Source organism: Thalassovita mediterranea (genome assembly GCA_019448215.1).
Classification (GTDB): domain Bacteria; phylum Pseudomonadota; class Alphaproteobacteria; order Caulobacterales; family Hyphomonadaceae; genus Henriciella.
In genome coordinates this window covers 568,017-624,063 of record CP080408.1, presented here as the reverse complement: position 1 = coordinate 624,063, position 56,047 = coordinate 568,017, and the positions used below count along the sequence as shown (strand labels likewise).

The window sequence follows — 56,047 nt, the reverse complement described above, 5'->3', positions numbered from 1 at the left end:
CTACCGCCCGGACCAAATGTCCGGGCGGCTTTTTTTGGGGGGGAGTACGTCTTGGGGGTGCGCGCGCCGCCGGCCAGGCTGGCACTTCCTATTTCATGGCCTGAATGTCGCGCACGAAGGTCCGGCCGGAGATGAGGAAGAAAAGACCCGCGAACAGGAACAGGCCGGTCGCAGTGACACAGGCCCATTTGACCCCGTAGGCCCGGGCGTCCCGGCAGGCGGCAATCAGTTCCTGCGACAGGCTGCTATCGGTCAGGCTGCAGGATGCCGTGATCTGCCCGGCAAGACCGTTCGCATCGATCCAGCCAGACGAAGAGAGGTCTGCAACAATGCCAAGGGCAGGCGGCCCGACGCCATATCCAATCAGGTTCACGATGAACAGGAGAATGGCGACGGAGGTGGCTCTGACCCGCACGCTGACGACGGCCTGAGCAATATTGTACTGCGCGCCGAGGTAAAAATACTGAAGGACGCTGGCAACCATCAGCAAGATAAGCATCAGCGTGCTGCCGGGTACGAGAAATGCCGAAGCATAGAGCGGTGCGCAGATCAAAAAGGCGATGCCAGGAACCCAGGTTGCCGCAGTGGCGGAGCGCCTTGAGGCCTTCTCCGTCAGGAAGCCGCCCAGGAATGCTCCCAACGTACCTGCCAGTCCGACAGGGGCCATGAACATCAGCGCTGTCTGCGCGGGGGTGTAGCCATGTGTGAAGACCACATGCTGCGGTTGAAGACCCGTCAGCGCATAGCCCGAAAATGCCGCAATCGTCGCGCCCGCCGACATGATCCAGAAGGTCCGTTTGGAGACAATCTCTTTCAGCGCGTCGCGGAAGCTTGCGCGCTCAACCTTCACCGTCCCTTCCGGATCGGAATAGCCACGCGGTGGCTCCTTTACGGCGAGAAGGAAGATGATGCCGATCAGGATGCCTGGCGCACCGACAAAGATGAAGGCCTCACGCCAGGTGAAATAATCGAGGATGACGCCGCCGAAGACCTGGGCCAGTACGCCGCCCGCCGTCACACCCATCGCATAGATGCCGAGCGCCGTCGGCCGCGCCCGAGGGGCGTAGTAGTCGCTGATCATGGAGTTTGCCGGGGGCGTACACCCGGCCTCGCCAACGCCAACGAGCATGCGGGCCAACAACAGCGTTACGAAACCCGTGGTGAAGCCGCAAAGCACCGTCGCCAGCGACCAGAGAATGACGCAGATGCCGATGATCAGCTTCCGGCTAACCCGTTCAGAGAGGTTCGCGATCGGAATGCCAAGCAATGTATAGAAGAGAGCAAAGCCGATACCGGACAGGAGCCCGAACTGGAATTGGGAAAGCTCGAACTCATTGATGATGGGGACGCTGACAACGCTGATCAGGATCCGGTCGATGAAGTTGAAAGTGTAGACCACCGTCAGCGACATCAGGACGAATGATCTGTAACCAAAGGAGCCGAAGCTTCTTCCCATGGCGTCAGAGGCTGCGGACTGGAAGCTTTGCGGGCTTTGGGTTGTTTCGCTCATTCTCTTGGCGTTCCAAAAAAGAGGCTGACGTTGGCGGTTCAGGCAGCAGTTTCGAGCGCGCGACGATCAGGAGGATGAGAGCTGACGGCAAAAAGGACCGGCGCAGCCTCATCATCCACGGGTCGCGTGACCGGTTACGGTTACGGCTGCATGACTTTCCGGAACAATATGATTTTCCAACGCAATCCATAGCCCCAACCTATGAAAGCCATTGCTCGATCCCACGAAATTCAGCCGGAGTGATGTCAGTCGGGTCGGTGCTGTCCCAGAACTGGGAGCTTCTGCCGCCAACGCTTCCGAGTCGGCGGCTTAAAATAGCGGCTTCGCGGCGCTAGTTTGCCGTCGTCTCGGACAGAGTACTTTCAACGCCCTTTGTGACGAGCTTTTTCCAGAGCCATTCCTTGGGGGTCTTCGGGTGCACAAGGTCGAGGCGTTCAAACACATCTTTGTAGAGACGCTCATGATTGCGCGGAGTCCCGGACATGATCGCGGAAATTGAAAAGAACAGGGCCGGTAGCCTGTTTGCGGTTTTTGTGCTCAACAGTTCCAGAGCCGGCGCAAGTGTCTGCTCCGTCTCGCTAAGTTCTGTTCCGAACGGGAAGGCGGGCAGCTTGCCTCTGAAAGGCGATAGCGCTTCTTCGATGGCTTCAGGCGTATTGCTGCGCCACGCTTCCGGCACCTTGAAATCAGGCTTCAGCTTCTTTGCCGCGATTGCCTCTCTTACAAGGTCATCGATAAAGCGGGCGTCGGTGATAGCCAGCATACGCTTGACGCACTCCTCATCGGGCTGGCCGCGAAGATCCGCAACGCCGTATTCGGTAATGAGGATATCGCGCAGGTGCCGGGGCACGGTCACATGGCCAAAATTCCAGACAATGTTGGATTCAGCCTTACCCTTGCTCTCGCGCACCGCCTTCAGGAGGATGATGGAGCGCGCGCCTTCGAGCTCATGGGCCTGCGCGACGAAATTGTACTGGCCCCCGACGCCAGAGACGACGCGCCCATCTTCGAGGGCATCGGAGGTCACAGCGCCAAGGCAGGTCGCCTTCATGGCGATGTTGATGAAGCGGGCATCGACCCGCTCGCGCCGACGCACGGCCTCATTGCCATACAGCGCGTTCACGTCATCGACTGAGGTCATGTTGATGAGGTTCAGGATGTCGTCAGGTGCCTCACGCAGGCCGCGATAAAAGGTCTGCGGGCCGAGATAGAAGCCGCCATCAATGGTGATGTCGCGGCCTTCATGAGCCCTACGCCTGAATATCCCTGCACGCAGGATTTCGAACATGCCCTGGGTGAACATCTCCGTGCAGCCATAGAGACCTGTCTCAAACGCATCTGTGCCGCCTTCCTCCGTCGGCCCATGCGGGCCGGGCAGGGCGGCGACAGCCTGACGGAATGCGCCCGTGTTCTTATGACGTAGGCGGACAGACTGGGCCGCCCCATCTCCCAGCGAGCCAATTCCGATCTGAAGCGTGCCGCCATCCTTGACGAGGCGCGCGGCACGAAGGCCGATGGCGTGGCTGGTAAGGTCGACGCGCGGGGCAGGCGGGCCGGCAAGGTCGTAGGGGCCTGCGTCGAGCAGCATGTCGAACTCGTCGGCAGGAACTTCGGCGTCGTTCGGCATGAAAGGCAGCCGCTCATTAAGCTCTCCCACGACGATGAAGTTCTCACGCCCGACAGTGCGACGCATTAGTGGGATGAGGTCGAGGCTGAGGTCCGAATTACAGGCAAGGCTGTAGCGGCCATCGCGCCGGGAGATCATCTGGCCAAGAACGTTGACGCGCTGGGACACGATCCGGCGCATGGCATGGGTATAATTGACTGAATTGTAGTGACGCTGGGCATAGGAATTGCCGAGCAGTGTGCCGGTGGCGAGGAAAAACTCTTCCACCTCGACATTGTCCGGCAGCGCGCCGCGGAGCCGATCACGCGCATAGGTGAGGTCGGGATAGTCGCCAAACAACTTGTCGAGGACTGGCTTGCCGAAACGTGTGGCCAGGCCGGGCGGTGTCGTCGGACGGATGATGGACAGGGCCGTGTAGATTTTCAGGGATATCGACCGGTCAGCCTTCGCAATCTCATAAAGGGCGTTTGTCAGCAGGTTCGCCTTGCCGAGCCCGAGCGGCAGCGCGAGACGGATATCCTTGCCAATTGTATCGATGACCGCTTCAGCAGCCGCTTCCGGGGTCGTGTGGACGGGCAGCGGTCTCACCGTTCCCACCTCGTGATCGCCTTGCATCTATGCCTCGTTCGGCTCAGCCGGCTTTTGGGCAACCGGCGTCTTGGCTTCTGAGACTACATCTTTCTTCTGGCGAAGGGCAGTGCACGGACCGCCGCGGAAGGGCGCAAAGCCGGACCCGAAGACGGCGCCGAGATCGAGATGGTCTTCAGATGCGACGATGCCTTCGTCGAGCACCCGGCGAACCTCCTCATAGAGCGGGGCAAGCAGGCGCTCCTGCAGGTCTTCAAGGTCCGAAGCCGAAGCCTCGATCTCTTCCTTCTGGGGCTTGCCATCCTCCCAGGTGTAGAAGCCCTTGCCAGTCTTCCTGCCGAGATCGCCCGCGTCGACTTTCTTCATCAGGCGTTCTGGCGGCTCGGCAATGTGATCAAGGTCGCGTGCGAGTACGCGGCCCACTTCAAGGCAGATATCGAGACCGACCGTGTCGGCGACCTCAACCGGGCCCTGCTGCATGCCGAAGCGCTCTGCGGCCGCATCGACCTCTTCGGCCTTGTGGCCCTCATCGATGAGTTTCACCGCCTCGAGAAGGTAAGGCGTCAGGATCCGGTTCACGAGAAAGCCCGGCGCGCTTTTCACCGGCAGTGGCAGCTTGTCGATGGCCTCGACGAAAGCGAGCGCGCGGTCCCGGGTTTCATTGCTCGTCTGCTCGTCGGAGACAATCTCGACCAGAGGCATCTTCGTGACCGGGTTGAAATAGTGCAGGCCGATAAAGCGGCCGGGGTCATCAAGGCCGCCCATCAGCGTTTCCAGCCGGATGCTGGACGTGTTGGTCGCAATGATCGCGTTCGGTTTCAGTTTGCCCTTCAGACCGTCATAGATCTTCTGCTTGATTTCAGCCTTTTCCGGGCCCGCCTCGATAATGAGGTCGGCGGAGCGCACGCCGTCTCCCTTCGGATCGCCGACGAGACGGTCTTCCGGATCGCGGATGTCATCGGAATGGTCGGGCTTGCCCTCCATCCAGTCATGCGCGCGGCCAATCGCTTTCGCGATAACCTTGTTGTCAATGTCCTGAAGGGTGACGGTGAACCCGTTCATGGCCGTCCACATCGCAATGTCGGCGCCCATCGTGCCTGCGCCGATGACGTGCACGTGAGAGATGCCGTGGCCGTCCGGCCGGCGAGCTTCGCGTTTCAGGGCCTCACGGCGCAGGAACAGGCCGATAAGGTTCTGCGCGGTCTGGGTCTGGCTGAGCTCGACAAAGGATTTCGCTTCGGCCTCGAAGGCATCCTCGGTGTCGATCTCCTCCTCGAAGAGGTCGATCAGCGCGAAGGGCGCGGGGTAATGCTCCTTGCGGAAGCGCTTCTCGGTTTCCTTGCGCGCGCGGCTCGCGATGAAGCGCTTGCCGGGCCCGGAGATTTCCAGCGTGTGCTTGAGGCCATCGAGAAGGCCGCGCTTCGATTTTGTCTTGCCGGCTTTCGCGGCGGCCTCGGCGGCCGCATCGAGGTGGCGGTCCGGCACGGCGTCGCGCACCAGGCCGATGGATTTTGCCTTGCGCGCATCGATGGTCTTGCCGGTCAGCATCAGCTGGAGGGCGGTGGCGGGTTCAACGATGCGCGGGAAGCGCTCGGTTCCGCCAAGGCCGGGATGGAGGCCAAGCTGAACTTCCGGGAAGCCAAAGCGGGCGGATTGGTCAGCGATACGGTGGTCGCAGGCGAGAGCGACTTCGAGCCCGCCGCCAAGGCAGACGCCCTGGATGACGGCGACGGTCGGACAGGGCAAGGCCTCAAGGCGGGCGAGGGCCTTATGTCCCTTGTCGACCAGATCCCGCAGCGCGTCGGGACTGGCGCCTGACAGCTCCTCGATGTCGGCGCCCGCCATGAAGCCGGAGGGCTTGCCGGACCGGATGAAGAGCGCCTCGGGCGGGGATTTCTCAAGCTCGGTAAGATAGGCCTCGAAGCCGTCGAGCACTGACCGGCCAAGCGTATTCTGGGCCTGGCCGGGCACATCGAGCGTGAGCGTGGCCTTGCCGTCTGCGTGCTGGCGAAGGTGCCATGTCTTGTCAGGCTGGGTCATCAGGCGGCCTCCCCTTGCTGAGTTTCTGTGCCGGGGGCTGGCGGGGGTGTCGGTCTAGGCTGAGCCGGCGCGATGGCAGACCGCAGCAGCATGCCGCCGCCCTGGCCGCCGCCGATACATTCAGTGGCGATGCCGGTCTGTCCGCCGCGCCGCTTCATGGCGTTGAGGGCATGCAGGACGATGCGCGCGCCGCTGGTGCCCACGGGGTGGCCCATGCTGATCGCGCCGCCATCGACATTGAGCTTGTCGCGGTCGATGGTGCCGAGCGCGCCATCGAGGCCGAGTTCCTCGCGGCAGAACTCGTCGCTCTCCCAGGCCTTGAGGCAAGCGAGGACCTGATGGGCGAAGGCTTCGTTCAGCTCCCAGAGGTCGATATCGGAGAGGCCAAGCTGGTTGCGCTTCAGGATTGGCGTGACGGAATGAACGGGCCCAAGACCCATGCGGGCAGGTGAGAGGGCAGCCCAGTCGCTGTCGCAGATCTCGCCGAGCGGTTCGAGGCCGTGTTTATCGACGAAGCGCTCTGAGGCGACGATCATCCAGCAGGCGCCATCTGTCACCTGGGAGGAGTTGCCGGCGGTGACGTGACCATAGGGTTTCTCGAAGACGGGTTTGAGCGTGGAGAGCTTTTCGGTGCTGGAATCGGGGCGCACGCCGTCATCCTGTTCGTAGAGGGTGCCGTCGGGGGCGAAGACGGGGTCAATCTCATCCTTGAGCCAACCTTCGCTCTGGGCACGAGCGAGGCGCTTGTGGCTCTCGACAGCGTAGGCGTCAGCCTCGCTGCGCTTGATGTCCCATTCATGGCGCAGGATCTCCGCAGTCTGGCCCATGCCGAGGTCCACGACCGTATCCGTCAGGCCTTTCTCGACGCCGATGACCGGCTCCAGCATGGAAAAGCGGAACTTGCTGACTGCTTCGAGGCGGCCGAGCATGGATTTGGACGTGTTCATGTCGGCGAACCAGTCAACGGCGTCCTCATTGAGGAGGAGGGGGGCGTGGCTGAGGCTTTCGGTGCCGCCGACGAGGAGGCAGTCATAGTCGCCTGCCCGGATATAACGGAAGGCGGTGTCGACTGATTGCATGCCGGAGCCGCAATTGCGCTGGACGGTCCAGCCCGGCATGCCCTCGCCAAGCCCCATGCGCAGCGCCGCAACCCGCGCCGGATTGGTCGCTTCTGCGCCGGGTGAACCACAGCCAAGGATAACTTCCTGGATCTCACCGGCGATTTCAGGGTGGCGGTACATCAAGACGCGGCCCGCCTGTACGGCAAGATCGACCGCGGTGAATGGGCCGGGCTTGCCGCGGGCCTTCAGGAAGGGGGTCCGGTTTCCGTCGACGACATAGACCTTCATGCTGATTTCGCCCTTACAGGTTCTGGCTTCACTGGGATGACGCTTTCGGTGTCGAAGCGGGAGGGGTCGAAGCTGTCGACCTCTATGACTTCGCGCACGGCGCGGTGAAGATCGCCAAGCCTCGCAGCTTCCTCGGCCGTGATTACCCCGGCGTCGCGGGCCTCGTCCGGCGACGTCATGTCCTTATCCTTCATCTTCTTGCGAAGCGGCGCGCATTCAACGGTAAGCGCAAAAGCGCGTTCCAGCGCGGCGAGAGGGTCAGCGCCGGTTCCGGAATAAACACCTTCGCTCAGCCGTTTGCGGGTCGCGCTCGGTGTCTGAAGGATTTCGGACACGGCCTTGTTCATGCGGTCCGTCGGCCCGCGGCGGCGCTTGCCGCCGGTCTGGGTCAACATCTTGATCGTCCAGCCCCAGAAGCCGCTCGGGAAATTGTCGCCAACCTCTGCAAGCTTGGCATGCATCCGGGCGACACCATCAGCGAAGATCCAGTCGAGGATCGGCTTGTCGGCTTCGGGCTGGCCGTCGGCTTCGAAACGTTTGAGCGCGCCCGACAGAAGGAAAAGTTCCGCCAACACATCGCCGAGGCGGGCGGAGATGCTTTCCTTAAATTTCAGCTTGCCGCCAAGAATGCCGAGCGAGACTTCAGAAGCGACGGCGAGGTTCGCGCTGTAACGGGCAAGTTCGCGGTAATAGGGTTTGAGGGTCGTGTCCTTCGGCGTGCTGGCAAACTTGCCGCCGGTGAGGCCGTGGAACCAGCTGCGCCAGATATTCGCAACGTCATGGCCGACATGGCGCCAGAGGAGATCATCAAACTTGCGCAGCGCTTCCTTGCGGTCATCAAGGGCAACGGCCTGCATTTCTTCGAGGATGTAGGGGTGACAGCGGATCGAGCCCTGGCCGAAAATGATCAGGCTGCGCGTCAGGATGTTTGCGCCTTCTACTGTGATGCCGATGGGGATCGCGCGGTAGGGCGTCTCCAGATAGTTCTTCGGGCCGACGCAGATCGACTTGCCGCCATGCACGTCCATGGCGTGGTTGATGCTTTCGCGCATCCGCTCGGTCGCGTGATATTTCATGATACCGGAGGCGACGCCCGGATGGTGGCCATTGTCGAGGCCGATGGTAATGAACCGGCGGGCCGCTTCGAGCTGGTAGGCGGCTGCGCCAATCGGAGCGAGCTTTTCATGCACGCCTTCGAACTGGCCGATATTGATACCGAACTGTTCGCGCACTCGGGCATAGGCACCGGTCGACTGGGCCGAGACCTGGGCGGCTGCGGTGGCAAGGGAAGGAAGCGAGATGCCGCGTCCGGCGGCAAGCGCGCCCATCAGCATCTTCCAGCCCTGGCCGGTCTGCTCCTGCCCGCCGAGGATCTGTTTCAGGGGCACGAAAACATCGCGGCCCCAGCTTGGACCATTCTGGAAGGCAAGACCGGACGGAATGTGGCGGTCGCCAGTATCGACGCCGGGAAGGTCGGTGTGAACGAGGGCAACCGTGATGCCGAGGTCTTTCTTACCGCCGAGAAGGCCATCCGGATCCTGCAGCTTGAAGGCAAGGCCAATGACGGTCGCGACAGGCCCAAGCGTGGTGTAGCGCTTTTCCCAGTTGAGGCGGATGCCGAGCGTTTTCTCGCCCTCCCATTCGCCCTCGCAGATGACGCCAGTCGCGGTCATGGCGGAGGCGTCGGAGCCTGCCTCGACCCCTGTCAGGGCAAAGCACGGGATTTCCTCACCGCGGGCAAGCCGAGGCAGGTAATAGTCTTTCTGCTCATCTGTACCGTAGAGCATCAGAAGTTCACCCGGGCCGAGCGAGTTAGGCACCATGACAGTGACCGCCGCCGAGACGTTGCGGGTTGCAATGCGCTTGACGACTTCCGAATGAGCCGAGGCCGAAAAGCCGAGGCCTTCATACTCTTTCGGAATGATCATCCCGAAAAACTTGTTCTGTTTGAGATAGTCCCAAGCCTTCTCGGGCAGGTCCATACGCTCATGCTCTATCTCGAAGTCGTCGAGCATGGCGCAGAATTCGTTGACCGGGCCGTCGAGAAAGGCCTGCTCGTCCTCGGTAAACCCTTTCGACGTGAAGCTCGCAAACCGGTCCCAGTCGGGCTTGCCGGAGAAGAGGTCGGCTTCCCACCAGGTGTCACCGGCTTCCAGCGCCTGGGCCTCTGTATCTGACAGGCCCGGCAATACTGACTTGTACCAACCCATCAAAGGTTTGCTGAGAAGGGTGCGCCTTAAACTCTTCAGAGGGTTGGACATGGTCCGGCTCGCTTCCTGTCTGGCTTCGTTGCAGGAAAAGCGCATTGGCTGGCGGTGAGGTTCCTTCGCACTGCATCGTGCGGGAACACGCCAGACGAGTGTTCGTTACGCGCTGACACATCTCAGAAAGAGAAGGCGCCCTTCCATGTACCGTTCCGCACTCGCAGTTTCCCTCCTCGCCGCCACAGCCCTTGTTCCAGCTAACGCCGACAGTTTTGCGGTGAACGAGTATTCGGCTTCTGACCTTGGGCGCGCCAATACAGGCCGAGTGACGCAGACTGAGGATCCAGCGGCCGCGTTCGGCAACCCCGCGCTGATGACGCGGTTCGACCGGGCGACGGCGTCGATTGTGGCAAGCGGGATCCTCGGCAATGCGGAATATGACGACAAGGGTTCGACCGACGCGCTGGGCAATCCGCTCGGCGGGAATGCGGATGGGTTCCTAAGCAGCGAAGCCCTGCCAGCTGGACATCTGGTCTATCCGCTGAATGACCGGGTGGCGCTCGGCTTGTCCGTGACCGTGCCGTTCGGACTCTCAACCGATTATGACCCCGACTGGCCCGGACGCTATCAGGCACTGACCTCCGAGCTCCAGACCATCAATATCAACCCGAGCATCGCCTATGATGTCACCGATACATTATCGGCAGGTCTCGGCGTGAACGCGCAATATATCGACGCGCGGCTGACGAGCGCGATCGACTTTGGCGCGGTCTGCTTCAATCAGGCCGGTCCGGCCACCTGCGCGCCAGCGGGCGTCGTGCCGCAGATGGCAGATGGCAATATCGCCATTGAGGGCGATGACTGGAGCTATGGCTGGAATGCAGGGCTGGCCTGGGAGCCGCATCCGGACTGGCTTATTGGCCTGCATTACCGGTCCGGCATCGATCATGATATCGAGGGCGACGCCGACTTCACGGTTCCTGCCAATGCCGGCTTCCTCACAGCGACGGGCGCGTTTTCCGATACCGGGGGTGCAGCCGCCCTCGATCTTCCGGCGTCCACGGAACTGGGTGTGCGCTGGCAGGCCACGGCGCGCGCGACGCTTTATGCCAATGCGCAATGGACCGAATGGTCGAGCATCGAGGAATTACGGGTACAGTTCGACAATCCGGTTCAGCCGGACTCGGTCGAGGAACTCAATTACGAAGATGCCGGCCGCTACGGCTTCGGCGGCGATTACCAGCTGTCCGACGCCTGGACCCTGCGTGCGGGGTACGCCTTCGATGAGAGCCCGGCACCTGTGCAGTTCCGCACAGCTCGCATCCCGGACAATGACCGCCACATCTTCGCACTCGGCACAAGCTGGGAGCCGACCGCCGACTGGACGTTCGACGCTGCTTATAACCGCGTGAAGATCGAGGATGCTGATTTTGACCGAACAGGCGACTTCGGTGACCGGGTCGTCGGCACATTCAGCGGCCATGCCGACGTCATCTCAGTAAGCGCAACCAGGCGCTTCTAGCGCACAGGGCGAATAGGGCCGCAACTCGCGAGCTCTAGCCCGCTATGGGCCCGGGCTTCACACTGGGGGAAGTGGCGGAGAGAGAGGGATTCGAACCCTCGGAGCCCTTGCGAGCTCACTAGTTTTCGAGACTAGCCTATTCAACCACTCTAGCACCTCTCCGTAGGGGCGGGGAGATAGCGTCACATGAGAGTGCATGCAAGCCCCCGGATTCATGCAGGACGGGGTTTGACATCACCGGGCTGATAGTGTTTATCCGCGCCTTCATGTCCGGCGCCATGCGCGTGCGGACACTCAACTAATTCACCTTCCGGAAGGATGAGGCCATGTTCGCGGTCATCAAGACTGGTGGCAAACAATACAAGGTTGCCGAAGGCGACCAGATTGTTGTCGAGAAACTCGCAGCCGATGCAGGCGCTGACGTTACATTCGATGTCCTGATGCTGGGCGACGGCAACTCCGTCACGCTTGGCGCGCCTGTCGTTGATGGCGCAAGCGTCGTCGGTGAAATTGCCGCCCAGCGTAAGGGCGACAAGAAGCTGATCATGAAGAAGCGTCAGCGTAACACCTACCGCCGCAAGAAAGGCCATCGCCAGCTTGAGAGCGTTGTCACGATCACCTCGATCCTGACCGACGGCAAGAAAGCTCCGGCGAAGAAGGCTGCTGCGCCTAAGAAGGAAGAGGCTCCAAAGGCCGAAGCCAAGACCGAGGCACCTGCTGCCAAGAAGGAAGCGGCTCCCAAGAAGGAAGCTGCACCAAAGGCAGAGGCCAAGGCTGACAAGCCGCAGACGGACGAGCGCGGCCGCCTCGCAAAGGCAGAAGGCAAAGCCGACGATCTGAAAAAGATCTCTGGCGTTGGCCCGGCCATGGAGAAGAAGCTGAACGCAGCTGGCATTTTCCACTTCTGGCAGGTCGCTGACCTCAACAAGACGCAAGCCCAGGAGCTTGACGATGAAGCCGGTCTCGGCGGTCGCATCGAGCGCGACGAGTGGGTCAAGCAAGCCAAACAACTGGCAAAAGACGCCTGAAGCCTGATATAGGCTTCACTTAAGGATCAAGGAGCGCCCTCATGGCACATAAGAAATCAGGCGGCTCGTCACGTAACGGTCGCGATTCGAACCCGAAATACCTTGGCGTGAAGAAGTTTGGCGGCCAGCACGTGGTCCCAGGCAACATCATCATCCGCCAGCGCGGCACCAAGACCTATGCAGGCAAGGGCGTCGGCATGGGCAAGGATCACACGCTCTTCGCGCTCGAAGAAGGCCGCGTTGAGTTCAAGCGCACCCGTGGTGACCGTCAGTATGTGTCGGTCGTCCCGATGGCTGACGCTGCAGAATAAGCGATCGGCTGCAGGCGGCCGGGGTGCTGCCTGACAATCGAACCGCACAAGATGTGAAGGGGAGACAGGTGGCTGTCTCCCCTTTTTCTTATGCCGCTGGCCGTGAAGGGCCTGGAGAGAGACGGATGGTTCAGGAGTTGAAGACGCCAAGGCTGCGCCTTCGCCGCCCCATGGTGAGCGATGCGCCGCTTATCACCGCCTGCGTCAACGATCCGCGAATCTATGAGAAGGTCGCCAGGATTGCGCCGGGCCAGACGGTAAAAGTCACGACTGGCTGGCTGGAATCGGTCGCGCGCGGAGAGGCGAGTGACCTCGACCATGTCTTTGCGATTGAGGTGGATGGGGCTTTTGCCGGCGTTGTTGGCGCGCATCGCACGCGCAATGGCGACCCGTTCGAGATCGGCTACTGGCTCAGCCCCGGCTTCTGGGGGCAGGGCATCGTGACCGAAGCCGCTGAGGCCCTGATAGACTGGCTGGAAGAAACCGGCCGGGGCGAGCGCTTCACGTCAGGCTATTTCGCCGACAACCCGGCTTCGGGCCGGGTGCTGGAGAAGCTCGGCTTCCGTAAAACCCACAACTCCCCTGTCTTCTGCCTTGGGCGCGGGCAGGATGTTGATCATGTCTTCATGGTGCGCGAGCCAAAGACGCGCTAAGGACCACACAATGAAATTTCTCGACCAGACCAAGATCTATGTGAAAGCCGGCGATGGCGGACGGGGCAGCTCCTCGTTCCGGCGCGAAGCCTATGTCGAGTTCGGCGGCCCCGATGGCGGCGATGGCGGACGCGGCGGGCATGTCTATGCCGAAGCCGTCGAAGGGCTGAACACGCTGATCGACTTTCGCTACCAGCAGCACCACAAGGCTGAACGCGGCGGCCACGGCATGGGTAAACAGCGCCATGGACGCAGCGGCGAGGACAAGACGGTCAAGCTGCCAGTCGGCACGCAGATCTTCGAGGAAGACCAGGAAACGCTGATCGCGGATCTTACCGAAGTCGGCCAGCGCGTGCTTCTGGCGCGCGGCGGCAATGGCGGCTGGGGCAACCTCCACTTCAAGACGTCGACGAACCGCGCCCCGCGCCGCGCCAATCCCGGCGAAGAGGGCGAAGAGCGCACAGTCTGGCTGCGCCTGAAGCTGATCGCGGATGCGGGTCTTCTTGGTCTGCCGAATGCGGGCAAGTCCACCTTCATGCGCGCGGCAACAGCGGCAAAGCCGAAAGTCGCCGACTATCCCTTCACCACGCTCCACCCCGGACTTGGTGTGGTCGATCTCGGGCCCGGCACGCGTTTCGTGCTGGCGGATATTCCCGGGCTTATCGAAGGTGCGGCAGAAGGCGCTGGCCTTGGCCACCGTTTCCTCGGTCATGTGGAACGCTGCAAGGTTCTACTTCACCTGATCGACTGTACGCAGGACGATCCGGGCGGCGCGTGGCGCACCATCCGCAAGGAACTTGAGGACTATCAGCCAGAGATGGCGAACAAGCCTGAAATCGTCGCGCTGACCAAGATCGACGCCCTCACCGAAGAGCTGGTCGATGCGCAGGCTGCAGAACTGGAAGCCGCCTGTGGGCACAAGCCGATGCGCCTCTCCTCGGTTGCCCGGACGAATGTGCGTGAGGCGCTGATGGCGCTCGCCCGTCATCTTGGCGATCTTCACATTGCAGAGATCGAGGCCTCCGGTGAGGAAGAAGAGGAATGGCGCCCCTGATGGGGTCTCCGCTCGATAGGGCTCGCCGGATTGTCATCAAGACCGGCTCTGCGCTGATCGCCGCAAAGGGCGCGCCGCGCCGCGACTGGATTGGCGGGCTTGCCGCTGACATCGCCGCCCTGCGCGCGGCTGGCAAGGAAGTTGTCTGGGTCTCGTCCGGCGCTGTTGCGCTTGGTCGCCCGCATCTCGGCAAGGGCAGCCAGAAGAAACTCGAAGAGAAACAGGCTGCCGCCGCACTCGGCCAGCCGCTGCTCATGTCGGCCATTGCCGACGCGCTCGCCCCGCATGGCATCAAGGCGGCGCAAGCGCTGCTGACACTCGAAGATACTGAGCGCCGCCGCCGTTGGCTGAATGCGCGCGCAACGCTGGATACGCTTCTGGCCGCTGGCGCGGTGCCGATCATCAATGAGAATGACACCGTCGCGACCGAGGAAATCCGGTATGGCGACAATGACAGGCTCGCCGCCCGCGTCGCCCAGATGCTGAGCGCGGACGTGCTGGTGCTCCTCTCTGACATTGACGGGCTCTACACCGCTGACCCGCGCAAGGACCCGGAAGCCACCCACATTGCCGAAGTGCTGGAGCTGACAGAGGCGCATGACGCCATGGCTGGAAGTGCGAACGCCGATTCAGGCGTCGGCTCGGGCGGCATGGCGACCAAGATCGCTGCGGCGAAAATCGCCTTTGGTGCTGGCTGCGCAACCGCCATCACGCTCGGCGACCGGCCACACCCGATTGAAGCCCTCGGGTCAGGTGAGCGCGCGACATGGATCACGCCTTCGGTCTCGCCAGATACCGCCCGCAAGGCCTGGCTCAAGGGGCACCTGACGCCGGAAGGCGCGGTTCTGGTTGATACGGGTGCGATGGGCGCGCTTCTGAAGGGCTCCAGCCTTCTTGCTGTCGGGGTCACCGGTGTCGAAGGCCGGTTTGAGAAGGGGGCTGCCGTCGCCATCAAGGGGCCAGACGGGGACATTATTGCGAAGGGTGTCACGGCCTATGACGCCGCCGATGTGCAGCGTCTCGCCGGGGCCCATAGCGACGACATCGAAGCGCGGCTCGGCTATCGCGGCCGGCCAGCCATCATCCACCGCGATGATCTTGTCCTGGGCAGCTGACCACCGCAAAGCTTGACGAAGCGGGCGCTCCCTGACCAGTGTCGACGCGAAACGTCTTTGAGGGAGGACGCCCATTTCACCGAAGATCATCGGATTCTGGCTAGGCCCGCTCCTGGCTGTCGGTATGGCACTGGCCGGACCGCCCGAAGGGCTCGACTGGGCTGCGTGGGGCACGGGCTGCCTGCTGGCCTGGATGGCTGTCTGGTGGATGACAGAGCCGATCCCGATTCCGGCGACATCGCTCCTGCCGCTTGTGGTGCTCCCGCTGGTGGGGGCGGGCAATCCGACCGTCGTTGGCGGAGACTACTTCAATCATATCGTTGTGCTCCTGCTTGGCGGTTTCATCGTCGCCATGGGCATCGAGCGCTGGGACCTTCACAAGCGGATCGCGCTTAATGTCGTAGTCCGTGTCGGCACTGAACCGCGCGCGCTGATCTTCGGCTTCATGGCCGCCACGGCGCTCCTGTCCATGTGGATCTCGAATACGGCGACGACGATCATGATGGTGCCGATTGCGCTTTCTGCCGCAGCGGCCCTGCCTGGCGACACGAAGATGTTCAAGACGGCCCTGCTACTCGGGGTCTGCTATGCAGCCTCGATTGGCGGTGTCGGCACACCTATTGGTACGCCGACAAACCTCATCGCGATGGACTGGCTTCAGAACAATGCGGATGCGCAAATCGGCTTTCCACAATGGATGGCTTTTGGTGTTCCTGCGGCCTGTTTGCTGGTCCCGGCTGCCTGGTGGTCAGTGACGCGTGGCCTCGCCGCCCGTCGCAGCACTGAAGACGTGGCTGATGAGATCAAAGGCCAGCTGAGCGCGCTCGGGGCCATCACCAAGCCCGAGGCCCGGGCCGCAACGGTGTTCGCGATCGTCGCAACCCTCTGGGTTCTCCAGCTGCCGCTGCTGGCCTTGGCCGAACGTGCCGGTCTTGATCTCCTCGTGTCCTACAAGGGCGCCCGTATGGACATGATCACCGCCATCTTCGGCGCCGTGCTGATGTTCATCGTGCCGGCAGGCAGCGGGCAGAAACGCGCGCTTCTCAACTGGGAAGAGGCCGAGAAACTGCCTTGGGGCGTGCTGATCCTGTTTGGCGGCGGTATCGCGCTTGGTAAGGCGATTTCGCGCACGGGCCTGTCTGAGTGGATCGGCAATCAGCTGACCGTCCTGTCTGTGCTGCCATCGTTCGTCTTCATCATCGCGGTCGTGGCGCTGGTCATCTTCCTGACGGAGCTCACTTCCAACGTCGCGACCATGACAACGCTCGCGCCCATCTTGGGCTCGCTCGCGCTTGCCATCGGCGCTGCGCCTGAAAGCCTGCTTGCACCAGCAGCTGTGGCGGCGTCCTGCGCCTTCATGCTGCCCGTGGCGACCGCGCCTAACGCGATCATTTATGCGACGGGTGAGGTGTCGGTGGCGCAGATGATGAAACGCGGCCTGCGGGTCAACCTGATCGGCGTGGTGGTGATCAGCGCGATTGGCTATTGGCTCGCGCCGATCTTCCTCTAGGCGCTACGCCTAGTCGTCATCGTCATTCTCGCCGAAGCCATCTTCGATCATCGCGCAGACAGCATCGACAGATGGGCCCGCATCCGGCCCGCTCGCGCGGACCTCAACTTCGCTGCCCTGATGGGCGGCGAGCATCAACAAGTCCATGATGGAGTGGGCGTTCGCGGTCTCTCCGTTGCGCACAACGAAGACCTGCGCAGGCAGGGTCATGGCAAGCCGCGCCAGCTTGGCCGACGCGCGCGCATGCAGTCCCTTGCGGTTCACGATCTGAACGCGGCGCTCGACCAGGCTTTCCCCGTCAGCGCTCATGCGGTCTTGTCCATGACTTCAGAGGCGATGCGGATATAGGACTGCCCCGCATCGCGGGCGGCCTTGACCGCATCGGCCAGCTTGGCCTCGCCGCGCACTTCGACCAGCTTGATCAGCATGGGCAGGTTCACGCCTGCGATCACGTCGATCCTGGCATCTGGCATGACGGAAATGGCGAGGTTGGAGGGCGTGCCGCCAAACATGTCGGTGACGATAATGACGCCCTTGCCAGTGTTGCAGGCGGCGACCGTCTCGCGGATCTGCTCACGGCGGGCGTCGATATCGTCTTCGGCCTCAATGGAGATCGAGCGGAAATACTCCTGCTCCCCCACGACATGCTCAGTCGCCCTGACAAGCTCCCTTGCCAGCTTCCCATGGCTGACGACAACAATTCCGATCATCAGATAGTCTAGTCCGTATTCCCTCTCATTAAGGATGCTGACAGGGTTTGGGAGAAGGTCAAGCTTTAGCTATGTCGAGCGGCTTCAGCTTGCTGGCAATTCGACCACAAAACGCGCGCCGCCGGTCTCCCGGTTCTCGGCCCACACCTTGCCAAGGTGTGTCGCCGCGATCTGCTGCACGATGGAGAGGCCGAGGCCAGAGTTCCGCCCGAAGGCAGAGCCTGCGGGCCGGTCGGTATAGAAGCGGTCGAAAATCTTCTCCAGCTTGTCGTCCGGAATGCCGGGGCCGGTATCTTCCACGACGATCCGCGCGGTCGTCTGAGGGCCGATCCGGTCCTGTTCAACGCGTACAGTGACAGTGCCATCGACCGGGGAGAAAGAGAGCGCATTGTCGATCAGGTTGCGGATCACCTGTCCAAGCGGCCCTTCACGCCCACGCACGCGCAGTCCCGCGCCCATTGTGGCGTCATCAAAGCTCACCGTCGGGCCAGCCTCATCGAGTTTGAGGTGCTCATAAGTCGAGACAATGTCCTGCACGAAGCGGGCGATATTCATCGTCTCTGTCGGCACGCGGGTGATCTCTGCCTCAAGGCGAGAAGCGTTGGAGATATCGGTGATCAGCCGGTCGAGACGGCCGACATCATGCGCGATCACCTTGTGAAGCTTGGCCATCGCTTCGGGATTGTCCTTCACCCGCTCAGCGGTTTCGACGGCAGAGCGGATGGAGGTCAGCGGGTTCTTGATCTCATGGGCGACATCAGCGGCGAATTGCTCGTTCGCGCTGATCCGCTCGAACAGCGCATCGGTCATCGACTCCATCGAATTGGCGAGCGCACCGATCTCATCGCGGCGCTTCGTAATGCGCGGCAGGTCCAGCCTCTGCGTGGAGCCAGAGCGCACATCATCGGCAGCGGCCGAGAGCCTCCGCAGTGGCCGCGCGATACCGATGGTGAGAAGGGTAGACGTGATCAGCGCGACAAGTACCGCCACGCCAATAAAAGGGATAAGCGCGGCGCGCTCTGCCCGGATGATCTCATCAATGTCATTGGATTCCACCGTCAGCACACCGACCACGGCTGACACGTGCTGGACGGGGACCGAGACGGAAATGATGCGCTGGCCGCGGTCATTGAAGCGCTGGCTGGCCGCTTCCGCGCCAGAGGCTGCGACGGCAAACTCATCCTCAAAGGTCTGCGTGCGGACCGCATCGCCGCCGCGGTCGGGCACGATGGCGCCAAAGGTCGACACCGCCCATTCAGACAGGGAACGCCCCCAGCGCGACAGGCGGCTCGGCTCCTGCAGCGGTGGCAGCGACGAGACCACCACACGGTCAGACAGGAAATAGCTGTCGCCGATCAGCCCGCCTTCAGGCCCATAGACCTTGCCGCGTATTGAAACAGGCAGTGACAGGTCCGCCATGGTCGCTCGCGCGAGGTCTTCGTCCAGAACCGGCTGGGGCTGGCCGAATGTCGCGCCTTCTGCGAGCAGGTTCGAGAAGACCTGCGCCTGGCCGACAAGGTCCTGCTTCTTGGCGACCACAAAGCTTGCGCGCATCTCGTTGAGCACCATGGCGCCCAGAATGAGAATGGCGAGACCGGCAAGGTTCGATGCAAAGATGAGCCGCGCAATGCGCGAGGAAAGCGGGTTTGCGCCTTTCAGGTCAGGCAGCCGCCATTTTCGCTTGGGCTCGTCCATCTGTTCCCTGCCGGGCCTCGATAGTTAAATGGCTGATCAGGCGTCAGCTTCGACTTTCAGCGACTTGATGGAGTCCGGCTCGCGAACTGGCTCGCCGCGCTTCAGCTGGTCGATGTTTTCCATGCCTTCGACAACCTTGCCCCAGACCGTGTACTGCTTGTCGAGGAAGCGGGCATCGTCGAACACGATGAAGAATTGCGAATTGGCCGAGTGTGGCTGGTTCGTGCGGGCCATGGAGCAGATGCCGCGCACATGCGGCTCGTCATTGAACTCTGCCTTCAGGTCCGGCTTGTCAGAGCCGCCGGTGCCGGTGCCGTTCGGGCAGCCAGCCTGCGCCATGAAGCCGTCGATCACGCGGTGGAAGACGATGCCGTCATAGAAACCTTCGCGGGCGAGTTCCTTGATGCGGGCAACGTGATTGGGGGCAAGGTCAGGGCGAAGCTCGATCTTCACCGGGCCCTTGGTCGTCTCCATCAGGAGCGTGTTTTCTGCGTCTGCCATGATGTGTCTCCGTGTTTCATCTGGTTGCAGCTGGCATAAGCCTGACAGGCCTGCCGGGCAAACCCCCTTCGCACTCTCTTGCTACGGCCTACATTGATCTGTAGCCATCTCGCAGAGCTGCAATCACGCAAGGAGCCCTGCCAATGAGCCTCTCACTTTACGAAGCTGTCGTCGTCCCCATGCAACAGATACTCGGCTCGGTGCAGGGTGTACTGGAAAAAGGCGCCCAGCACTACGAAGCCCGCGGCCTGAGCCCCGACGAGCTGCTGGGTGAGACTATCCATTCGGACATGGCGCCGCTGCCTTTCCAGCTCCATTCGGTCATGCACCATTCGCTCGGCGCGCTCGAAGGTGTGCGTCGCGGGGAATTCGGCCCGCCAAAGAACCTTGAGGCGCTCGACTTTGCAGGGTTTCAGGCAAAGCTCGCAGAGACCGCGCAGACCCTGTCAGCTATGAAAGCCGAGCAGGTCAATGAATGGGCCGGCAAGGATGTCGTCTTCAAGCTTGGAGAGATGTCGATGCCGTTCACGGCTGAAGGCTTTCTCTTCTCCTTCTCCAAGCCGAACCTCTATTTCCACGCCACGACCGCCTATGACATCCTTCGAATGAAGGCAGTTCCCATCGGCAAGCGCGACTTCCTCGGTCAGCTGCAGCTGAAAGGCTAGTCGCCAAGGGCGGCGAGCTCGTCTTCGGTAAAGACACGCGAGCGGGTGAGAAATCGCCGCTCGCGGCCATTATCCAGAGAGAACATGCCGCCGCGCCCGGGCACGACGTCGAGGATGAGCTGGGTGTGCTTCCAGGCTTCGAACTGGCTGCCCGAAATATAGACTGGCACACCGGCGACCTCACCCAGCTTCACATCCCGCTCGCCGAGCTTGAAGTCGCCCACCGGGTAGCACATCGGGCTGGACCCGTCGCAGCATCCGCCTGACTGGTGAAACAGGATGTCGGGGTAATCGGCCCGTATCTCTTCGATCAGTGAAGCGGCGGCCTCTGTGGCCAGCACGCGCGGCGGCGTCTCATTTCGTCCTGGCATATTGAACACCTTTACGGGCCAGCAAGAACATTGCCCCGGCCAGCTGCTTCTTCGGGGGAAAGAGGTCGCAGCGGCCGGGGCTCTGGGAGGAAACGCGTACTAGAAGAAGCCGAGTTTCTGCGGGGCGTAGCTGACCAGCATGTTCTTGGTTTGCTGGTAGTGATCCAGCATCATGCTGTGGTTTTCACGCCCGATGCCGGACTGTTTGTACCCGCCAAAAGCGGCGTGGGCCGGATAGGCATGGTAGCAATTGGTCCAGACGCGGCCCGCCTTGATGGCGCGGCCAAAGCGGTAGCAGGTGTTCGCTTCACGCGACCACACACCGGCGCCAAGGCCGTAAAGCGTGTCATTGGCGATGGATAGGGCTTCGTCATTGTCCTTGAAGGTCGTGACCGAAACGACAGGACCGAAGATCTCTTCCTGGAAGACACGCATCTTGTTGTGTCCCTTGAACACGGTCGGTTTCACATAGAACCCGCCCTCAAGGTCACCCGGCAGGGTCAGGCTCTCACCGCCGATCAGGACTTCTGCGCCTTCCTGGCGGCCAATATCGAAGTAGGAGAGGATTTTCTCTCGCTGCTCGGAAGAGGCCTGCGCGCCAACCATCGTGTCGCTGTCCAGCGGGTTGCCCTGCTTTATCGCAGCGACGCGTTTCAGGGCGCGTTCCATGAACTGGTCATAGATCGACTCATGGATGATGGCGCGTGACGGGCAGGTGCAGACTTCGCCCTGGTTCAGGGCGAACATCACAAAGCCCTCAATGGCCTTGTCGAAATAGTCGTCATCCTCACGGCAGACGTCCGGGAAGAAGATGTTTGGCGACTTGCCGCCAAGCTCCAGCGTCACTGGAATGAGGTTTTCCGACGCGTATTGCATGATGAGGCGGCCAGTGGTCGTCTCGCCGGTGAAAGCGATCTTCGCAATCCGGTTCGACGAGGCGAGCGGCTTGCCCGCCTCAAGGCCAAACCCCTGCACCACGTTGAGGACGCCCGGTGGCAACAGGTCGCCGATCAGCTCCAGCAGGACGCAGATGGAGGCTGGCGTCTGCTCTGCCGGTTTCATCACCACACAGTTGCCTGCGGCCAGCGCCGGTGCGAGCTTCCAGGTCGCCATCAGGAGCGGGAAGTTCCAGGGGATGATCTGCCCGACAACGCCAAGCGGCTCATGGAAGTGATAGGCGACGGTGTCGTGATCGATCTCGCTGATGCTGCCTTCCTGTCCCCGGATGGCGCCAGCAAAGTAACGGAAATGGTCAATGGCGAGCGGCAGGTCGGCGGCCATCGTCTCGCGCACGGGTTTGCCATTGTCCCAGGTTTCGGCGATGGCGAGCGCTTCAAGGTTCTCTTCCATCCGGTCAGCGATCCGGTTCAGGATAAGCGCGCGCTCGGCAACAGATGTCTTGCCCCAGCTATCTGCGGCCGCATGGGCTGCATCAAGCGCTGCTTCGATGTCTGCCGCGTCCGAGCGGGCAATCTGGCAGATGATCCGTCCGTTGACGGGTGAGATATTGTCGAAGTAGCGGCCGGCTTTCGGCGCGGTCCATTTGCCGCCAATGAAATTGTCGTAGCGCGATTTGTAGGGGGCCTTCATCTGGCCGTGCCCAAGCGTTTGCGTGTCCATGTCTGTCTCCCTGATGTTGTCGCCGCCCTCTCTGTTGGACGGCCTGGAAGGGAGTATTCATCGGGGTGCTGGGCGCGTCACGAGCGCCGGTCGATAGCCCGGTGGTGACATGTCTCACCTCTGAGACAACGGGCCTCTAATTCAGGCGGTCGAGGTCGATGCCGAGCCGGTTCATGCGCCGGTACAGGGTTGCGCGGCCAACGCCGAGGGCGCGTGCGGCCTCTGACATATTGCCATTGGCCCGCAGAATGGCGCGGCGCAGCTCGGCGCGTTCGGCGGCGGCAAGATCACTCTGGGCCGGTGTGCCTGAAAGGACATCAGCCGCCGGGCGGGGTTCAAGCGAGGGCGCATCGCCAAGTCCGAACTCAATTCGGGCCGCACGGGTCGCGCCAATCACGACATCGTCGCTGTCGATAGCCAGCAGCACGGCGCCAGCGCGGCCATGACGTTCGCCCATGACAATGCGAGCTCCTTCGAAATGGGCCCGGAAATTATCGCTCTCGATCCGGCGCGCGGTGTCTGACACGGTCGCGGCGATCAGTTGAGAGAAAGCCCCGGTGAGGTCAGCCCGGCAGGATGAGACGTCGAGCGCAGCCGCCAGCATGCCCTGATGGTCATAGATCGGCGCGTCGATGCAGCTCATCGCTGTGTTGCGGCTATGGAAATGCTGGTCCTGGTGAATGGTGACGGGCCGCTTCTCGGCAAGGCAGGTGCCGATGCCATTCGTGCCTTCGCGCGCCTCCGACCAGTCCGCCCCTTCCCACAGGCCCCATGAGCGAAACGCTGCGTCGTCGCCAGCCATGCCGCGCCGCTCGACGATGACCCCGTCTGCATTGGTCATCAGCACGCAGCAGCCTGCCTCCCCGACAGAGCCGAACAGGCGGTCCAGCGACGGTGAGGCAACACGCAGCAACTGCTCCATGGGCAGGCGCGCATCCTTGAGCGACTGCTGGGTCATCAGGTCGGGTGCGCGGCGCGTGTCTGGCTCAAGGCCGTAGCGCTTCAGAGAGCGGCGCCAGGAGGCAACAAGAGCTGAGGCCGCCGCGCCGCTACGGGACTCGGCAGCTTCGCGCACGCGGTCAGCATGCGCGGCTGGGGCAGGGTGGCTGTTTTGTGCCATCTATCGTTTCCTCAGCCCCGACCATAGCAGATCGCGGCGGAAAGCGAATGACTTCTTTGCAAGGCGCTGGGGGCCAGCCTGTCCGGGCTCAGCTTTCGTTGTAGCGGTAGCCGACGCCGTAAAGGGTTTCGATGGCATCGAATTCGCCGTCGACCTCGCGGAATTTCTTACGCAGACGCTTGATGTGGCTGTCGATGGTGCGATCATCGACATAGATCTGGTCGTCATAGGCCGCATCCATCAGCTGGTCGCGGCTTTTGACATAGCCGGGGCGCTGGGCCAGCGACTGCAGGATCAGGAATTCGGTGACTGTCAGGCGGACCGGCTCGCCATCCCATGAACAGGCATGGCGGTTCGGGTCCAGTGTCAGGCGGCCGCGAACGATCGGCTTCTGGTCGCCATCTTCAACCTGGCCTTCGGTCGTGCGCGAGCGGCGCAGAACGGCCTTCACGCGCTCTGACAGGAGGCGGTTCGAGCAGGGTTTACGGACAAAATCGTCGGCGCCGATATTGAAGCCGATCACCTCGTCGATCTCTTCATCCTTGGAGGTCAGGAAGATCACCGGCAGCTCTGAGTTCTGGCGCAGGCGCCGCAGGAGCTCCATGCCATCCATCTTGGGCATCTTCACATCGAGGATGGCGAGGTCCGGCGGCGTTTCGGTCAGCCCGGACAGGGCAGACAGGCCGTCATGATAGGTTTTGACGTCGTAGCCCTCGGCTTCGAAGAACATTTTAAGCGAGGCGACAATGTTTTCGTCGTCGTCCACCAATGCCAGCGTTGTCATCTTAGCCTCCTCTCAACCCATTCCGGCTATACGTTTTGTGAAGCCGAGGATTTCTGTCCGGCGTTGAACCACGGTTCGCGCCATCGAGGAAGCCCCCGGCCCGGCACCAAGAGACCCCCAGCCTGTGGCAAGGCTTGGAAGGCTCTGGGGCAATTTGGGGGCATGTGGCGGCAGGGGCTGCCACAATTCGGGACGGCATATCCTGAAAAGTGAGCACGAAACTTGCAACTCGCCTGACAGGCTAGTCTTGAGGGACCGAAAATGACCAAGAACCGCATTGATTGGGTCGATTACGGCAAGGGTATCTGCATCATCCTCGTGGTGATGATGCATTCGACGCTGAATTATGGCGAAATGGTCGGGGCCACCGGCTGGATGCACGACGTCGTTGCCTTCGCCAAGCCGTTCAGAATGCCGGACTTTTTCCTGATTGCGGGTCTTTTCCTGTCGCGTTCCATCAATGGGCCGCTGGTCGACTATATTGACCGGAAGGTCGTTCATTTTGCCTATTTCTACCTGCTCTGGCTGGGCCTTCAGACCGTCGCTTTCGAGGCTGATCTTCTTCTGTCAGACCCGGCCGGCGTCGCCCTTATCTTTTTGAAACAGCTGATTTTCCCAGCCTCCAGCCTCTGGTTCATTCACCAGCTTCTCTTCTTCTACGTGGTCACCCGCCTCATCGCCCGCGTGCCTGTGCTGGCTGTCTTTGCGGTCGCTGCGCTGGCCCATGTCGCCTTCTATGCAGGCTGGATCGCGCCTTCCTGGTCGGTGACCGAGCGGTTCGCCAACTGGTATGTCTTCTTCTTCGCGGGCTATGCCTTTGCCCCGCTTGTCTTCCGCCTCGCAGATGCTGTGCGCGGACATGGCATGGTGGCCGTCTCGGCGCTCGCTGTCTGGGCGATCTGGAACGCGCAGCTTGTCAGCGTCGGCCTTGGCGACGCGCCAGTGATCAGCCTTATCCTTGGTTTTGCAGGCGCTTTTGCCATTGTCAGCGTCGCTTCTCTGCTCGCCCGCTTCGATGTCGGCAATGCGATCCGCTATGCGGGCAAGCACTCGATCGTCATCTATCTGACCTTCTTCATTCCGATGAAGGTGGCCCAGAAGGGGCTCGCCATGACCGGGCTTATCCCCGATGTGGGCTGGGCCTCGCTGTCGATCCTGGTCTTCGCGCTGGCTGCGCCGCTTGCCTTCCACTTCGTGATCCGCAAGACGCCGCTCGCCTTCCTCTATGAGCGCCCGGCCATGTTCCGGATAAACAAGGCGAAGGCGGCGCGCCCGGCAAAGGAAACCATCGGGCCGGTGGAAGCCTGAGGGAAACCGCCGCGCCATACCGTCGGATCGTGGGGTCTCCATCCTGCAAAACCCATGGTGCAGTGACGGTGTACTGGCGGTGTTTCTGGAAGGTATTCTGAAGCGACCGCGAACAGTTTCTGTGGAAATATGAGGTGACGCCCTAACGCAGCGATAGCTGACGTGGGCGTCACCTTTGCTTCGCCAGAGACTTGCTATACCTCTCGCCCGGCATGGGTGCTTCACCTCCTCCTTCGTCCGGGCAGACGCCCGAGACACCAGACGCAGCCGCCCCGGCTGAGCGTCGTCTCTCCTCAACAGAGCTGCTTCTCCTGACGCTGGCTTCGGCGGTGGTGACAGCCAATGCCTATTACATTCACCCGATCATTTCAGAGGTCGCGCGCGGCTTTGAGGTGAGAGACGCGGTGATCGGCATTGTGCCGGGCGCCAACCAGCTCGCCCTGGCGCTGGGCGTGTTTCTGCTTCTGCCGCTTGGTGACCGGGTCTCTAACCGCAAGCTCGTGACCATCACGGTGGCCGGGCAATTCCTGTCGATCACGGGCATGGCCTTCGCGACCGATTTCCGGCTGTTCACGCTCGCCTCGACCATTCTCGGCTTCTTCACCATCGCGCCGTACCTGCTGCCGGCCTATGCCTCAAAACGGGTCGATCCGGCTCAGCTTGGCGCGGTGACGGCGATGCTGACGACCGGCGTCATTGGCGGCATTCTCGTTGCGCGGGCCGGGGCGGGCATTGTGGCTGAAACCTTTGGCTGGCGCACTGTCTATTATATCGCGTCCAGCTTCATGCTGATCGTCTCGATCCTGCTTCCCTTCATCATGGATGAGCGCGAGGCGGGCAGCGATGACGCGCCAAAGCAGAGCTATCTCAGCCTTCTCTTCTCCATGTTTGCGCTGGTGAAGCGCTATCCGGAGATCATCATCTCCGGCGCCATGCAGGGGCTTGGCTTTGGCGTCTTCCTGTCAGTCTGGATGGGCCTTGGCCTGCACCTGCCGGACATGGGCTATGGCGTCGATGTGGTGGGTTATCTCGCGGCCTTTGCGGGCTTCAACCTGTTCACGACGCCGGCGCTCGGGCGATGGGCCGACCGGGTGGGGCCCTACAAGGCACGGATCGTCGCGGCGGCCGTCAATTTCGTCGCCGTCTGCCTGCTCTGGCCGCTTGGCTACAATCTCTGGCTGCTCATCATTCCCGTCGTGCTGATGACGCTTCTGGGCCCGCTGGTCGATATCTGTAACCGGATGACATTCCTCTCTCTCGAGAAAAATATCCGCACCCGTCTCATGACCATCTATATTGTGATGATGTTCATTGGCGGCGGCATTTCGAGCTCTGCAGGCACGGCTGTCTATGACTATGCAGGCTGGGCGGGGAACGCGATCCTCGCCATGTGCATGTCGGGCGGGCTGTTCACGCTGGCCATCATTTCGTGGCGTGTGTTCGGGCGGAAGATCGCGCAGGAAATCAATTAGGCCTGGCGCTGGAAGACGCCTGCGGCGCACATCTTGCTATGGAGTGAGAATACGGGCCAATTTCGCCCAGAAGCTCTTGGGGGTATCGTAATGAAGTCGATCTCAGCGGCAGCCTTGCTGGCAGCGGTTTTCCTTTCTGGCTGCCAGACCCTGCCGCCTGAAATTTCTACGATCGAGCACGCCGAAATCGAAGCGGCGTCTGCCGCATGGGTAGAGGCCTACAATGCGAATGATTGGGAAGCGCTGGCGGAACTGTTCACCGAAGACGCGATCCTGATGCCGCCAAATGACCCGGCGGTGGTTGGTCGCGAAGCCATCGCGGCCTGGGAGGCCGAGAATGAAACGGGCTTCCGCATCGTACTCGATATTGAGAATATCAGCGGTAGCGGCGACACGGCCTACGTCCGCGGACGCTCATGCCTCTTCATACCGCAAGCTGACGGCTCGTATGGCGTGGACGCCGGTAAGTTCCTTGAAGTGCGCAAGCTTCAGGAGAACGGCGATTGGCTACTAGATGTCGACATCTTCAATAGCAATGCGCCGGCTGGGTCGGAGTTGCTTGATGCGTGCCCCTTTGCCGAGAGCTGGGAGTAAGCGGCAACGCTCCCTGATTCGAAACTGACCCATTTCAGGAAATGGACCAGCCAATTCCTACTGGGAAATTTCCGTGTTCAGGCGATTTTTCACGCCAAAGTTAGTAAAATTCTGAAGCCTGTATTCTGTCGCAAGTGCTACAGGATAGGCGCTGATTGCCTGTCTTCATTACAGGTTTGACGAGCCATTTTGTCCTGTCATTGCTGACGTTTTATAGTGAATGTGATAGAGGTTTCCCGCTGGCGCGGACATTGCGTGTGGAGGATGTACGCGAGACGCCAGAATGGGGACGTGCAAATAATGAAACATTTTCTTCTATCACTGATTATGGGAGCCTTTGCAGGTATTGCTGCTTGCCAAAGCCTCCCGCCAGAGATCGACGAGCGCGACCGCGTTCAATTGCAAGCAGCGTCAGGCGGGATCGTCGCCGCGTACAATCAGACAGAACTTGAACGGTTCGCTTCCGTTTTTACGGCTGATGCGATCATCATGCCGCCCAACGGGCCTGCCGTGAACGGCCGGGAAGCGATTATGGCCTGGAAAGCAGACCACCGTCCCGGCTTGCGCCTGGCATCACGGCTCGACCATATCGGCGGCAGCGGCGACACGGCTTACATGCGTGGCCAGTTCTGCTTGTTTCAGCTCAAGGAAGACGGCACCTACACGGTGAACCCCGGCAAGTTCCTTGAGACGCTCAAGCTTCAAAATGATGGCAAATGGCTGGTCGACGTTCAGATCTTCAATTCTGACCTCGATGAGGATGCGCCTCGGCTGGACGCCTGTCCATTTGCGGATGGGTGGGAGTAGGGCGGACCAAGTTCGCTAGGTCGCGGGCAGCCGCGTCTTTTGCAAGATACCATAACTTTAGGGGCCGTCACGCTCGATGGGCGTTAGCCCATCTGGGTGTCCATCTCCGGATGGTGAAGCAGGCGCGCAGGGTGACGGCAGGAGCTGGACCCTCAGAGGGCTGCGCCGTCGAGGGTGACGGCTGAACTCGACGATTTGCCCTAAACCCCCGTCACAAAAGTCGAAATCACCTTCTTCAGGCCGACATTCTTGAAGTTGACCTGTAGCTTGGTGCCATCGGCAGCGAGGACTTGTCCATAGCCGAATTTTTCGTGGTGGACGCGCTGGCCGATCTTGAAGCCGGATTTCCCTGACGAGGTCGCAATCAGTTCGGCCTTGCCGTCGATGACGGGGCCGGTCTTTGAGCCTTTGCCGGCATTCTCCTTGAGGCGGCGCCAGCCCGGGGAGGTGTAGTTGGAGCGCTCTCCCAGATCCTCAATCGTGCCCTGGAAGCCCTGATCGGCGCCGGGCATGGTGGAATAGCCGGTTTCGCTGCTCGCCTCGACATTGTCGTGTGGCAATTCATCGACAAAGCGCGATGGCAGGACGGACTGCCAGCGCCCGAAGATCATGCGGTTGGCGACAAAGCTGATCGCGCATTTTTCGCGGGCCCGGGTGATGCCGACATAGGCAAGGCGGCGTTCTTCCTCGAGGCCCTTCATGCCGGACTCGTCCAGCGAGCGCCGGGACGGGAACACTTCCTCTTCCCAGCCAGGCAGGAAGACCATTGGCCATTCAAGCCCCTTGGCGGCGTGGAGGGTGAGGATCTGCACTTCATTGCCTGAAGATTGCCCACCAACATCCATGACGAGTTCGACATGCTCGAGGAAGCCGGCGAGGCTGTCGAACTGGCCGAGGGCGTGGATCAGTTCCTTGAGGTTATCGAGGCGTGTCTGCGACTGCGGGGAGCGGTCCTTCTGCAGCATGTCGGTATAGCCACTCTCGTCCAGAATGACCTGCGCGAGTTCATGATGCGGCATGCCGTTATTGAGGCGGTCGCGCCAGAGATTGATCTGGTCGATGAAGGTGGTGAGGCCGCGCTTGGCGGGGCCTTTGACCTCATCGGTCTGCAGCACCATCGGCACGAGGGTGAAAAGCGAGCGGCCATCCGCGCGGGCAAAGGTCTGCAGCTTCTGGATCGTGGTCGCACCGACGCCGCGCTTTGGCTGGTTCACGACACGCTCAAAGGCGAGGTCGTCATCGGGGCTGCGCACGAGGCGGAGATAGGCGAGGGCGTCACGGATCTCGGCGCGCTCGAAGAAGCGCGGGCCACCGATCACGCGGTAGGGAATGCCCAGCATGATGAGGCGTTCTTCGAAGAGCCGCATCTGCCATGAGGCACGAACGAGGATGGCGCAGTCTTCATACTGGCCGCCCTTGTTGATGTAGCTTTCGATGTCGTCGCAGATGAGGCGGGCTTCGGCCTCGCCGTCCCAGAGGCCGCGCACCTGGACCTTTTCTGCGTCCGGATTGCCCTGTTCACCGTCACCTACATAGAGCGTCTTGCCGAGGCGGCCCTTGTTGAAGTCGATAACGGAAGAGGCGGCGGCAAGGATATGCTTCGTGGAGCGGTAATTACGCTCCAGCCGGATGACCTTGGCGCCCGGGAAGTCCTTCTCGAAGCGCAGGATGTTATCCACCTCAGCGCCGCGCCAGCCATAGATGGACTGGTCGTCATCGCCGACGCAGCAGATATTGTTCGAGCCGCGCGCAAGCAGGCGAAGCCAGAGATACTGGGCGACGTTCGTGTCCTGATACTCGTCCACCAGGATGTATTTGAAGCGCTGGTGATAGTCCGCCAGCAGGTCCGGATTTTCCTGGAAGATGGTGATGTTGTGGATCAGCAGGTCGCCGAAATCGCAGGCGTTCAGGACTTTGAGCCGGTTCTGATAGGTCTCATAAAGCTGGATCGCCTTGCCGTCGGCAAACTGCCAGGCTTCGTCCTTAGGAACCTTGGCCGGGGTGAGCGCGCGGTTCTTCCAGCTATCGATTAAGCTGGAGAGGTGGCGCGGGGTCCACCGCTTTGTGTCGATATTCTCGGCCTCGATCACCTGTTTGCAGAGGCGGATGACGTCGTCTATATCGAGAATGGTGAAGCTCGATTTGAGACCGGCAAGCTCTGCGTGGCGGCGGAGGATCTGCGCGCTGATCGAGTGGAACGTGCCGAGCCAGCGAAGGCCTTCGCCTGCATCGCCGATCAGCTTCAGCGCGCGCTCACGCATCTCGCGGGCGGCCTTGTTAGTGAAGGTCACTGTCAGCGTCTGGCTGGGCCAGGCAAGTTTGGAGGCGATGATATGCGCCAGGCGGGTTGTCAGCACGCGCGTCTTGCCGGTGCCGGCGCCTGCGAGCACGAGGAGCGGGCCCTCTGTCGTTTCGACCGCATCGCGCTGTTCGGGGTTCAGGCCATCGAGATAATTGGCGTTCGTGTCCGGCACGGGCGCGCGGGCGGCGGCCATTTCCGAGATAGATGGGCGGCGATTCGGGCTGGAACTCATGGAGAACATATAGCAGGGATTGGCCCCAATGGCAGGGGCCGACTGTGCCCTTTGCTGAGCGACATCCGAGCGAAATCGGCAGGCTGTCTGCGAACCCGTGCCTGCGCGGCGCGTTAGGGGCTCATGAAGTCCGGACTCATACGATCCTTCAAGATTACCGGGTGGGTGATTGGCATCGCTCTACTCGCCTTCCTGCTTTTCCTGCTCGCGCTGACGCAGCCGCGCTTCGGTACGCCTGTCGCGAATGCATTGCTGGGCGCGTTTGGGCCGGACGGATCGCGCGTCGAAACTGCACATACGCGGTTTCCGGCAGTGCTGGTGGTTGAGGGCGAAGGCCTAGTCGTGCCCGGCCGGGTGAGCGCCGAGCGGATCGAGGCGCAGGTCAATCTGTTTGGCTTTCTGCCCTTTGTCAGCTGGCTGTCCTATCTCGAGGCCGAGAATGGCTCTGTCCGGATCGAGGATAATGGCGAAAGCGATGGCGATGGGCCGGGGCTGAAATCTGCGCGCCGGATCGTCGACAAGGTGTCGCTGACATCTGTGACCATGCAGGTGGTGCGCCCCGATGAGACGCGCGAGGTCGAGATCGAGACGGCGCGCGGGTCGCTGCGGTCTGGCGCGTTCATCCTGGAGGCGCGGGGCGCGGGCTCTCGCCTCAGCTTTGATGGGCGCACGTCTGACGCGTTCAGCAAGCTGGATGGCGGGCTGAGGCTGCGCGGCGAGAACTTCTCTGATGTGGCAGACCTTGTCGGGCTCGCCGCGCCGGATACGCCGCCTTACGATATGCGTCTCACCGTCGATATCGGGCCGGAGCGCTGGACGCTGAACGTCGACCCGGAAACGCGGATCGGCGATAGCGACCTTTATGGTGAGATCAATGTGATGCCGGGCGGCGAGGTGCCTTTGGTGAATGCAGAGCTCACCTCTGCCGCGCTCGATGCCGATGACCTCGCCATCGTGTTCGGCATCCCGATTGGTGTTGGTGAAGGCGAGACGACGGGTGAGCGCGCCCAGCGAGCCCGCACCGCCTACGAGCAGAGCGGGCGGCTTATCCCGGATGTCGAAATCGACTTTGCGAGGCTGGATGCTGTCGATGGCAGCGTCAGCTATACGGCCGAAACGGTGACAGACTCCCTGTTCGACATTGAGGGGCTTGGCCTCGACTTCGAGATCGAGGGCAGGCTGGTGCGGGCGCCGCGCATCTATCTCGATTTCGCACAAGGCGAGTTTCGCGGCTATGCGACGCTCGATGGTACGCAGTCGCCTGCCCACACCGATGCACGCGGCACGCTGTCGAACGTTGCCTTCGATAACCTCTCACTCTCGCCATACCTTCGCGGCGGCGCCGATGGTGAGTTTGAAGTGACCACGGACGGCAATGGTTTCCGCGATGCCGCGGCGACGATGAATGGCACGGTTTCGATCTGGTCGACGGATGCGGACATATTGGCGCTGGCGGCCGAAGGGGCGGCGCTCGACCTTGGTGAGGTAATTACGTTGCTGGGTGAGGCGCCGGAGGACCGGACATATGTTGATGCACGGTGCGCCGCGATCGTGGCGAACTTTGAGAACGGCGTCGGCACGCTGTCACCGGCCGTGGTGGATACCGATGACAGCCTTGTCGTCGTGCGCGGTGATGTGAACCTTTCCAATGAAGCCCTACGCCTGAGTGTGCGGTCCGAGGCCAAGGATGCCTCGCTTGGCACGCTGATCGGCGATGTCGCGATTGGCGGTACGTTGCGTGACCCGTCGATCCAGCCTTTCAGCGCCGGGACGGTGGCCCAGTTCGGGATTGCGGGCATTCTTGCGTCCGTGAGCGGCGGGCTTGCGGCCCTGCCATTCATCGAGCCCGGCATGGCGCAGGACGCCCCATGCGGCGACCTTCTGGCCCGGGCGCAGAACGCGTCGGCGGAGGCCAAATAGCCCCTTTGAACTGACTTAACGCCTTCTGAATTCCGGCACGGAAATTGCGGATGCCTTTTCTTTGTGCTGACAGAATGGGGCAAGTCATGGCGAAACCAGAACGGATCGTTTTCGAATATGGGTATGGGGCGCGGATCGCCTCTGTATTCGTGGCACTTCTGATGTGGGCGCTTGTGCTCGCGTCGCTTGCCGGTGCGATCTATCTTCTGGTTCAGGGCGATGCGCTTGCCGCGACCATCGCCTGCGCGATCGGCCTCGTCCTCGCGCCGCTGACCATCGGCCATCAGCATATGATGCGCCTGAAGCATAAGTGGCATCTGTCGCTGCGCCCCGGCCATGTCATGCTGGTGCTGCCAGCCCACCGCGCCGCCCATCACAAGACTGAAGGCTTCGAAGGCGAGATCAACTATCGCAGCATCAAGGGCATCTGCCGCCGCCGTGAGACCCACAGCGTGCTCGGCCTGCGCATGACGGTAATGGCCTACTGGCTGGAACTGCAGGATGGCCGGATGATGCTTCTCGGTGAGGACCGTAACCCGGGCGACCATGAGAATGGCCGCAAGACCGTGGTGGCCCGCGCCAGCGAAGCTGTCAGCCGCACTTCGGGCCTGCCGCTCCGCCGGGCTGAGCCTGCAAATACGGACCGCCGCTTCTTCGGCCTGATCGGCAGCGGTGCCCCGTCCTGGACGCAGGACGCCTAATCTGGTTTGCGGAATGCGATGGTGACTTCGCCGATACGCAAGCCAAAACGCGTGACATAGGCGCGGTTCAGCAGAACCCCATCCTGCAGCAGATACATCCAGTCATCAAAGCCGACATTCCAGGTGCCATCGCCGACCTTGAGGTCGACCCGGTAGGTCCAGTTGAAGGCATTGCCGACGGCCTGGCCCTGCGCGGTGTTCGGCACATCATTGGCTGTGCCGCGATAGCGCCCATCGCCGAGGATTTCGATGGTCCAGGTACGCGTGTCCTGTTCGCCGTCGCTATAGTCAAATTCCTCTACCAGGGTTAGCGTGTTGCCCTCGACAGTGCCGGTAATATCGACCTTGAATTGACGCCTGATCTTGCCGAAGCGGTCCTCGAAAATGCCGTAGGCGGTGGTCTCGCCCAAGAAGTAGTCTTCAAGCCGCAGCGTCTGCTCGGCGCTGGAGAAGTCTTCAAGTGAGTTTGAGACGCATCCAGTGACAGCGACACTGGCGGCCAAAACGGCTGGGGCGAGGCGGGCTTTGAGGCGCATGGCAGATTTCCTTTCAGAGCGGTCTACGCAATCACGTGCCCGGTAGATCATAGGTCAGCGCCCCGCCGCGCTTGACAGTTTCCCATAATAAGGTCTGATAACCTTAACGTTCATGCAGGCTATGGGTGGGGGGAGCACGCTATAGCCGGTCGCCGGGCCTGACTGTTCCGGGCGCGCGAGAACGGACCTTCATTCCTGAAAAAGCGAAATCCAGAAACAACTTGACCATCGTCAAAACATGTAATTATGTAATTACATGATTACTAATGATGATATGTCGGCGGTCTTCCACGCGCTCTCTCATGAGAGCAGGCGCAAGATGCTGGATATCCTCAAGGCAAAGCCCGGCGCTTCTGTCGGGGAGTTGGCAAAGGCTTTCGATGTGAGCCGCATCGCCGTGATGAACCACCTTTCGGTGCTCGAGAAGGCAGGCCTTGTCATTAGCGAGAAGCGTGGGCGCACGCGTCATCTCTATCTGAATGCTGTCCCCATCCGGATGATCCAGGACCGGTGGCTGGACGCCTATAGCGAGCCGTTTGCAGGACGGGTCACATCCATCAAGGCCATGGCCGAAGCGGCCGCGAAAGGGAGGGGGGAAACCAATGAGTGAGGCAGGAATAGAAGGCGCAGGGACCGGCCATGACCGTCAGGTCTACAAGGTGATGATCGATGCGCCGATCGAAGTGGTATGGAATACGCTAGTAAAGACTGACGAGGTTCTGCCCTTCTTCTTTGGCGCGGTCTGCGAGGCAGAGGATGGGGCCCTGAAGCCGGGTAAACGCATGCGCATGGTCACCCCGAACCGCAAATATGCGAGCGTCGTGGGCGAGGTATTGGAGTTTTCCCCGCCCCACCGCTACGCCCATACTTTCAAGTTCACCCAATGGGACGATGACTATTGCACCGTCACTTATGAGCTGAGGGAGACGCCTGAAGGCGTTGAATTCTCGCTCATCACGACCGGCGTTCCGGCAGGGACGAAGACAGCACAGTCCATGCAGCAGGGTGGAAGCTTCATCACGCAGAACCTGAAATCACTGGTCGAAACGGGCAAGCCCGGCTTTAGCGGCAAGATGGTGATGATGCTGGGTCCGGTGATGGGTTTCATGACGCCGGCCAAATGCCGGATCGGGAACTGGCCGCTCAAGGGCCAATAGGGAGGAGAAAGAAATGGCAAAGACGCAGGAAGAGATGCTCGCGGCGCATATTGCGGGCATGGAGGCCAAGACCGGAAAGCCGCTGGCGCACTGGGTGAAGGTCGTCCAGTCGAGCGGGCTCGAAAAGCATGGTGACCAGGTCAAGATGCTGAAGGAACAGCACGGCTTTGGCCACGGCCACGCCAATATGGTGTGTCAGGCCGCCAAGGGCAGGTTCGACGCCGATGAAGGCGACATACTTTCGGGTCAGTATGAGGGCAAGGAGAACCTGCGGCCGATCTACGATGCGCTGGAAGCCTATGCGAAGACGCTGGGCGATGATGTCGAAATCTCGCCGAAGAAAACCTCCGTCGCGTTCCGCCGCTCAAAGAATTTTGCCGTCGTCACTCCGGCCACCAAGTCACGCGTGGACCTTGGCCTGAACCTCAAAGGAGAGGACGGCACGTTGCGTCTTGCCGAAGAAAAGCCAGGCAGCATGTGCACGCACAAGATGAAGATCCAGGCGATCGAAGAGGTCGATGACGAGCTCAAGGCCTGGATGAAAGCGGCTTACGAGCGGGCTTAGCGGCCCCACCCCGACCCTCCCCGGAGGGGAGGGGGCGATGATCGTTAGCGCACCGAGAACCGACCCTGTGGTTCGGCTCCGCTCACCATGCGGGTCTTGGGTGGACGGTAGAAGAACCCGCATGGTGAGCGTCCTTCGACAAGCTCAGGATGAGGGCTGGGAGGGAGGGCGATCGTTGCGGAAGTGGCACTCCCTCTCCTCCGGGGAGGGTCGGGGTGGCGCTCGCTGATCTAGTCGATCTTCGCCTGTGCCTTGTGGCGCGCGGCCTTGAAGTCCGGGGCGCGTTTTTCGGCGAAGGCGGCGACGGCTTCCTTGTGCTCTGGCAGGGTGTAGCAGACCTCGAGGCTTTCATGTTCGCGGGCCTGGATGCGGGCTGTGTCGGTGTCGCAGCTATTGGCGCTGAGGAGCTGTTTGGTCATGCGCAGCATGGGCGAGGGATTGGCGGCCATCTGGCCAGCCAGTTCGAGCGCGTCGTCGAGCAGGGTTTCAGGTTCTGAGAGGCGGTCAGCGAGGCCAAGCTCGACGGCTTCTGCGCCTGATACGGGCCGCGCGGTGAGCAGCAGGTCATGTGCCTTGCCCCAGCCGACGCGCTGGACGAGGAAATGCGAGCTGGCGAGTTCCGGCACGATGCCGACGCGCACGAAGACGAGGCCGAACTTCGAGATGGTCGAGGCGACGATCATGTCGAAAGGCAGGATCTGCGTCACGCCGATGCCGAATGCCGGGCCGTTGACCGCGGCGATGCAGGGCTTGGACGAGCGGATGAGGGAGATCCAGTCGATGCCGCCATCGCGCTTGTGGGCCTTTGTCTCCGACGCATCGATATTGTTCTGGAAGTAGGACATGTCTGCGCCCGCGCAGAAGCCGCGTCCTTCACCGGTCATCACAATGGCGCCGATGTCTTCATCCTCGTTCGCGGCGGTGATCGCCTTGCCGAGCTCACGGCTCATATCCGGGGTCCAGGCGTTCAGCTTGTCGGGGCGGTTGAGGGTGATGAGGCAGATATTGCCGCGCGTCTCTACCTTGATCTGTTCGTAACTCATGGCGTTCTCCCTGATTTCTTTTTTGTCAGGGTGAGGGGACTGCCGCTGGGGTAGTCACGCGAATTTTTTACGTGTGGGTCTTCAACGGGTTGAGCCGGAAAATGGTTCGGCTTCGGAACGGCGGCGGGAGGCGGCGCGTTGCAAACATGTACAAAACGAAAGAATTATCGATGTCACTTCTACAGATCATCTTGTCTGTCATCCTCCCGCCCGTCGCCGTCTTCCTCAAGGCAGGTGTCGGCGCACAGCTCCTCATCAATATCGTGCTGTGCTTCTTCTTCTGGCTGCCGGCCGTGATCCACGCCCTGTGGGTCAGCGCCAAGGGCGAGGCCCAGCCGGTCTAATCGGGCAGGAACTGATGCAATAAAAAAGGGCGGACCTTTCACGAGGTCCGCCCTTTCTGCATTCAGGGTGCTGGCGCGTCTAGTAGAGCGTCGCCATCGCCTTGGCGTCATAGTCTGCCAGCTCTTCGGTGCGGCCGTCCTTGACCTTGGTGGCCCATTCCGGGTCCTGCAGTAGGGCGCGGCCAACGGCGACGAGGTCAAACTCGCCTTTCTCGAGGCGTTCAACGACATCGGTGATCGGGCGCGTCTTGGAGCCTTCGCCGCGCATTGCGCCGGTGAATTCTGACGAGAGGCCGACAGAGCCGACCGTGATGGTTGGAAGGCCGGTGAGCTTCTTCGCCCAGCCTGCGGTGTTGAGTCCATTCTCACCATCGACTTCAGGAAATTCTGCTTCCCAGAAGCGGCGCTGGCTGGCGTGCAGAATATCGACACCGGCATCGACGAAGACTTTCAGGAAGGCTTCAAACTCCTGCGGGGTCTCAGCGAGGCGGGCGGCATAGTCCTGCTGTTTCCATTGCGAGAAGCGCAGGATGATCGGCATGTCGGGGCCGACGGCCTTGCGGATTTCAGAGATGATCTCACCGGCAAAGCGGGCGCGTTCCGGCAGGCCGCCGCCATACTTGTCCTCGCGCTTGTTCATCACGTCCCAGAAGAACTGGTCTATGAGATAGCCGTGGGCGCCGTGGATTTCGAGCGTGTCGAAGCCGAGGTCTTTCGCGCTTTTCGCGGCGTCGGCATAGGCGGCGACCATGTCGGCGACTTCCTCATCGGATGGCTCGTCGAAGATCTGCTTGCCCTTATGGGTGACGCCGGACGGGCTGTCGGATGGGGCGTCAGGATAGTGGCCGGTGCCGGATTTGCGCAGGAGGCCCTGATGCCAGATTTGCGGGCCCATCTTGCCGCCTTCGGCGTGAACGGCGTCGATGACTTTCTGCCAGCCAGCAAGAGCGGCATCCGTGTGGAAGAGGGGATAATTCGCATTGTCGGACGCGCCCTTGCGGCGCACCAGCGTGCCTTCGGACAGGATGAGGCCGACATCGGCAGCGGCGCGGCGGGCATAATAGGCGGCGACATCATCGGTCGGCACGCCGTTCGGGCTGAAGCCGCGGGTCATTGGTGCCATGACGATCCGGTTCGGAAGCTCCAGCGATTTCAGTTTGAAGGGTTCAAACAGCGGGGCGGCTGAGGACATGGCGAATTCTCCCAATGCAAAAGACTGGTCACGCAGATGGCGTATGGGCGGGAGAGGTTCAATGTTTTTCTTCGCACCAAAGTATTCAGGGCGGGTTCACTTGATGGCTGCGAACAGTGATGTCACTCTCGACAGAACAAAGGGGGGAGTTGAAATGAAAACTGCATATCTTCTGGTGGCCGTGGCGGGACTTGCTGCGTGTGCAACGCCTGGCATCGACTATTCGGCGCGGCTTGTTCCCCCGAACACTGCGGCGGTCGAGACCCGCACGGTGGATGTCGGCCGTTTCAACGGGCCTGCCGGTAACTGGTATGCCGATGAGTTCGAGGCCATGCTGGCCAGCGCGACCTTTGACGGCATGCCCTGGTTCAGCATTGCGCGCTATAGCGACGGCTATGTCCCGGACGGCCAGCGCGCCGGCATCTATGAGGGCAGCATCGATATCGACAGCTATGAAGCTGAAGAGTACTCGACCAGCCAGACCGAGTGCGTCGAATGGGATGGCCCGTTCGATTGTGAGCGCCGGGCCGAAGTCGAGAAGATCTGCCTGCGTGAGACGGTGGATGTGTCCGTGCGCCCGCGCCTGATGGAGTATGGCACCGGGCGTATGATCTATCAGGATACGTTCTTTGGCAGCTCATCGGCAGAGAGCTGCGAGGAGGTCTATATTTCCGGGCGGCGCGGCCGCCGGGGCTATGGCGGCGGCTGGACCTATGGGCTGGCGGCAGGCATGCAGCCCCCGCCGGGACTGGTGCGCGACGCGCTGGTGACGACGCTGGGCGATATCCGCAATGAGATTGCGCCGCGCAATGCGGTCATGCGGGCGGTGTTCGTGAAGGATGCGATGGATCCGATTGTGGCGGCTGATCCGCGCTTTGAGATGGCTGTCGATGCAGGGAACCGGACGCCGGATGCATCGTGCGCGGTCTGGCAGGACCTGCACGCGCAATACCCGTCGGCGCCTGCGGTGACGCACAATCTGGCGGCCTGTTACGAGTCTGCGGCGAATTTCGAGGAGGCGCATGCGCTTTATGCGGAAGCTGCGCAGCAGGCCCGCGCCTCAGGCATGCCGGTGGACCGCCAGTATAATGAGTCCCTGTCGCGCCTGTCGGCCTATCGCAACGGGCTGCAGGTGCTGGACCGGCTGACGGACTATTCGCCGATCATCAATTAGGCGGGGTGGGCGTCGTTCAGGCGGCGCCCATCAGGAAGCCGATCATGGTCGCCAGCAGAAAGCTGACCGAGACAACGCTAGTGGTAAGCAGGATGCGGGACATGGGCGGGTGTTCCTTTCTGGAAGTTAACGACCAGAATTGAACGCTAATTTGTCCGCTACTGTTCCCGCTTTGCGCCGTCGAGGCCCTTACTGGCGCGTTCTTTCTCTGATTTCTGGGCCGTTTTCTCAGCCTTGGTGCGGCCGAATTTCACGCGGTTTTCAGCGGCTTTCTTCTCGGCGTCGGCGCGCTGTTTCTGCTTGCGCGCCTTGTTGAGATTGATGGGTGTCGTCATGGCGCCTTGCCTCCATTTGCGAGCCGCGCGTCTAGTCTTTCACGCACGGCTGGCCATTCCTCTGCGAGGATCGAGAAGACGACGGTATTGCGCAGGAAGCCGTCCGGCAGGATGCGATTGTGGCGGAGGATCCCTTCCTGCGTCGCGCCAAGTTTCAGCACGGCGCGGCGTGAGCGCGTGTTGCGCTCATCGACATGAAAATAGACCCGGATCGCGCCAGCGTCGAAGGCATTGGCGAGCAGAAGCCGCTTGCAGGCAGGATTGACGACGCCGCCCTGAAACTCTGGCGCATAGATCGTCATGCCGACCTCGACATTGCGCCAGTCTGCATTCGGGTTGAGGTAGGCCGTCATCCCGGCGAAGCGCCCATCTGGCATGAGGACCGCAAACGGCCTCAGCGTGCCAGCTTCGGTGCGCTGGCGGATCGTCTTCGTCCAGGGCGTGATCCAGTCGCCCGGCGGGTTGTAGAAAGGCCAGGTGGCAAGGCGCTCACCGGAGCGCTCCGCCATGTCACGCAGCTGGCTCGCATGCACATCAAGATCGAACGGGACGAGCCGGACGAAGTCGTTGGAGTAGGGTGCCTGCGGTAGCTGCACCGGACTAGTCCTGGTGCTGATCGCGCCACTGTTCCATGGCCAGCGAGATGGCAAAGGTCTCACGGTATTTCGGGCTGGACGCCGGGCGCGGCGCGCGGGCCGAGGTAAGCGCCATGATCTCTGCAAGCTTGTTGTGGGCGGCGCCGGCCTGGCCTGCGCCAATATAGGCATGCAGTTCGACCAGAGCTGAGGACAGCGGGTCATTCGCACGGATCACGAAGTAGGGCTCGTCCTCACCAAGCTTGGACAGGACGTCAAATTCGGACGGGTTGGCTTTGGAGCCGACAGGAGCTTTCGACATGGTCAGGCGGGCCTTCTTCGTGATTCGGATTGAAGTCTAATCCAGCATATCCCATCGCGCGGGGCACGCCCAAGATGTCAGGCCGGGCTTACCAGTCTCAGCTTTTTGAGCATCACACCGATATTGTTGTGGGTGACGATCCCCTCAACGCGTTCGCCGCCTTTGAGACGTGTTCCTTCCTCGAGCAGGGAGTTGTCGAGGAGGGCGAGGACAGAAGTGTAGTTCTCATACCCGTCCACGATTTCGACCAGGCAGGCACGGCGCGACAGCACCCGGCGCACGAACCCCTGGCATGGCTTTTCGCGGACGCAGACAAGGTAGGCGGGTTCCTCTTTGCCCGGTGCGACAGTGCGCTTGCTGGAGCTCATGAAGAGGAGGTCTTCGCCAGTTTCGGGGAAGCCCTCACTGGAGAGGCTCACACGGTTAAAGTAAAAGCGCTGACCTTCTTCGCTGAGATTGGATGAGGCGTTTGCGACCCGTTCGACAATGAACCCGAAGCGGCCGTCTATGGATTTTTCCACGACCCCGATTTGCCACGCACGCTGTTTTTTGCCGTCGCTGATGCCTTTGGCAAAGACGGTTGGCATCTTCGTGCGAGGCGGATTGAGGAAGGTGCTGAACCTGTCATTGGTCGCATGTGTCTGGGCTTCCTCAGCATCATTATCAAGTTGAGCGTCGGTTTTGGTGCTGACATTCAGGCTACGGCGTTTGCTGAGTGTCTTTTCCTGAAGGCGGACGATTTCGGCGCGTCGCCGCTCTTCCCACTGGTCCCAGTTGGCGAAGGTGCGCGTCCAGAGCCATCGGTGAAGAAGAGCTGCGAGGGCGATGAGCGCGAAGATGATGGCCCCTGCAAGGGCCATATCCTCGAATGTGACGCCGAAAAGGGCGATGCCCTGAAGGGGCCCATATGTCCTTAGCCAACCAAGTGCGCTGGCCAGGATTGAGAAGAGCGAGAAGACCGCGAACTTCTGGTCAAGCAGGGACGCATGCAGCTGCGGGGAGTCGTGGATCTTGCGCTTGGCGTCATAGTCCGCCTGAAGCGCGGCGATCCGTGCGGGGCGGGTCCGTTCCTGCCAGCGCCTGACATAGATCGTGGCTATAAAGCCTGCGACGATGACGAGCGCAGCGCCGCCGAGATAGGCGGCCGCCGATGGGTAAGCCTCAACGAGACGGCTGACCTGCCCGGCGAGCGAGCTGATCACATTCCACATCTGCTGCATGAAATCGTTCACGCATGCCCCCCGCTAACCCCGGCGCGTGGCTACCTGCTTAAGGGTTAGGGGCGCGAAACCCAAAGTAAATTCAGGTCTGAGGGGAAAAGTCCCCCTCCTGCTCGCGTGAGGGGGAGTGAGGGTGATACCGCCTAGTGGCCGCTGCCGAACGCGCCGGTGCGAACGCCATAGTCCACGGCGACGGCATAGTCTGGATCATCATCGCTATCGACCATGAGCTGGCCGGCACGTTTCAGGAGCTTGTGGCAGTCGCGTGAAAGGTGGCGCAGGCGAAGGGTCTTGCCGTGAGCTTCATACTTGGCGGCGAGGTCTTCGATGGCCTGGAGGGCAGACTGGTCCACCACGCGAGACCGCATGAAGTCGACGATGACGACGTCCGGGTCGGTTTCCGGATGGAAGAGCTCAGCAAAGCCATCGGTCGAGCCGAAGAAGAGTGGGCCTTCAATCTCATAGACATGGGCACCTGGCGTGCGCACCGAATCGCGCTCGATGATGCGAATGCGGCGTGCATTATTCCAGGCATAGGCAAGCGCCGAGACGATCACGCCAACAACCACCGCCGTGGCGAGGTCATAGAAAACGGTGACGGTCGTGACGAGCACGATGACGATTGCGTCCGTCAGGGGGATGCGGGTCATGATCCGCAGGCTGTTCCAGGCAAAAGTACCGATGACGACCATGAACATGACACCGACGAGGGCGGCGAGGGGAATCTGCTCAATCAGGGCAGAGCCGACAAGGATGAAGGCGAGCAGGAAGAGGGCCGCAGAAAGACCAGAGAGGCGCGTGCGGCCTCCAGATTTCACGTTGATCATGGACTGGCCAATCATGGCGCAGCCGCCCATGCCGCCAAAGAAACCAGTGACGAGGTTTGCTGCGCCCTGGGCGACACATTCCTGGCTGGCACCGCCGCGCTTATTGGTCATTTCGCCGACGAGGTTGAGCGTCAGCAGGCTCTCGATAAGGCCGATCGCTGCGAGGATCACAGCATAGGGGAGAATGATTTCGAGCGTTTCGAGGTTCAGCGGCACAGCTGGGATGTGGAAGGCAGGCAGGCCGCCCTCGATTGAGGCCATATCGCCGACGCGCGGCACGTCGAGACCGAAGACGATAACGATGGCGGCGACAATGCCGATGCCGGCGAGCGGAGCCGGGATGACCTTGGTGAACTTGGGCAGGCCCCAGATGATTGCCATCGTCACGCCGACGAGGATCAGCATAAGCGCCAGCGGCCAGCCGCTCATCCATTCTCCGCCAGCCATGCCATGACCGGAGACCTCAGCTGTGCCCGGCACCTGAAACTGGGTCAGCTGGGCAAGGAAGATTACGATGGCGAGGCCATTCACGAAACCGAGCATCACAGGATGCGGCACCAGCCGGATGAATTTGCCGAGTTTGAGGATGCCTGCGCCAAGCTGGAGGATACCCATCAGCACGACGGTCGCGAAGAGATACTCCACGCCGTGCTGGGCGACGAGGGCGACCATCACAACCGCAAGCGCGCCGGTCGCGCCCGAGATCATGCCCGGCCGTCCGCCAATGCAGGCCGTGATGAGGCCGACAATGAAGGCCGCATAAAGGCCGACGAGCGGATGCACACCAGCGACAAAGGCGAAGGCGACGGCTTCCGGCACCAAAGCGAGTGCTACGGTCAGGCCTGAAAGAAGCTCAATCTTGATCCGGTTCGGCGTGAACTTGGCGAGGTTTTCCTGAGAAAAATTCTGCGCGCCGAGGCGATCTGCGAAAGCAGCGAATGGGGATTTGCTGGTCACGGGCTGGCTCAGTCTGTTGGCGTTTAACGTCTGGCGTCCGTATGACGGTCTTTATATTGCGGCGCAACATGCAGGCCGTCATCGGAGCTGACTTTGGTGCTGCGTGCCGGCTAGCTCGACGAGACGATGCCGCCGTCGCATGGGATGGTGTGACCTGAGATGTAGGCGCCAGCGCGTGAGGAGAGGAACATGGCGAGGCCTGCAATGTCCTGCGGCGTGCCGACACGGCCGGATGGGTTGCGATCCCCAATGGGCTGCCAGTTGACGCCTTCAGTCTCACCGCCATAGCCGACACCGGTGGAGAGCATCCATGTCGGGAAGGGGCCAGGTGCGATACCGTTGACGAGAATATGCTCACCGGCGTGAGCCGCGCCCATGAAGCGGGTGAGGTGGATGACGGCAGCTTTGGACGTGCCATAGGCATAGCCACTCATCGGCGAGGTGTGCATGCCATCAATGGAGGCGATGTTGATGACCCGCGCCGGGTCTTCGGCGCTGGCGGATTTTCTCAGAAGCGGTGCCAGCTTTTGCGTGAGGAAGAAGATGCCCTTCACATTCACGTCCATAACCTTGTCCCAGCCGCTCTCCGGGAAGTCCTCGAACTTCGCCCCCCAGGCGACGCCTGCATTGTTGATGAGGACATCGACCTTGTCTTCGCGCTTGGCGATCTCGTCAGCGAGGTGCTGGATGCCGACCATCTGGCCGACATCGGAGGGGATGGCGTAGATCTCGCCGCCATACTGGTCCTTCAGGCGTTTCACTGTTTCTTCACAGGCATCGGCCTTGCGCGAGGAGATGATGACCTTGGCGCCATTGGCGAGATAGCCCGCCGCAAGCATCTCACCGATGCCGCGCGAACCACCGGTGATGACCACCGTCTTGCCCTTCACCGAGAAGAGATTGCTGAAATCATTGCTCATGGCGTGTCCTCCGCTTCGTTTGCTTCCTGCGGTTTGGAGGAGGCGTGCCGCGCTGGCAAGAGCAGTGGGCGTCAGTTGCCCGAGAAGAGACGCGAAAGCGCCCGCTGGATTTCATAGTCATAAGACAGCAGCGACCCGACCTCATTCCTGAGGGCGGCTTTGCGTATGCTCGCCATCAAATGAACACCCAAAAGATACGCCTTCCCGTTCAGCTCAACGCGAGGCGTAATGACGTCGATGGGTTTTGCTGCCTCGACCGGGTAGAGGGGCGCGGCAAGGACAAAGTCGCCAGTGTCGATCCCGGGGTATTGAAGAATTACGATGGGCGGGCGCCCATCGCCAACGTCGAAAACGGCAAGGTGCTGCATGCTTCAGAACGCTCGCAAGCCATCCGACCAGAGGCCTTCGCGTTCGACAAGGTCATTCCAGCTTTCGATGGCTTCGCGATTTTCTTCCGAAAAGCGCTTCAAGCGCTCTGTTTTCACGGCGCGCTCAATAGCTTTGTGTGCGATTTCGGATGGGTCGAGGCCGTAAGAGGCGGCTTCCTCGAGCAAGGCTGGATGAAGGTCAAATGCGCTACGCTCGAACACTGTTCGGTCTTCGGCCAACCCCGGCATCTTGTCGGAAAGCGCCGCTTCAACTGCTGCATGAGCAGAGGCTCTCAAGCTGCCAGTGGCCCCGGACACGAAGCTGTAAAGTGTCGTTGGAGCGATGCCCGCACGCTCCGCCAGCGCTGAAACCGGTTGTCTGGATTGGCTTATCGCTTTCCTGAGTTCGTCGGGATGCATCATCTACGGAAATTACGAATTTCCGTAGATGATGTCAAACCAAGATCAGCCCGGCGAGATCATCTTGGACGGGTCGACGATGGCGTCGAAGTCGTCTTCGGGGATGCCGTCCTTGATGGCTTCTTCTTTCAGGGTGGTGCCGTTCTTGTGGGCGTTCTTGGCGATGGCCGCGGCGCGGTCATAGCCATACTTTTCCTTGAGCGGGGTCACCAGCATCAGCGAGTTCTTCAGTCCGCGCTCGATATTGTCGAGGCGTGGCTCAATGCCGACGACGCAGTTCTCGGTGAAGGACACGGCTGCGTCTGCCAGAAGGCGGACCGACTGGAGGAAGTTGTAGGCCATCATCGGGTTGAAGACGTTGAGCTCAAAATGGCCCTGGCTGCCTGCGAAATTGATGGCGGCATTGTTGCCGTGGATGTGGGCGCAGACCTGGGTGAGGGCTTCGCACTGGGTCGGGTTGACCTTCCCCGGCATGATGGAGCTGCCAGGCTCATTCTCTGGCAGGGCAAGCTCGCCAAGGCCGGAACGCGGGCCAGAGCCGAGGAAGCGGATGTCGTTGGCGATCTTGAAGCAGGACATGGCGACCGTGTTGATCGCGCCATGCGTGAAGACCATCGCGTCGTGGGCCGCGAGCGCTTCGAACTTGTTCGGGGCGGTGCGGAAATTGAGGCCGGTGATCTGTGCGATCTTGTCGGCGACCATCGTGTCAAAGCCTTTGGGGGAGGCGAGACCCGTGCCGACAGCGGTACCGCCCTGCGCAAGCTCCATCAGCTTTGGCAGCGTCATCTCGATCCGCTCAATGCCGTTGGCGAGCTGCTGGGCGTAGCCGGAGAATTCCTGGCCGAGCGTGACCGGGGTCGCGTCCTGGGTGTGGGTGCGGCCGATCTTGATGATGTCGGCCCAGGCCTTTGCCTTGTCGTTCAACGCATTGTGAAGCTGTTGTAGCGCCGGAATGAGGCGGTGGGTGACTTCCTCGGCGCAGGCGATGTGCATGGCGGTCGGGAAAGTGTCGTTCGAGGACTGCGACATGTTGCAGTGGTCGTTCGGGTGCACAGGCGACTTGGAACCCATCTCGCCGCCAAGGATCTCGATCGCACGGTTCGAAATGACTTCATTGGCGTTCATGTTGGACTGGGTGCCCGACCCGGTCTGCCAGACGACGAGCGGGAAATGCTCATCGAGCTTGCCTTCGATGACTTCGTCGGCGGCCTGAACGATGGCCTTGCCCAGTTTCTCGTCCAGCTTGCCGAGTGCCATATTGGTTTCGGCGGCGGCCTTCTTCACGATGCCGAGGGCGCGGACGATCGGCGCAGGCTGCTTTTCCCAGCCGATCTTGAAGTTGCCGAGGCTGCGTTCTGCCTGCGCGCCCCAATACTTGTCGCCCGGGACTTCGACCGGTCCCATCGTGTCGCTTTCAGTACGTGGTTTCGGCTGCTTGTCGCCAAAGATGCCCATCGGGTCGGCTCCTGTTCGTGTGTCGGTTGAATCTTCAAAGTCCCGGGCGCTTTAGCATGGCGACGGGGAAGCGCAAAAGCGCGTTTGCGCGCGCATGTCGCAGTGTGTGGGCTTGTCGCCCGGCCAGCTGCCCTATCTATGATGCCATGAGACGCGGAGGGGTATCCGATGGCTGAGACAGACACATTGCTTGCAGGCAAGCCGCCGCACGCGCCGGAGGGACATCCGAGCGTTACGCAGGGCAGGACTGGCTTGCTGCTGGTCAATCTCGGCACGCCTGATGGCACTGACTACAAGTCGATGCGTCGTTACCTGTCTGAGTTCCTGTCAGACCGGCGGATCATCGAGGTGAGTCCGTTGATCTGGCAGCCGATCCTGCAAGGGCCGATCCTGACCTTCCGGCCGAAGAAGTCCGGTGAGGCCTACAAGAAGATCTGGACCGATGAGGGTTCGCCACTGCTGGTCTATACCAAGCGGCAGGCCGAAAAGCTGAATGCGCGGATTGGCAGTGAGCGATTGGTCGTCGATTTTGCCATGACCTATGGCAATCCGTCGATCGCCTCGAAGATTGCCGACATGAAGTCAAAGGGCTGTGACCGGATCGCGGTGATGGCGCTCTATCCGCAATATTCCGCCACGACGTCGGCCAGTGTGTATGACCGCAGCTTTGATGCGCTGAAAGAGATGCGTTGGCAGCCGGCAGTGCGAACGGCGTCGCCTTTTCATGACCACCCCGCCTATATCGAGGCGCTGGCGGCATCGATATCCGAGCATATTGCGGGCCTCGATTTTGAGCCGGAGCGCGTGCTGATGAGCTATCATGGCATTCCGAAAGCCTATTTCGAGAAGGGCGACCCGTATCACTGCCACTGTCACAAGACGACGCGTCTGGTGGCTGAAAAGCTTGGCTGGGCGGACGGGTTTGCGATGACCACGTTCCAGAGCCGTTTCGGGCCGACCGAATGGCTGCAGCCCTATACCGACAAGACCCTGGAGGCGCTGCCGGAGCAGGGCGTGAAGAAGGTGGTGGCGGTGTCGCCAGCCTTCATTTCCGATTGTCTCGAGACGCTCGAAGAGATCGCCATGGAAGGCCGTGACAGCTTCATGGAAGCAGGCGGGACGCATTTCTCAGTGGCGCCGTGCCTCAACGACTCAGAGCGGGCGATTGACCTGCTTGAGACGCTGGCCGCGCGCGAGCTCGCAGGCTGGATCTAGCGCAAAGAAAAAGGGCGCGCCTTGCGACGCGCCCTTTCATGATTTTCTGAGCCCGAAGCCTAGAAAGACTTGCGGATGCGCGCGCCGTAGAAGGTCGGCGTGCCTGCGATGAAGGTCGGGATGCCGAAACCGTCGCCGGTATTGCCAGCGTCGATGATGTAGTCTTCGCCGGTGAGGTTGTTGACGTACGCCTCGACGCCGAAGCCGTTCTCAAGGTCGAGCTGGACGTTGAGGTTTACGAGGCCATAGGCTTCCTGGCTGATCAGTTCGCGCTCTGTGTTGTCGAAATAGACCTGCGACTGCCAAGTGTAGCTCGGCACAATGCTGAGCGTGCCGAAGCCTGCATCCATCAGGAAGATACGCGCGGCGAGGCTGGCCTTGTGGTCTGGCGAGAGGCGCAGCTTGTTGCCGCCGAACGGGGCACCCGGCTCATCATCGAAGCGGGCATGGTTGTAGCCATAGCTTGCGATGATGTTGAGCGCGTCGGAGAGATACCAGTTGGCCTGTGCCTCAAAGCCTTCAGCCGTCGCGTCGCCAGCATTGATCGGCTCGATCAGCCCCTGTGCGTTGATCTGCGTCGACTGGAAGTTGTTGTACTCATAATAGAAGGCGGACGCTTCGAGGCTGAGATCGCCGCCGAGAAGCGAGCTTTTCGCGCCGACTTCATAGGCGTCGACAATCTCTGCATCGAGGATGGCAAAGCCAGCTGCCGGTGCAGATGCCGAGGCCGTGATGACTTCCGGGCGGCGGCCACGGGCATAGTTGGCGAAGAGGTTGACCGTGTCGGTCAGTTCGAACTTCGCCGCGGCGCGCCAGGTGAGGTCGTCGAAGGTTTCGCTGCGGGCGATGCGGCCACCCGAAGGCTGGACAAAGAGACCAGCACCGGTCAGCGCGCTTGGGCCGTTGAGCAGCTCAACCAGCAGGCCGCTTTCCTTGTCTTCGGTGGTGTAGCGAAGGCCGCCTGTGAGCTGCAGGCGGTCGGTCACGTCGACGGTGGCGTCGGCGAAGACTTCGAAGGCCTGAGTTTCACCATCATTGACGAAGCGCTCATTGTGGATCGGCTTCAGGGGGACAATGACGGTGCCGCCCGACTGCTGGAAGACCGTCAGGTTAATGCCCGGGAAGGCGCTTGCCGGCGGTGCGTTTGGCGGGGTCAGGAAGCCGCCAAGCAGGGCCTGGACAGCGCGTTCGTCGAAGGTGAGCGGGACATTCTGCTTGCCGCTCTCATCGAAGTAGCTCGCGCCAACAAAGCCGCGGACCCGGCCGCCAGCATCATAGTTCGCGCGCAATTCCTGGCTGAACTGCTCGCCCGATGCGTCCTCGCCAAAGATGAGGAGGTCGAGGCCGAACCCGTCTGGGTCGAACACTTCGAGGCTGTCGAACTCGCGGTAGCCGGTGATCGAGGAGAGCGTGATGTTGTCGGAAACCTGCCAGTCGCCGAGAAGGGTGACGCTGGTCACCTCGCGCTCAAGACCAAGTGGTTTGCCACCGAGGAAGTTGCCGAACGTGTTGAGGTTGGCCGGGTCCCATGGCGCGGCTGAGCCGTTCGGTTCAGGCAGGAAAGCCATGGACTTGAAGCTGGTGCCCGATGGGCTGTCTTCCTGATAGTTGGCGATGAGGTCGAAGCGCAGGTCTGCAGTCGGCGTGAAGGCGAGCGACGCGCGCACGGCTGACATGTCCTGGCTGTTGAAGTCTTCTTCGTCCGGATTGACGCTTTCGACATAGCCATCGCGCTCACGAAGGCGGCCTGCGATGCGGAAGGCGAGCGTGTCTTCGACGATCGGGCCGGTGACGTAGCCGTCGAGATAGACCTCATCATAGTTGCCGATACCCGCGGTTGCCTGACCGGAGAACTCGAACTCCGGCTTGGCCTGAATGACGTTCACGCCGCCGATGAGCGCGCCGCGTCCGAACAGGGTCGGTTGCGGACCCTTGGCGACCTCGACGCGCTCAAGATCGAAGAGTTCAACGACAGAGCCACGCGAGCGCGAGATTGAAACGCCGTCCTGAAAGATCGCGATGCGAGGTTCGATATTCGATTCGCCGCTATCGGAGGTGATGCCGCGGATCACAAAGCCCGGATTGTTCGGGCTTTGCTCCTGAACCTCAAAGCCCGGCACGAAGCGGGCGACGTCTGAGAATTCATCAAGGCCGAGATCATCGAGAAGTTCGCTGTCTACGGCGGACACGGCGACCGGCACGTCACGCAGGTTTTCGGCGCGCTTCTGGACGGTGACGGTCACTGTCGTCTGGCGCAGTTCATCTTCGCTCGTTTCCTGCGCGAGGGCAGGGGCGGCGAAAGACGCGGCGAGGGCAAGCGTCGTTGTTGTGAGGAGGAAGTTTTTCATGGGAGGCTCCGCAATGCAGTTTTCTGCTGGCGAGCCTCCTATTGGTGCATTGCAACAACCGTACGACGGTTCTCGCGAACTTGCCCCATATTTCAAAATTGTTGCCTGTCGAGCACGCCTACAGGTTTGGCTACCCGGCCATCGCGACGGAGACGGGGGCCAGGGTGGGCTTGCAGACAGTGCGATTGCGGCCGGTCTTCTTGGCTTCATACAATGCCCGATCAGCTTCGCGGAGCGCTGCGTGAAGGGATGAAGACGCGTTGAAAGTCGTAATGCCGAAGCTGGCAGAGACCGACAGGCCAGGGGCGACGTCATCGAAGGATGCGTCTTCAATCACGCCTCGCAGACGCTCCACCACAGAATAGGCCTGATCGAGGGTGACTGAGGTCAAAAGGATCGCAAACTCTTCGCCGCCCCAGCGGGCAAGGGCGTCGACAGGCTGGCGCAACACGCTTCCCGCGAGACCGGCGATCGTCTTCAGGACTTCGTCGCCTGCAGAGTGGCCGAAATTGTCGTTGATCGACTTGAACCAGTCGAGGTCGAAAAGAATGAGCGCGGCGCCGTTACCGGTTTTGTCCATCCTGATGCGCTCTTTTTCAACGACGCGTTCGAATGTCCGGCGATTCATGATTCCGGTGAGGGCATCCGTAGAGGCGAGCTCACGCAGCATTTCCTGATGCGCGGCGATCTGCACTTCCCGGCGGTAGTGAATGATACCTGCGGGGATGCCGACCGAGCACGAAATGATCACCGCGCTTGCGATGAACAGCGCGCCATTGTGGTTCAGCTCAAGCGCGACCGTCACCGACGCGCAAAGCGTGGCCAGTGTAATCGCCGTGCCGGTGACCATAATGGGAAGGCGGGTCGGCTTTCGATCGACGAAATCCGAGAGAAGAGAGATGAATCTACGCATGCGGGGGCTTGTCGCAGATTAAGTATGACGTTCCGTCTCCTGATCCTGTAAAATTTTGTATATCAACTACAAAATAAATACGGCGCTGGTCGGCGGCCCGAATGGCTGGCGCGATGGGCAGGACCGCTCTAGGTGTCTGTTCATGGATGACTGGATCAAGTCTGGGAAAGTGCGTGCGCGCATTACTGACGAGGGCGCGCTCGAAGTGCGCTGTTTCGGCCTGACGACGCAGGCAAAATACTACAAGCCGCTACTAAAGGAGTTTTTCCGGAAGGACTTCACCCGGCTGCGCCCGGGACACGGCGATTATGCGGTCCATATCGTCATGGAATATACAGGTGACCCGCCCTGGATGGACCTCGATAATCTGGCAAAGGCGCTGCTCGACAGCGTGTCAGGCAACGCGTTTGCGGATGACCATCAGGTCGCGCGCCTTCTGGTCGAGCGCCGGGTGGGCGACCGGGAAGGCATCTATATGCGCGTTGAGGCGATGGATTGAAGGGCCGCGCGTGGCGGCCCTTGAACGGTCCTAGTTTGCGGCTTTTGCTGTATCGACGGCCATCAGGAAGTCAGCCGGAAGCTGGCGTCCTAGCGGGCTGATCGAGGCCATCATATTTTCTGCCGTCGTGTCGAACTCGCGATAGTCGCAGGTCAGCTCCACGCCTGCCGGGATGTCGAAGAGGGCATAGCCCGCATCGATGGAGGAGAAGTCAGTGTTTGGCTGCTCGCTATGGTTCATATAGCGGCCTTCATCGCCGTCCAGGATACAGACCTGGCGGTCGTAAGGCGGGACGTAGGTGTAGCGTTTCAGAAAGTCTGAAAGGCGCTCATCGGCGTCGGTGAAACTGTCGAGGGAGATCATCCGGTCAACGCGTGGATCGAAGCGCCAGATCAGCTGGCCGCGCCGGATCGGCTCACGGGAGAAAACACCAAGACCTTCAATGTCAGAGGCAGCAAGATAGCAGGGGACCAGCATCATGGACTGGCAAGCTCCTGAAAGGCCGGGTCGCCGCCCGGAAACGGAATCAGGGTTTTGCCCGCGCTGGCGTCGCGCAATTGCTGTAGATGCCCGCAGCGTAGAAATATTCAAGTTAAATTATTGAGCAGTTTTGGAGGGCGCGGGGCGCGTGCTCAGAAACGCTTGAAGGCACGCGGTGCAGCCGTCGCTGTTGCGGTTGCCACAAGCTTTCCAGCGGGGTCGAAACAGCTCGCCTCAGAGAAGCAGACTGACTTGCCGAATTTGAGGATCTTCGCCTCGACTTTTGCCGGGCCGACAAAGAGAGGGGCGAGGTAGGACACCTTCATTTCCAGCGTCGGCGCCGTCATCGTGACGTTTGAGGCGATGATGATATTGGTGGAAATCGCCTCGTCCAGCATGGCCGCGATGAAGCCGCCCTGTATGGCGCCGGTCGGGTTGGCAAAGCTCTCGTGGGCGGTGAAGTTCACGACGACCCGCATCTCGTCCTGATGGACCTCGGCGAGATCCATGCCGAGCGTATCCGAGCAGGCCGGGCGCTTTTTCGAGTTGCGAAAGCGCGCCAGCATATCGGCGTCGCTGAGGCGCGGCTTTTCAGTCTGATCGGTCAAGATCTATTTCCGGCGGAAAGCGTCGATGCTCACGACAGTCGAGCCGCTCTTGTGGCCCGAAGCTTTTGCTGCAGGCTTTGGCGCCTGCTCGGCTGCTTCTGCAGGCGTTTCGCTGGCCGGGGTGATGATCTCGGGCTCGCCCTTGGTCATTTCCTTCTCGAAGGAAAGGCCGAAATTCACAGCTGGATCAACGAAGCGCGTCATGGCGGCATAAGGGATCGAGAGGTGCTGCGGCACGCCGCTGAATTTCAGGATCAGCTCGAAAAAGCTGTCATGCACTTCGAGGTCCCAGAACTGGTGCTGGATGACGATCGTCATTTCATCAGGGAAACGCTCAACAAGGTGATCGGCCATTTTTACGCCGGGCGCCTTCGTGCGAAACGTGATGTAGAAATGATGTTCACCCGGCGCCGCACCGTTTTCTGCGGTCTGGCGAAGGGTTTCTCTCACCACGCCGCGCATGGCAGCCTGAGTGAGCGCTTCATAGCCGATATAGTCGGTCATCCAAAAATCCTTCCAAGAGTTTTGGTTGTACCGGTAACAGCGGCCGGTTCAACATGCTTCATCCATGAGGCGAAGCGCGTAACAGCGTTTCGCCCCTACTGTTGGCGACGAATTCGTCACAAACGAGGCAAAACGCTGCGGTTTGAACGGGCGCGAGGGGGGGGACTAGTTACTCGGTTCGCCTTCGGTGGCAGGTGTTTCGTCCTTGCGGCGGGTATTGGTAACGGCCGTGATCAGGCCAAGCCCGGCAATGATGACGGCGCCGATGGCGACCCACTGGCCGGGAACACCAAGGGCGACGGCTGCCCAGATCAGCCCGCCAAGAAAGATCATGAAGCCGATAGTATAGATCGCGAATGAAGACATCTGTTCTCTCCTATTGATGAGAGCCAAACGCGGCTTGCCACCGTCGCGTTCCAAGCGGGCATTGGAGTGTCATGTCAGGGGATAAGGTGGAGGCTTCTGTTGCCAGGCGCCTCCGGGCCCCGCCTAAGGCGCTGAAGCCCTAGGAGTTAAGTTCGGTAAACCGAGCGCAGACTAGGCTGCGAGCAGTTCGCCTTCAGCAAAGTTGTCATTTGCAACTATTGTTGAGTGAGCTTCTAACGGAGCTCATCCGGGCGAAGGCATCGTCTTTACACGTCCGTCGATCCTGTTTCGCCCCCAAAGCCGTCCCGCTGAAGGAAGGGAATTTGGTGGAGGCGCCGGGTACCGCCCCCGGGTCCGAACCGCTTATTGCACGCGCGTTTATCGCCATAGTCCCCGAGGGGACAAACTGAATATAGGCCGCAGCTTGCGCCGATGAAAGGGGTCAGAGTGTGATCCGCAGGTCAGAAATCGAACTTGCGATGGACTGGTAGGCGTCCTGCAGCTGCTGGCCGTTCTCTGGCCGGAAGAAAAACTCCGAGCCGCTGGAGCAGTATTGAAGCACTTCGCGGCCCGCTTCGGGCGCCTGAAACGCGACTGAGTAGATGCGGATGCCCGCAGCCTTTGCCTGGTCGCAGAGCTGTTTGGCCTGCCAGGTGGAGCTGCCGTTTGAGCTGTCGCCAACCGTGTTGAAAGCCCCGTCCGTCATCAGGATAAGGGCCTTGGCGCTGTCTGGTTCATCATAGGCAAGCGGGGCAGAGCTTTCTGGAAATACCGAACTCCATGCCGGCGAAATCATGTACCAGCCCCAGGCGACCCCGAGATGGCCTGCCGTGTTACCTTCAGGGTCGAGCGCAGTGATATAATCGTAGAGCGGTTGGCGCGAACTGGTCAGCGCGAGGGGTTCTGCCTCGCCGCAATCACTGCGGCGGTAGACGTCGGCGGCGACGATATACTGGCCGGGGCCCGGTGCGGCTGCCGTAAATGCCTGGCTACCTTCGCGTTCGAACACACAGGTCGAGGTGTAATTGAAGGTGTAGTAGCTGCCGTAATAATAATAGCCGACGCTCTGGTTCGGGGAGCGCCCGGTTGCGGCCTCAAAATAGTCGCCTGCGTTGAACGCGCCATTATAGGCGACCATCGAGATGCGGATATCATCCTCGTGACCGGGCTTTGGCTCCTCGACCAGAAGCGTGTCGACGGCATCCCGGGCGGCGACTTTGAGGTCAGCGATGCGCTGGCCATCCATGGAGCCTGAAACGTCGAAGACAAAAGATACATCGACCTTGCCGATGCCGTAGGTGGTTGCCGTATCGATATCGAACTCGAACGTGTCGATATCGGCGATTTTCGCGAGGAAGGTCTCCATCGTGCAACTGGTGGTCGCCTCGACATCGGTTTCGTCGATGACGACGGCCGGGAGCGTGCAGGTCAGCGGAAAGGGACCGTTGGAGATGAGCGCGCTGAAATAGGTGCGCACGGTCTGCTGGACTTCCGCTTCGGTGGCGCCTTCCTGATAGGCGCGCGTCCCCGCGATGACGGCAGAATCGATGCTGCTCTGCGCTTTGGTCTTGTTCGTGGTCAGGACCTGAAAGTCGATGGCAAAGCCGGCAATCAGCGCGATAGGAAACAGAGACAGCGCGAACAGGATGGCCATCTGGCCATCGCTGTTTTGCTTAAAGGTCTTTCGTGTGAGTTGCCGCATAGGCGGAGGCCCTGATTTCAAGCGTCCGCCCATCATGCCGCGAGCCCGTTTCGGGAGGCCTGCGGATCGATGGCAAATTGAGAGGCTCCGGGTAGGCCACACTTAACCAAGACTGGTGTCCGGTCAGGTTTTGATACGCAGGTCTGTTATTGTCAGCGCAATGGCCTCATAGCTCTGGATGAGTTCGACGCCTGTCGATGCTGTGAACGCAAACTCATTTCCTGACGCGCAATAACTCATGATCTCTTCGCCCGCTGTCGGGGCCTGAAATGCGATCGTGTAGATCAGAATCCCTTCTGCCTTGATGTTGTCGCAGAGGGTCTTTGCCTGATCGGCGGAGCTTCCTTGCCCGCTGTAGAGCTGATGGATGAACTCGCCATCCGTCATCAGGATGATCGCCTTTTTGACCTCCGGGTCGTCATAAGGTTGCGGTGTCGCAGTTCCGTCGAAGACGCCGCTCCATGTCGGCGAGATCAGCTGCCAGCCCCAGGACAGGCCCTGATGTCCGGCCGTGCCGCCATCAGCGTTAAGCGTCTGAATATAGAGCGTGGCATCGAGCGTGCTGGACGTAAGCTCCATTGGTTTCACGCTCCGGCAGTCTGTGCCGTAAGTGGTCCAGGTGCGGTTGGTGTAGTTGAATTCAGCATAGGCAGTTGAGAAAAAACCGTCGGCGTTCGAGGCGTCCGTTG

At 61.0% G+C, this 56,047-nt stretch carries 55 protein-coding genes, 1 tRNA gene and 1 other RNA gene (1 of these 57 running past the window's edge); 21 read left to right on the top strand and 36 right to left on the bottom strand.

The window, feature by feature from the left end; genetic code table 11:
- Positions 1-88: 88 nt before the first annotated feature.
- From KUV46_03030 to KUV46_03010, 5 genes are all read right to left on the bottom strand, one after another.
- A complete protein-coding gene (locus tag KUV46_03030; protein ID QYJ01376.1) occupies positions 89-1,510 on the bottom strand; it encodes an MFS transporter in 1,422 nt (473 codons plus the stop codon).
- A 331-nt stretch (positions 1,511-1,841) separates the two neighbouring features.
- Positions 1,842-3,725, bottom strand: coding sequence for a hypothetical protein (locus KUV46_03025; GenBank protein QYJ01375.1), 1,884 nt, complete (start codon positions 3,723-3,725; stop codon positions 1,842-1,844).
- Between the two features lie 27 nt (positions 3,726-3,752).
- On the bottom strand, positions 3,753-5,765 hold the full coding sequence (locus tag KUV46_03020) for an enoyl-CoA hydratase/isomerase family protein (GenBank protein ID QYJ01374.1): 2,013 nt from the start codon (positions 5,763-5,765) through the stop codon (positions 3,753-3,755).
- Positions 5,765-7,120, bottom strand: a complete 1,356-nt coding sequence (locus KUV46_03015; GenBank protein QYJ02338.1) for an acetyl-CoA C-acetyltransferase — start codon at positions 7,118-7,120, stop codon at positions 5,765-5,767. The genes KUV46_03020 and KUV46_03015 overlap by 1 nt, the downstream gene beginning before the upstream one ends.
- Positions 7,111-9,324: an acyl-CoA dehydrogenase gene (locus KUV46_03010; protein ID QYJ01373.1), complete on the bottom strand. Its 2,214-nt coding sequence runs from the start codon at positions 9,322-9,324 to the stop codon at positions 7,111-7,113. Before KUV46_03010 ends, KUV46_03015 begins: the two co-directional genes overlap by 10 nt.
- 196 nt (positions 9,325-9,520) lie before the next feature.
- On the opposite strand from KUV46_03010, the gene KUV46_03005 reads away from it, so the two are divergent.
- The gene (locus tag KUV46_03005; GenBank protein QYJ01372.1) at positions 9,521-10,840 is read left to right on the top strand and encodes an outer membrane protein transport protein; all 1,320 of its coding nucleotides are present in this window, start codon (positions 9,521-9,523) and stop codon (positions 10,838-10,840) included.
- Positions 10,841-10,912: 72 nt separating this feature from the next.
- On the opposite strand, the gene KUV46_03000 is transcribed toward KUV46_03005, so the two are convergent.
- Positions 10,913-11,002, bottom strand: a tRNA-Ser gene (locus tag KUV46_03000).
- Positions 11,003-11,166: 164 nt separating this feature from the next.
- On the opposite strand from KUV46_03000, the gene KUV46_02995 reads away from it, so the two are divergent.
- The 6 genes from KUV46_02995 to KUV46_02970 all read left to right on the top strand — a co-directional run bounded on the left by KUV46_02995 (position 11,167) and on the right by KUV46_02970 (position 16,511).
- Positions 11,167-11,868 (top strand): 50S ribosomal protein L21, encoded by a 702-nt coding sequence (locus KUV46_02995; GenBank protein ID QYJ01371.1) that lies wholly within the window; start codon positions 11,167-11,169, stop codon positions 11,866-11,868.
- 41 nt (positions 11,869-11,909) lie between these two features.
- Positions 11,910-12,179, top strand: coding sequence for a 50S ribosomal protein L27 (rpmA, locus tag KUV46_02990; GenBank protein QYJ01370.1), 270 nt, complete (start codon positions 11,910-11,912; stop codon positions 12,177-12,179).
- A gap of 125 nt (positions 12,180-12,304) precedes the next feature.
- Positions 12,305-12,832, top strand: coding sequence for a GNAT family N-acetyltransferase (locus tag KUV46_02985; GenBank protein ID QYJ01369.1), 528 nt, complete (start codon positions 12,305-12,307; stop codon positions 12,830-12,832).
- Between the two features lie 10 nt (positions 12,833-12,842).
- A complete protein-coding gene (gene obgE, locus KUV46_02980; GenBank protein ID QYJ01368.1) occupies positions 12,843-13,886 on the top strand; it encodes a GTPase ObgE in 1,044 nt (347 codons plus the stop codon).
- Positions 13,874-15,001 (top strand): glutamate 5-kinase, encoded by a 1,128-nt coding sequence (gene proB / locus KUV46_02975; GenBank protein QYJ01367.1) that lies wholly within the window; start codon positions 13,874-13,876, stop codon positions 14,999-15,001. Before obgE ends, proB begins: the two co-directional genes overlap by 13 nt.
- Positions 15,002-15,125: 124 nt before the next feature.
- A complete protein-coding gene (locus KUV46_02970; protein ID QYJ01366.1) occupies positions 15,126-16,511 on the top strand; it encodes an SLC13 family permease in 1,386 nt (461 codons plus the stop codon).
- A gap of 9 nt (positions 16,512-16,520) precedes the next feature.
- Here KUV46_02970 and KUV46_02965 read toward each other — a convergent pair whose 3' ends face one another.
- The 4 genes from KUV46_02965 to KUV46_02950 all read right to left on the bottom strand — a co-directional run bounded on the left by KUV46_02965 (position 16,521) and on the right by KUV46_02950 (position 19,417).
- Entirely contained in the window at positions 16,521-16,820 is a 300-nt protein-coding gene (locus tag KUV46_02965; GenBank protein ID QYJ01365.1) for an HPr family phosphocarrier protein, read from the bottom strand.
- On the bottom strand, positions 16,817-17,221 hold the full coding sequence (locus tag KUV46_02960) for a PTS sugar transporter subunit IIA (GenBank protein QYJ01364.1): 405 nt from the start codon (positions 17,219-17,221) through the stop codon (positions 16,817-16,819). Before KUV46_02960 ends, KUV46_02965 begins: the two co-directional genes overlap by 4 nt.
- Positions 17,222-17,305: 84 nt before the next feature.
- Complete coding sequence (locus KUV46_02955) at positions 17,306-18,916, bottom strand: sensor N-terminal transmembrane domain-containing protein (protein QYJ01363.1); 1,611 nt, start codon at positions 18,914-18,916, stop codon at positions 17,306-17,308.
- 36 nt (positions 18,917-18,952) lie between these two features.
- Entirely contained in the window at positions 18,953-19,417 is a 465-nt protein-coding gene (locus KUV46_02950; GenBank protein QYJ01362.1) for a peptidylprolyl isomerase, read from the bottom strand.
- A 143-nt stretch (positions 19,418-19,560) separates the two neighbouring features.
- Between KUV46_02950 and KUV46_02945 the strand changes: the two genes are divergently transcribed.
- Positions 19,561-20,082: a DUF1993 domain-containing protein gene (locus KUV46_02945; protein ID QYJ01361.1), complete on the top strand. Its 522-nt coding sequence runs from the start codon at positions 19,561-19,563 to the stop codon at positions 20,080-20,082.
- Here the strand turns inward: KUV46_02945 and KUV46_02940 are convergent.
- The 4 genes from KUV46_02940 to KUV46_02925 all read right to left on the bottom strand — a co-directional run bounded on the left by KUV46_02940 (position 20,079) and on the right by KUV46_02925 (position 23,977).
- The gene (locus KUV46_02940) at positions 20,079-20,453 is read right to left on the bottom strand and encodes a DUF779 domain-containing protein (GenBank protein QYJ01360.1); all 375 of its coding nucleotides are present in this window, start codon (positions 20,451-20,453) and stop codon (positions 20,079-20,081) included. The genes KUV46_02945 and KUV46_02940 overlap by 4 nt on opposite strands.
- A gap of 99 nt (positions 20,454-20,552) precedes the next feature.
- Entirely contained in the window at positions 20,553-22,073 is a 1,521-nt protein-coding gene (locus tag KUV46_02935; GenBank protein ID QYJ01359.1) for an aldehyde dehydrogenase family protein, read from the bottom strand.
- A gap of 136 nt (positions 22,074-22,209) precedes the next feature.
- Complete coding sequence (locus KUV46_02930; GenBank protein ID QYJ01358.1) at positions 22,210-23,193, bottom strand: GAF domain-containing protein; 984 nt, start codon at positions 23,191-23,193, stop codon at positions 22,210-22,212.
- A gap of 88 nt (positions 23,194-23,281) precedes the next feature.
- Positions 23,282-23,977: a response regulator transcription factor gene (locus KUV46_02925; GenBank protein ID QYJ01357.1), complete on the bottom strand. Its 696-nt coding sequence runs from the start codon at positions 23,975-23,977 to the stop codon at positions 23,282-23,284.
- A 261-nt stretch (positions 23,978-24,238) separates the two neighbouring features.
- Here KUV46_02925 and KUV46_02920 point away from each other — a divergent pair, with 261 nt between their 5' ends.
- From KUV46_02920 to KUV46_02905, 4 genes are all read left to right on the top strand, one after another.
- On the top strand, positions 24,239-25,285 hold the full coding sequence (locus tag KUV46_02920) for an acyltransferase family protein (protein ID QYJ01356.1): 1,047 nt from the start codon (positions 24,239-24,241) through the stop codon (positions 25,283-25,285).
- A 212-nt stretch (positions 25,286-25,497) separates the two neighbouring features.
- Positions 25,498-26,757: an MFS transporter gene (locus tag KUV46_02915; GenBank protein ID QYJ01355.1), complete on the top strand. Its 1,260-nt coding sequence runs from the start codon at positions 25,498-25,500 to the stop codon at positions 26,755-26,757.
- A 90-nt stretch (positions 26,758-26,847) separates the two neighbouring features.
- Positions 26,848-27,351, top strand: a complete 504-nt coding sequence (locus KUV46_02910) for a DUF4440 domain-containing protein (GenBank protein ID QYJ01354.1) — start codon at positions 26,848-26,850, stop codon at positions 27,349-27,351.
- Between the two features lie 300 nt (positions 27,352-27,651).
- The gene (locus KUV46_02905; GenBank protein QYJ01353.1) at positions 27,652-28,158 is read left to right on the top strand and encodes a DUF4440 domain-containing protein; all 507 of its coding nucleotides are present in this window, start codon (positions 27,652-27,654) and stop codon (positions 28,156-28,158) included.
- A 200-nt stretch (positions 28,159-28,358) separates the two neighbouring features.
- On the opposite strand, the gene KUV46_02900 is transcribed toward KUV46_02905, so the two are convergent.
- The gene (locus KUV46_02900) at positions 28,359-30,701 is read right to left on the bottom strand and encodes a UvrD-helicase domain-containing protein (GenBank protein QYJ01352.1); all 2,343 of its coding nucleotides are present in this window, start codon (positions 30,699-30,701) and stop codon (positions 28,359-28,361) included.
- Between the two features lie 114 nt (positions 30,702-30,815).
- Between KUV46_02900 and KUV46_02895 the strand changes: the two genes are divergently transcribed.
- Entirely contained in the window at positions 30,816-32,612 is a 1,797-nt protein-coding gene (locus KUV46_02895) for an AsmA family protein (GenBank protein ID QYJ01351.1), read from the top strand.
- 86 nt (positions 32,613-32,698) lie between these two features.
- The gene (locus KUV46_02890) at positions 32,699-33,313 is read left to right on the top strand and encodes a hypothetical protein (GenBank protein QYJ01350.1); all 615 of its coding nucleotides are present in this window, start codon (positions 32,699-32,701) and stop codon (positions 33,311-33,313) included.
- Here the strand turns inward: KUV46_02890 and KUV46_02885 are convergent.
- Positions 33,310-33,849: a DUF3833 domain-containing protein gene (locus KUV46_02885; GenBank protein ID QYJ01349.1), complete on the bottom strand. Its 540-nt coding sequence runs from the start codon at positions 33,847-33,849 to the stop codon at positions 33,310-33,312. The two genes, KUV46_02890 and KUV46_02885, sit on opposite strands and share 4 nt — an antisense overlap.
- A 256-nt stretch (positions 33,850-34,105) precedes the next feature.
- On the opposite strand from KUV46_02885, the gene KUV46_02880 reads away from it, so the two are divergent.
- From KUV46_02880 to KUV46_02870, 3 genes are read left to right on the top strand one after another with little or no spacing between them, the layout of a single operon-like run.
- Positions 34,106-34,459 carry a metalloregulator ArsR/SmtB family transcription factor gene (locus tag KUV46_02880; GenBank protein ID QYJ01348.1) on the top strand — a complete coding sequence of 118 codons (354 nt, stop codon included), beginning with the start codon at positions 34,106-34,108 and terminating at the stop codon, positions 34,457-34,459.
- Positions 34,452-35,006, top strand: a complete 555-nt coding sequence (locus KUV46_02875) for an SRPBCC domain-containing protein (GenBank protein ID QYJ01347.1) — start codon at positions 34,452-34,454, stop codon at positions 35,004-35,006. Before KUV46_02880 ends, KUV46_02875 begins: the two co-directional genes overlap by 8 nt.
- 13 nt (positions 35,007-35,019) lie before the next feature.
- Entirely contained in the window at positions 35,020-35,571 is a 552-nt protein-coding gene (locus KUV46_02870; GenBank protein QYJ01346.1) for a DUF4287 domain-containing protein, read from the top strand.
- Between the two features lie 230 nt (positions 35,572-35,801).
- On the opposite strand, the gene KUV46_02865 is transcribed toward KUV46_02870, so the two are convergent.
- Positions 35,802-36,614: an enoyl-CoA hydratase/isomerase family protein gene (locus KUV46_02865; GenBank protein QYJ01345.1), complete on the bottom strand. Its 813-nt coding sequence runs from the start codon at positions 36,612-36,614 to the stop codon at positions 35,802-35,804.
- 170 nt (positions 36,615-36,784) lie between these two features.
- On the opposite strand from KUV46_02865, the gene KUV46_02860 reads away from it, so the two are divergent.
- Positions 36,785-36,958 (top strand): YqaE/Pmp3 family membrane protein, encoded by a 174-nt coding sequence (locus tag KUV46_02860; protein QYJ01344.1) that lies wholly within the window; start codon positions 36,785-36,787, stop codon positions 36,956-36,958.
- 79 nt (positions 36,959-37,037) lie between these two features.
- Here KUV46_02860 and KUV46_02855 read toward each other — a convergent pair whose 3' ends face one another.
- Positions 37,038-38,150 (bottom strand): NADH:flavin oxidoreductase, encoded by a 1,113-nt coding sequence (locus tag KUV46_02855; GenBank protein QYJ01343.1) that lies wholly within the window; start codon positions 38,148-38,150, stop codon positions 37,038-37,040.
- A 154-nt stretch (positions 38,151-38,304) separates the two neighbouring features.
- On the opposite strand from KUV46_02855, the gene KUV46_02850 reads away from it, so the two are divergent.
- Positions 38,305-39,324, top strand: a complete 1,020-nt coding sequence (locus KUV46_02850; protein QYJ01342.1) for a hypothetical protein — start codon at positions 38,305-38,307, stop codon at positions 39,322-39,324.
- Positions 39,325-39,482: 158 nt separating this feature from the next.
- On the opposite strand, the gene KUV46_02845 is transcribed toward KUV46_02850, so the two are convergent.
- From KUV46_02845 to fumC, 9 genes are all read right to left on the bottom strand, one after another.
- On the bottom strand, positions 39,483-39,659 hold the full coding sequence (locus tag KUV46_02845) for a DUF4169 family protein (protein ID QYJ01341.1): 177 nt from the start codon (positions 39,657-39,659) through the stop codon (positions 39,483-39,485).
- Positions 39,656-40,255: a GNAT family N-acetyltransferase gene (locus KUV46_02840; protein ID QYJ01340.1), complete on the bottom strand. Its 600-nt coding sequence runs from the start codon at positions 40,253-40,255 to the stop codon at positions 39,656-39,658. The genes KUV46_02845 and KUV46_02840 overlap by 4 nt, the downstream gene beginning before the upstream one ends.
- 4 nt (positions 40,256-40,259) lie before the next feature.
- Positions 40,260-40,556, bottom strand: coding sequence for a hypothetical protein (locus KUV46_02835; GenBank protein ID QYJ01339.1), 297 nt, complete (start codon positions 40,554-40,556; stop codon positions 40,260-40,262).
- A 77-nt stretch (positions 40,557-40,633) separates the two neighbouring features.
- Positions 40,634-41,788, bottom strand: a complete 1,155-nt coding sequence (locus KUV46_02830; GenBank protein QYJ01338.1) for a hypothetical protein — start codon at positions 41,786-41,788, stop codon at positions 40,634-40,636.
- 131 nt (positions 41,789-41,919) lie between these two features.
- Entirely contained in the window at positions 41,920-43,560 is a 1,641-nt protein-coding gene (locus KUV46_02825) for a SulP family inorganic anion transporter (protein ID QYJ01337.1), read from the bottom strand.
- 110 nt (positions 43,561-43,670) lie between these two features.
- The gene (locus KUV46_02820; GenBank protein QYJ01336.1) at positions 43,671-44,480 is read right to left on the bottom strand and encodes an SDR family oxidoreductase; all 810 of its coding nucleotides are present in this window, start codon (positions 44,478-44,480) and stop codon (positions 43,671-43,673) included.
- Positions 44,481-44,551: 71 nt separating this feature from the next.
- On the bottom strand, positions 44,552-44,848 hold the full coding sequence (locus KUV46_02815; GenBank protein QYJ01335.1) for a CcdB family protein: 297 nt from the start codon (positions 44,846-44,848) through the stop codon (positions 44,552-44,554).
- Positions 44,849-44,851: 3 nt separating this feature from the next.
- Entirely contained in the window at positions 44,852-45,088 is a 237-nt protein-coding gene (locus KUV46_02810; protein QYJ01334.1) for a type II toxin-antitoxin system CcdA family antitoxin, read from the bottom strand.
- Between the two features lie 225 nt (positions 45,089-45,313).
- A complete protein-coding gene (fumC, locus tag KUV46_02805) occupies positions 45,314-46,723 on the bottom strand; it encodes a class II fumarate hydratase (GenBank protein QYJ01333.1) in 1,410 nt (469 codons plus the stop codon).
- Positions 46,724-46,891: 168 nt separating this feature from the next.
- On the opposite strand from fumC, the gene hemH reads away from it, so the two are divergent.
- Positions 46,892-47,938: a ferrochelatase gene (gene hemH, locus KUV46_02800; GenBank protein QYJ01332.1), complete on the top strand. Its 1,047-nt coding sequence runs from the start codon at positions 46,892-46,894 to the stop codon at positions 47,936-47,938.
- A gap of 59 nt (positions 47,939-47,997) precedes the next feature.
- Here the strand turns inward: hemH and KUV46_02795 are convergent, their stop codons facing one another.
- Both KUV46_02795 and KUV46_02790 read right to left on the bottom strand, forming a co-directional pair.
- Positions 47,998-50,286 carry a TonB-dependent receptor gene (locus KUV46_02795; protein QYJ01331.1) on the bottom strand — a complete coding sequence of 763 codons (2,289 nt, stop codon included), beginning with the start codon at positions 50,284-50,286 and terminating at the stop codon, positions 47,998-48,000.
- A gap of 130 nt (positions 50,287-50,416) precedes the next feature.
- Positions 50,417-51,199 (bottom strand): GGDEF domain-containing protein, encoded by a 783-nt coding sequence (locus KUV46_02790; GenBank protein ID QYJ01330.1) that lies wholly within the window; start codon positions 51,197-51,199, stop codon positions 50,417-50,419.
- A gap of 55 nt (positions 51,200-51,254) precedes the next feature.
- On the opposite strand from KUV46_02790, the gene KUV46_02785 reads away from it, so the two are divergent.
- On the top strand, positions 51,255-51,698 hold the full coding sequence (locus KUV46_02785) for a RusA family crossover junction endodeoxyribonuclease (protein QYJ01329.1): 444 nt from the start codon (positions 51,255-51,257) through the stop codon (positions 51,696-51,698).
- Positions 51,699-51,728: 30 nt separating this feature from the next.
- On the opposite strand, the gene KUV46_02780 is transcribed toward KUV46_02785, so the two are convergent.
- The 7 genes from KUV46_02780 to KUV46_02750 form a co-directional block, all read right to left on the bottom strand.
- Positions 51,729-52,178, bottom strand: a complete 450-nt coding sequence (locus tag KUV46_02780) for an SET domain-containing protein-lysine N-methyltransferase (GenBank protein ID QYJ01328.1) — start codon at positions 52,176-52,178, stop codon at positions 51,729-51,731.
- 152 nt (positions 52,179-52,330) lie between these two features.
- A complete protein-coding gene (locus tag KUV46_02775; protein QYJ01327.1) occupies positions 52,331-52,786 on the bottom strand; it encodes a PaaI family thioesterase in 456 nt (151 codons plus the stop codon).
- A gap of 3 nt (positions 52,787-52,789) precedes the next feature.
- Positions 52,790-53,290, bottom strand: a complete 501-nt coding sequence (locus KUV46_02770) for a hypothetical protein (GenBank protein QYJ01326.1) — start codon at positions 53,288-53,290, stop codon at positions 52,790-52,792.
- 165 nt (positions 53,291-53,455) lie between these two features.
- Positions 53,456-53,656: a hypothetical protein gene (locus KUV46_02765; GenBank protein QYJ01325.1), complete on the bottom strand. Its 201-nt coding sequence runs from the start codon at positions 53,654-53,656 to the stop codon at positions 53,456-53,458.
- Positions 53,657-53,741: 85 nt separating this feature from the next.
- Positions 53,742-54,098: a transfer-messenger RNA gene (gene ssrA / locus KUV46_02760) on the bottom strand.
- Entirely contained in the window at positions 54,099-55,310 is a 1,212-nt protein-coding gene (locus tag KUV46_02755) for a hypothetical protein (GenBank protein QYJ01324.1), read from the bottom strand.
- Positions 55,311-55,481: 171 nt separating this feature from the next.
- Positions 55,482-56,047 carry the 3' end of a hypothetical protein gene (locus tag KUV46_02750; GenBank protein QYJ01323.1) on the bottom strand. Its footprint extends 886 nt past the window's final position, so the window shows 566 of its 1,452 coding nt (coding positions 887-1,452); its start codon lies beyond the right edge, outside the window — the gene reads right to left on this strand; the stop codon is at positions 55,482-55,484.

Coding starts and splice junctions, on each gene's coding strand:
- KUV46_03030 (QYJ01376.1), bottom strand. CDS start 1,510: ATGAGCGAAACAACCCAAAGCCCGCAAAGCTTCCAGTCCGCAGCCTCT.
- KUV46_03020 (QYJ01374.1), bottom strand. CDS start 5,765: ATGACCCAGCCTGACAAGACATGGCACCTTCGCCAGCACGCAGACGGC.
- KUV46_03010 (QYJ01373.1), bottom strand. CDS start 9,324: ATGGGTTGGTACAAGTCAGTATTGCCGGGCCTGTCAGATACAGAGGCC.
- KUV46_03005 (QYJ01372.1), top strand. CDS start 9,521: ATGTACCGTTCCGCACTCGCAGTTTCCCTCCTCGCCGCCACAGCCCTT.
- KUV46_02995 (QYJ01371.1), top strand. CDS start 11,167: ATGTTCGCGGTCATCAAGACTGGTGGCAAACAATACAAGGTTGCCGAA.
- rpmA (QYJ01370.1), top strand. CDS start 11,910: ATGGCACATAAGAAATCAGGCGGCTCGTCACGTAACGGTCGCGATTCG.
- KUV46_02985 (QYJ01369.1), top strand. CDS start 12,305: ATGGTTCAGGAGTTGAAGACGCCAAGGCTGCGCCTTCGCCGCCCCATG.
- obgE (QYJ01368.1), top strand. CDS start 12,843: ATGAAATTTCTCGACCAGACCAAGATCTATGTGAAAGCCGGCGATGGC.
- proB (QYJ01367.1), top strand. CDS start 13,874: ATGGCGCCCCTGATGGGGTCTCCGCTCGATAGGGCTCGCCGGATTGTC.
- KUV46_02970 (QYJ01366.1), top strand. CDS start 15,126: ATGGCACTGGCCGGACCGCCCGAAGGGCTCGACTGGGCTGCGTGGGGC.
- KUV46_02965 (QYJ01365.1), bottom strand. CDS start 16,820: ATGAGCGCTGACGGGGAAAGCCTGGTCGAGCGCCGCGTTCAGATCGTG.
- KUV46_02960 (QYJ01364.1), bottom strand. CDS start 17,221: ATGATCGGAATTGTTGTCGTCAGCCATGGGAAGCTGGCAAGGGAGCTT.
- KUV46_02955 (QYJ01363.1), bottom strand. CDS start 18,916: ATGGACGAGCCCAAGCGAAAATGGCGGCTGCCTGACCTGAAAGGCGCA.
- KUV46_02950 (QYJ01362.1), bottom strand. CDS start 19,417: ATGGCAGACGCAGAAAACACGCTCCTGATGGAGACGACCAAGGGCCCG.
- KUV46_02945 (QYJ01361.1), top strand. CDS start 19,561: ATGAGCCTCTCACTTTACGAAGCTGTCGTCGTCCCCATGCAACAGATA.
- KUV46_02940 (QYJ01360.1), bottom strand. CDS start 20,453: ATGCCAGGACGAAATGAGACGCCGCCGCGCGTGCTGGCCACAGAGGCC.
- KUV46_02935 (QYJ01359.1), bottom strand. CDS start 22,073: ATGGACACGCAAACGCTTGGGCACGGCCAGATGAAGGCCCCCTACAAA.
- KUV46_02930 (QYJ01358.1), bottom strand. CDS start 23,193: ATGGCACAAAACAGCCACCCTGCCCCAGCCGCGCATGCTGACCGCGTG.
- KUV46_02925 (QYJ01357.1), bottom strand. CDS start 23,977: ATGACAACGCTGGCATTGGTGGACGACGACGAAAACATTGTCGCCTCG.
- KUV46_02920 (QYJ01356.1), top strand. CDS start 24,239: ATGACCAAGAACCGCATTGATTGGGTCGATTACGGCAAGGGTATCTGC.
- KUV46_02915 (QYJ01355.1), top strand. CDS start 25,498: ATGGGTGCTTCACCTCCTCCTTCGTCCGGGCAGACGCCCGAGACACCA.
- KUV46_02910 (QYJ01354.1), top strand. CDS start 26,848: ATGAAGTCGATCTCAGCGGCAGCCTTGCTGGCAGCGGTTTTCCTTTCT.
- KUV46_02905 (QYJ01353.1), top strand. CDS start 27,652: ATGAAACATTTTCTTCTATCACTGATTATGGGAGCCTTTGCAGGTATT.
- KUV46_02900 (QYJ01352.1), bottom strand. CDS start 30,701: ATGTTCTCCATGAGTTCCAGCCCGAATCGCCGCCCATCTATCTCGGAA.
- KUV46_02895 (QYJ01351.1), top strand. CDS start 30,816: ATGAAGTCCGGACTCATACGATCCTTCAAGATTACCGGGTGGGTGATT.
- KUV46_02890 (QYJ01350.1), top strand. CDS start 32,699: ATGGCGAAACCAGAACGGATCGTTTTCGAATATGGGTATGGGGCGCGG.
- KUV46_02885 (QYJ01349.1), bottom strand. CDS start 33,849: ATGCGCCTCAAAGCCCGCCTCGCCCCAGCCGTTTTGGCCGCCAGTGTC.
- KUV46_02880 (QYJ01348.1), top strand. CDS start 34,106: ATGATTACTAATGATGATATGTCGGCGGTCTTCCACGCGCTCTCTCAT.
- KUV46_02875 (QYJ01347.1), top strand. CDS start 34,452: ATGAGTGAGGCAGGAATAGAAGGCGCAGGGACCGGCCATGACCGTCAG.
- KUV46_02870 (QYJ01346.1), top strand. CDS start 35,020: ATGGCAAAGACGCAGGAAGAGATGCTCGCGGCGCATATTGCGGGCATG.
- KUV46_02865 (QYJ01345.1), bottom strand. CDS start 36,614: ATGAGTTACGAACAGATCAAGGTAGAGACGCGCGGCAATATCTGCCTC.
- KUV46_02860 (QYJ01344.1), top strand. CDS start 36,785: ATGTCACTTCTACAGATCATCTTGTCTGTCATCCTCCCGCCCGTCGCC.
- KUV46_02855 (QYJ01343.1), bottom strand. CDS start 38,150: ATGTCCTCAGCCGCCCCGCTGTTTGAACCCTTCAAACTGAAATCGCTG.
- KUV46_02850 (QYJ01342.1), top strand. CDS start 38,305: ATGAAAACTGCATATCTTCTGGTGGCCGTGGCGGGACTTGCTGCGTGT.
- KUV46_02845 (QYJ01341.1), bottom strand. CDS start 39,659: ATGACGACACCCATCAATCTCAACAAGGCGCGCAAGCAGAAACAGCGC.
- KUV46_02835 (QYJ01339.1), bottom strand. CDS start 40,556: ATGTCGAAAGCTCCTGTCGGCTCCAAAGCCAACCCGTCCGAATTTGAC.
- KUV46_02820 (QYJ01336.1), bottom strand. CDS start 44,480: ATGAGCAATGATTTCAGCAATCTCTTCTCGGTGAAGGGCAAGACGGTG.
- KUV46_02815 (QYJ01335.1), bottom strand. CDS start 44,848: ATGCAGCACCTTGCCGTTTTCGACGTTGGCGATGGGCGCCCGCCCATC.
- fumC (QYJ01333.1), bottom strand. CDS start 46,723: ATGGGCATCTTTGGCGACAAGCAGCCGAAACCACGTACTGAAAGCGAC.
- hemH (QYJ01332.1), top strand. CDS start 46,892: ATGGCTGAGACAGACACATTGCTTGCAGGCAAGCCGCCGCACGCGCCG.
- KUV46_02795 (QYJ01331.1), bottom strand. CDS start 50,286: ATGAAAAACTTCCTCCTCACAACAACGACGCTTGCCCTCGCCGCGTCT.
- KUV46_02790 (QYJ01330.1), bottom strand. CDS start 51,199: ATGCGTAGATTCATCTCTCTTCTCTCGGATTTCGTCGATCGAAAGCCG.
- KUV46_02780 (QYJ01328.1), bottom strand. CDS start 52,178: ATGATGCTGGTCCCCTGCTATCTTGCTGCCTCTGACATTGAAGGTCTT.
- KUV46_02770 (QYJ01326.1), bottom strand. CDS start 53,290: ATGACCGACTATATCGGCTATGAAGCGCTCACTCAGGCTGCCATGCGC.
- KUV46_02765 (QYJ01325.1), bottom strand. CDS start 53,656: ATGTCTTCATTCGCGATCTATACTATCGGCTTCATGATCTTTCTTGGC.
- KUV46_02755 (QYJ01324.1), bottom strand. CDS start 55,310: ATGGCCATCCTGTTCGCGCTGTCTCTGTTTCCTATCGCGCTGATTGCC.